General features: G+C 60.0%; 41 protein-coding genes (1 of these 41 only partly in view). 19 read left to right on the top strand and 22 right to left on the bottom strand.

Annotated elements, in window-relative coordinates; translation table 11 throughout:
* Both cydB and cydX read left to right on the top strand, forming a co-directional pair.
* A protein-coding gene (cydB, locus tag IEX40_RS11265) for a cytochrome d ubiquinol oxidase subunit II (RefSeq protein WP_188748239.1) crosses the window boundary here: on the top strand, positions 1 to 312 show its 3' end. 831 nt of this gene lie to the left of the window's left edge; the window shows 312 of its 1,143 coding nt (coding positions 832-1,143); its start codon lies off the left edge, out of view; the stop codon is at positions 310 to 312.
* Positions 313 to 322: 10 nt separating this feature from the next.
* Entirely contained in the window at positions 323 to 424 is a 102-nt protein-coding gene (cydX, locus tag IEX40_RS11270; protein ID WP_188748242.1) for a cytochrome bd-I oxidase subunit CydX, read from the top strand.
* A 75-nt stretch (positions 425 to 499) separates the two neighbouring features.
* Here the strand turns inward: cydX and IEX40_RS11275 are convergent, their stop codons facing one another.
* From IEX40_RS11275 to recQ, 6 genes are all read right to left on the bottom strand, one after another.
* Positions 500 to 970, bottom strand: coding sequence for a hypothetical protein (locus IEX40_RS11275; RefSeq protein WP_188748243.1), 471 nt, complete (start codon positions 968 to 970; stop codon positions 500 to 502).
* A 72-nt stretch (positions 971 to 1,042) separates the two neighbouring features.
* Positions 1,043 to 1,543, bottom strand: coding sequence for a 4-hydroxyphenylacetate 3-monooxygenase, reductase component (hpaC, locus tag IEX40_RS11280; RefSeq protein ID WP_188748245.1), 501 nt, complete (start codon positions 1,541 to 1,543; stop codon positions 1,043 to 1,045).
* A gap of 70 nt (positions 1,544 to 1,613) precedes the next feature.
* Entirely contained in the window at positions 1,614 to 2,576 is a 963-nt protein-coding gene (ttcA, locus tag IEX40_RS11285) for a tRNA 2-thiocytidine(32) synthetase TtcA (protein ID WP_188748247.1), read from the bottom strand.
* Positions 2,577 to 2,646: 70 nt separating this feature from the next.
* On the bottom strand, positions 2,647 to 3,441 hold the full coding sequence (locus IEX40_RS11290; RefSeq protein WP_188748249.1) for a hypothetical protein: 795 nt from the start codon (positions 3,439 to 3,441) through the stop codon (positions 2,647 to 2,649).
* 26 nt (positions 3,442 to 3,467) lie between these two features.
* A complete protein-coding gene (locus IEX40_RS11295) occupies positions 3,468 to 3,896 on the bottom strand; it encodes a YqaA family protein (RefSeq protein ID WP_188748252.1) in 429 nt (142 codons plus the stop codon).
* Positions 3,897 to 3,923: 27 nt separating this feature from the next.
* Entirely contained in the window at positions 3,924 to 6,059 is a 2,136-nt protein-coding gene (gene recQ, locus IEX40_RS11300) for a DNA helicase RecQ (RefSeq protein ID WP_188748254.1), read from the bottom strand.
* A gap of 120 nt (positions 6,060 to 6,179) precedes the next feature.
* Here recQ and IEX40_RS11305 point away from each other — a divergent pair, with 120 nt between their 5' ends.
* On the top strand, positions 6,180 to 6,761 hold the full coding sequence (locus IEX40_RS11305; protein WP_188748256.1) for a YecA/YgfB family protein: 582 nt from the start codon (positions 6,180 to 6,182) through the stop codon (positions 6,759 to 6,761).
* A gap of 36 nt (positions 6,762 to 6,797) precedes the next feature.
* Here IEX40_RS11305 and IEX40_RS11310 read toward each other — a convergent pair whose 3' ends face one another.
* Genes IEX40_RS11310 through IEX40_RS11320 form a run of 3 tightly spaced genes read right to left on the bottom strand, consistent with a single transcriptional unit; the run spans position 6,798 to position 9,274 of the window.
* On the bottom strand, positions 6,798 to 7,133 hold the full coding sequence (locus IEX40_RS11310) for a cupin domain-containing protein (protein WP_229680717.1): 336 nt from the start codon (positions 7,131 to 7,133) through the stop codon (positions 6,798 to 6,800).
* A gap of 42 nt (positions 7,134 to 7,175) precedes the next feature.
* Positions 7,176 to 8,057 carry a sigma-70 family RNA polymerase sigma factor gene (locus tag IEX40_RS11315; RefSeq protein WP_188748260.1) on the bottom strand — a complete coding sequence of 294 codons (882 nt, stop codon included), beginning with the start codon at positions 8,055 to 8,057 and terminating at the stop codon, positions 7,176 to 7,178.
* Positions 8,054 to 9,274, bottom strand: a complete 1,221-nt coding sequence (locus IEX40_RS11320) for an NAD(P)/FAD-dependent oxidoreductase (protein WP_188748262.1) — start codon at positions 9,272 to 9,274, stop codon at positions 8,054 to 8,056. The genes IEX40_RS11315 and IEX40_RS11320 overlap by 4 nt, the downstream gene beginning before the upstream one ends.
* 102 nt (positions 9,275 to 9,376) lie before the next feature.
* Between IEX40_RS11320 and IEX40_RS11325 the strand changes: the two genes are divergently transcribed.
* Positions 9,377 to 11,026, top strand: a complete 1,650-nt coding sequence (locus IEX40_RS11325; RefSeq protein ID WP_188748264.1) for a glycerol-3-phosphate dehydrogenase/oxidase — start codon at positions 9,377 to 9,379, stop codon at positions 11,024 to 11,026.
* A 28-nt stretch (positions 11,027 to 11,054) separates the two neighbouring features.
* On the opposite strand, the gene IEX40_RS11330 is transcribed toward IEX40_RS11325, so the two are convergent.
* On the bottom strand, positions 11,055 to 12,218 hold the full coding sequence (locus IEX40_RS11330; RefSeq protein WP_188748266.1) for a DesA family fatty acid desaturase: 1,164 nt from the start codon (positions 12,216 to 12,218) through the stop codon (positions 11,055 to 11,057).
* A 136-nt stretch (positions 12,219 to 12,354) separates the two neighbouring features.
* Complete coding sequence (locus tag IEX40_RS11335; protein ID WP_188748268.1) at positions 12,355 to 14,316, bottom strand: sigma-54-dependent Fis family transcriptional regulator; 1,962 nt, start codon at positions 14,314 to 14,316, stop codon at positions 12,355 to 12,357.
* Between the two features lie 351 nt (positions 14,317 to 14,667).
* On the opposite strand from IEX40_RS11335, the gene IEX40_RS11340 reads away from it, so the two are divergent.
* The 4 genes from IEX40_RS11340 to secB all read left to right on the top strand — a co-directional run bounded on the left by IEX40_RS11340 (position 14,668) and on the right by secB (position 20,308).
* The gene (locus tag IEX40_RS11340; protein ID WP_188748270.1) at positions 14,668 to 16,809 is read left to right on the top strand and encodes a hydantoinase/oxoprolinase family protein; all 2,142 of its coding nucleotides are present in this window, start codon (positions 14,668 to 14,670) and stop codon (positions 16,807 to 16,809) included.
* A gap of 44 nt (positions 16,810 to 16,853) precedes the next feature.
* Entirely contained in the window at positions 16,854 to 19,184 is a 2,331-nt protein-coding gene (locus tag IEX40_RS11345) for a hydantoinase B/oxoprolinase family protein (RefSeq protein ID WP_188748272.1), read from the top strand.
* Between the two features lie 78 nt (positions 19,185 to 19,262).
* The gene (locus IEX40_RS11350; RefSeq protein WP_188748274.1) at positions 19,263 to 19,760 is read left to right on the top strand and encodes an acetone carboxylase subunit gamma; all 498 of its coding nucleotides are present in this window, start codon (positions 19,263 to 19,265) and stop codon (positions 19,758 to 19,760) included.
* Between the two features lie 104 nt (positions 19,761 to 19,864).
* On the top strand, positions 19,865 to 20,308 hold the full coding sequence (secB, locus tag IEX40_RS11355; RefSeq protein WP_188748276.1) for a protein-export chaperone SecB: 444 nt from the start codon (positions 19,865 to 19,867) through the stop codon (positions 20,306 to 20,308).
* Here the strand turns inward: secB and IEX40_RS11360 are convergent.
* Complete coding sequence (locus IEX40_RS11360; RefSeq protein ID WP_188748279.1) at positions 20,305 to 21,207, bottom strand: EamA family transporter; 903 nt, start codon at positions 21,205 to 21,207, stop codon at positions 20,305 to 20,307. The genes secB and IEX40_RS11360 overlap by 4 nt on opposite strands.
* 46 nt (positions 21,208 to 21,253) lie before the next feature.
* The gene (locus IEX40_RS11365; protein WP_188748281.1) at positions 21,254 to 21,820 is read right to left on the bottom strand and encodes a helix-turn-helix domain-containing protein; all 567 of its coding nucleotides are present in this window, start codon (positions 21,818 to 21,820) and stop codon (positions 21,254 to 21,256) included.
* 114 nt (positions 21,821 to 21,934) lie between these two features.
* On the opposite strand from IEX40_RS11365, the gene IEX40_RS11370 reads away from it, so the two are divergent.
* Positions 21,935 to 23,131, top strand: a complete 1,197-nt coding sequence (locus IEX40_RS11370; protein ID WP_188748283.1) for a benzoate/H(+) symporter BenE family transporter — start codon at positions 21,935 to 21,937, stop codon at positions 23,129 to 23,131.
* Between the two features lie 56 nt (positions 23,132 to 23,187).
* On the opposite strand, the gene katG is transcribed toward IEX40_RS11370, so the two are convergent.
* Positions 23,188 to 25,419, bottom strand: a complete 2,232-nt coding sequence (gene katG / locus IEX40_RS11375; RefSeq protein WP_188748285.1) for a catalase/peroxidase HPI — start codon at positions 25,417 to 25,419, stop codon at positions 23,188 to 23,190.
* Positions 25,420 to 25,612: 193 nt separating this feature from the next.
* Here katG and IEX40_RS11380 point away from each other — a divergent pair, with 193 nt between their 5' ends.
* Complete coding sequence (locus IEX40_RS11380) at positions 25,613 to 26,173, top strand: DUF1285 domain-containing protein (protein WP_188748287.1); 561 nt, start codon at positions 25,613 to 25,615, stop codon at positions 26,171 to 26,173.
* A 9-nt stretch (positions 26,174 to 26,182) separates the two neighbouring features.
* Here IEX40_RS11380 and IEX40_RS11385 read toward each other — a convergent pair whose 3' ends face one another.
* The 3 genes from IEX40_RS11385 to IEX40_RS11395 are packed head-to-tail and all read right to left on the bottom strand — an operon-like array spanning position 26,183 to position 30,908.
* Positions 26,183 to 27,316 carry an osmoprotectant NAGGN system M42 family peptidase gene (locus IEX40_RS11385; RefSeq protein ID WP_188748288.1) on the bottom strand — a complete coding sequence of 378 codons (1,134 nt, stop codon included), beginning with the start codon at positions 27,314 to 27,316 and terminating at the stop codon, positions 26,183 to 26,185.
* 11 nt (positions 27,317 to 27,327) lie between these two features.
* The gene (gene ngg, locus IEX40_RS11390; RefSeq protein ID WP_229680718.1) at positions 27,328 to 29,133 is read right to left on the bottom strand and encodes an N-acetylglutaminylglutamine synthetase; all 1,806 of its coding nucleotides are present in this window, start codon (positions 29,131 to 29,133) and stop codon (positions 27,328 to 27,330) included.
* Positions 29,134 to 29,135: 2 nt separating this feature from the next.
* Positions 29,136 to 30,908 carry an N-acetylglutaminylglutamine amidotransferase gene (locus IEX40_RS11395; protein ID WP_188748290.1) on the bottom strand — a complete coding sequence of 591 codons (1,773 nt, stop codon included), beginning with the start codon at positions 30,906 to 30,908 and terminating at the stop codon, positions 29,136 to 29,138.
* A gap of 248 nt (positions 30,909 to 31,156) precedes the next feature.
* On the opposite strand from IEX40_RS11395, the gene IEX40_RS11400 reads away from it, so the two are divergent.
* The gene (locus tag IEX40_RS11400; RefSeq protein WP_188748292.1) at positions 31,157 to 31,738 is read left to right on the top strand and encodes a glutathione S-transferase family protein; all 582 of its coding nucleotides are present in this window, start codon (positions 31,157 to 31,159) and stop codon (positions 31,736 to 31,738) included.
* Between the two features lie 31 nt (positions 31,739 to 31,769).
* Here IEX40_RS11400 and IEX40_RS11405 read toward each other — a convergent pair whose 3' ends face one another.
* From IEX40_RS11405 to IEX40_RS11420, 4 genes are read right to left on the bottom strand one after another with little or no spacing between them, the layout of a single operon-like run.
* On the bottom strand, positions 31,770 to 32,237 hold the full coding sequence (locus tag IEX40_RS11405; protein WP_188748294.1) for an outer membrane lipoprotein: 468 nt from the start codon (positions 32,235 to 32,237) through the stop codon (positions 31,770 to 31,772).
* Between the two features lie 14 nt (positions 32,238 to 32,251).
* Positions 32,252 to 33,385 (bottom strand): phospholipase D-like domain-containing protein, encoded by a 1,134-nt coding sequence (locus IEX40_RS11410; protein WP_188748295.1) that lies wholly within the window; start codon positions 33,383 to 33,385, stop codon positions 32,252 to 32,254.
* A gap of 9 nt (positions 33,386 to 33,394) precedes the next feature.
* Positions 33,395 to 35,188 carry an ABC transporter ATP-binding protein gene (locus IEX40_RS11415; protein ID WP_229680719.1) on the bottom strand — a complete coding sequence of 598 codons (1,794 nt, stop codon included), beginning with the start codon at positions 35,186 to 35,188 and terminating at the stop codon, positions 33,395 to 33,397.
* Complete coding sequence (locus tag IEX40_RS11420; RefSeq protein ID WP_188748299.1) at positions 35,178 to 36,113, bottom strand: choline sulfate utilization transcriptional regulator; 936 nt, start codon at positions 36,111 to 36,113, stop codon at positions 35,178 to 35,180. The genes IEX40_RS11415 and IEX40_RS11420 overlap by 11 nt, the downstream gene beginning before the upstream one ends.
* Before the next feature lie 161 nt (positions 36,114 to 36,274).
* On the opposite strand from IEX40_RS11420, the gene betC reads away from it, so the two are divergent.
* The 5 genes from betC to aroA all read left to right on the top strand — a co-directional run bounded on the left by betC (position 36,275) and on the right by aroA (position 42,619).
* Positions 36,275 to 37,789: a choline-sulfatase gene (gene betC, locus IEX40_RS11425; protein WP_188748301.1), complete on the top strand. Its 1,515-nt coding sequence runs from the start codon at positions 36,275 to 36,277 to the stop codon at positions 37,787 to 37,789.
* A gap of 62 nt (positions 37,790 to 37,851) precedes the next feature.
* Positions 37,852 to 38,796, top strand: a complete 945-nt coding sequence (locus IEX40_RS11430; protein ID WP_188748303.1) for a choline ABC transporter substrate-binding protein — start codon at positions 37,852 to 37,854, stop codon at positions 38,794 to 38,796.
* A 115-nt stretch (positions 38,797 to 38,911) separates the two neighbouring features.
* A complete protein-coding gene (locus tag IEX40_RS11435; protein WP_188748305.1) occupies positions 38,912 to 40,672 on the top strand; it encodes a SulP family inorganic anion transporter in 1,761 nt (586 codons plus the stop codon).
* A 130-nt stretch (positions 40,673 to 40,802) separates the two neighbouring features.
* Complete coding sequence (locus tag IEX40_RS11440) at positions 40,803 to 41,282, top strand: methylated-DNA--[protein]-cysteine S-methyltransferase (RefSeq protein ID WP_188748307.1); 480 nt, start codon at positions 40,803 to 40,805, stop codon at positions 41,280 to 41,282.
* A 59-nt stretch (positions 41,283 to 41,341) separates the two neighbouring features.
* On the top strand, positions 41,342 to 42,619 hold the full coding sequence (aroA, locus tag IEX40_RS11445; protein WP_188748308.1) for a 3-phosphoshikimate 1-carboxyvinyltransferase: 1,278 nt from the start codon (positions 41,342 to 41,344) through the stop codon (positions 42,617 to 42,619).
* 10 nt (positions 42,620 to 42,629) lie between these two features.
* Here the strand turns inward: aroA and IEX40_RS11450 are convergent, their stop codons facing one another.
* Complete coding sequence (locus IEX40_RS11450) at positions 42,630 to 44,447, bottom strand: SLC13 family permease (protein ID WP_188748310.1); 1,818 nt, start codon at positions 44,445 to 44,447, stop codon at positions 42,630 to 42,632.
* A gap of 75 nt (positions 44,448 to 44,522) precedes the next feature.
* Between IEX40_RS11450 and IEX40_RS11455 the strand changes: the two genes are divergently transcribed.
* From IEX40_RS11455 to IEX40_RS11465, 3 genes are all read left to right on the top strand, one after another.
* A complete protein-coding gene (locus IEX40_RS11455) occupies positions 44,523 to 44,687 on the top strand; it encodes a hypothetical protein (RefSeq protein WP_229680720.1) in 165 nt (54 codons plus the stop codon).
* 101 nt (positions 44,688 to 44,788) lie between these two features.
* Positions 44,789 to 45,436, top strand: a complete 648-nt coding sequence (gene betI / locus IEX40_RS11460; protein WP_188748314.1) for a transcriptional regulator BetI — start codon at positions 44,789 to 44,791, stop codon at positions 45,434 to 45,436.
* Positions 45,436 to 45,984 (top strand): aldehyde dehydrogenase family protein (locus IEX40_RS11465; RefSeq protein WP_188748316.1); only part of this gene is annotated, 549 nt, incomplete at its 3' end. The genes betI and IEX40_RS11465, both read left to right, overlap by 1 nt.

A 45,984-nucleotide genomic window follows, 5' to 3' on the forward strand; every position in this document is an offset into this window, starting at 1 on the left:
ATCGGTACCTTCCTGTTCGCCGGCCGCAGGCTTGCTGGATGGGCCTTCCTGACCAGCTCGCTGGCGATGGCAGGCATTATCCTGACCGCTGGGCTTTCGATGTTCCCGTTTGTCATGCCGTCGAGCCTGAGCCCGAACTCCAGCCTCACGCTCTGGGATGCCTCATCCAGCCAGCTGACGCTGAACGTGATGACCTATGCCGCGATCCTGTTCGTACCGATCATCCTCGGCTACACCCTCTGGTGTTACCGTGCGCTTTGGGGTCGCACGTCGGTGGAGTTTATCCGCAACAACGACCACTCAACTTATTGAGGTGATACAGATGTGGTATTTCGCATGGATACTCGGCGTACTGCTCGCCTGCTCCTTCGGCATCATCAATGCGATGTGGCTTGAGGCGGAAAATCTGGACGAGGAGCGCTAATCCCGTGTCGACCGGGCGGCAATCACGCCGCCCGTTTTACGTTGTTCAGGAGTTGTCGCGCCGGGAGCAAGGGATTCAGGACTTCGGTTGCAACTGCTTGGCGCGGCTGTTCAGCCAGGAGCGGATGATGGCAGCCCGTTTCGGCTGCTTCAGGTAGTCACGAATAAACACATCGATCGACATCGCGGCCAGGGCCTGCTGACCGACCTCCAACCGCTGCATCAACCACCGACTGCTCAACACCTCTTCGCGCAGCGATGTGGCAACCTGCTGTTCCCAACCCTGCGGCATATACTGACGGCCATCGACGGAAAAGTGGACCTGGCTTTGACAATAGAAGGCGGGGATACCGATCTGCTCGACAAACGCATCGCAGACACGTACCGCCACATCCACCATGCCGACATCGTTGGCACGATCGGCATTCAAGCGGATGCTCTGATTGGTGGCGCCAAAATCAACGACGGTGTCGGCCTGGACCGACGCCGAACAGGCGAGTACGGACACCAGAGTCCACAGCCCGGCACGGGATGTAATAGCGCTCATCACTCATTCCCCCTTTGCCCGAGAGGCTGGGACTGACCGCCACGAGCGCCTCACAAGTAACGCTTCAGTCGGTCAGCCGTTTGTCGACAGGGTACGGAATCCACGATTGAAGTAAAGCAACGCATCCTGGTTTTCACACAGGACGACGTTGTCGATCTCGGTATAGAACACCGAGTGGCTGCCCACCTCGGCGACATCGACGATACGCCCCTCCAGTGCGGCCAGCGCGCCCCTCAGCATCGGCTGCTCCAGCACCGCGCCCGGCGCCCAGATATCGAGTGCAAAGCGCTCCTCCATCGCCACACCGGTCATACCGGCGAAGTGGCGGGAGACCTCCTCCTGCCCGGCATTGCAGACGTTGACGCAGAGACGGCCGTTGGCCTTGAACACCGCGTTGGTTTCACTGTTGCGATTGATGCAGACCAGCAGCGTCGCCGGGGAGTCCGATACCGAACAGACTGCTGTCGCGGTCAGTCCGCATGTACCGCTCTCGCCACGGGAGGTCACCACATTGACCGCCGCCGCAAGCTGGGACATGGCGTTGCGAAACAGCTGCTGTAACTCGTTCTGCATGATGAAGATCCTTCTGTTCAGGTCATGAACCTGCGCAAATAGTGTTGGGTTATGGTGTGTTATCAGGCGGCTAGAGCGACAGGATATCGATCCGTTCCATGGTCTGGACACCGCCGTTGCCGCTGGAGGACTCCTCATCCGACTCTGCACGGAAACCGGCCAGCGCCGCCGGGTCGGCGATACCATGGGGGAAGCCCAGCTGCAGCGACTTGAAATCGAACAGTGCAGTATCAGCCAGGTGCGAGGGCACCACGTTGCACAATGCTCTGAACATGGTTTCGATACGTCCGGGATTGGTTTTGTCCCAGCCCTGCAACATCTCCTTGATCACCTGACGCTGCAGGTTCTCCTGCGAGCCACACAGGTTACAGGGGATGATCGGGAACTGCTTGAGCTCGGCATACTCGGCGATATCCTTCTCCCGCGCATAGGCTAGCGGGCGGATCACCATGTTCTTGCCGTCGTCGGAGACCAGTTTAGGCGGCATCGATTTCAACTTGCCGCCATAGAACATGTTGAGGAAGAAGGTCTCGAGGATATCGTCACGGTGGTGCCCAAGGGCGATCTTGTTGGCACCGATCTCATCGGCGAAGCCATACAGGGTGCCGCGGCGCAGACGGGAGCAAAGCGCGCAGGTGGTCTTACCCTCAGGGACCACCTCTTTGACGATGGAGTAGGTATCGCGTTCGACGATATGGTAAGGCACGCCAATCGACGCCAGATACTCCGGCAGCACATGCTCGGGGAATCCCGGCTGTTTCTGATCCAGGTTCACTGCCACCAGCTCGAAATCAACCGGTGCGCTCTTCTGCAGGTTGAGCAATATATCGAGCATGGCATAGGAGTCTTTACCGCCGGACAGGCAGACCATCACCTTGTCGCCGGCCTCGATCATATTGAACGCCTCGATCGCCTGGCCCACCTCGCGGCGCAGTCGCTTCTGCAGCTTGTTCAGGCGGGTTTTGCGCTTTTTATCGAGTTCGTTGGTCGCGGCATCGACCTGATCGGCGTGAATGCGAGTATCGGCGGTCATGGCTGTGTACTGGGTCAGTTGCAAAGGGGCAAAATTATAGCCTAAAGCGCTCGCGGATTCAGCGCTTACGCTACTCTTCTTTCGCCGCGAGCCAGCCGATCTCGATCGCCGTCGCCGCGCCGACCACGGCATGGTCAAGACTCGGCGGCAACAGCGACCATCCCGGCGTCACCTGCACCCGTCCGCCCATGATCTCCGCGCGCTGCTGCGGGAACAGCGGTGCCTGTACCGGATCGGCAAAACCATCCGGCCAGAGCGGCTTGCCGCTCTGTACGTCATATTTGTCACTGGCCCCCAGGGTATGCAGCAACTCGTGTGCGGCGACAAAGTTGTTGATCCCCTGCTGTTGCTCACTGGCGTAGCCGTTGACCAGCCCGATCATCCCTTTCTGCAATCCGAGCGAGTGCTGCGTACCCAGCGGGTTATCGGGAGCGTAAAAACTCATGAAGATGCGGATATTGCTGTCCGCCGCATTCCAACTGTCGTAGCGCCAGACCCACAAGCGCATGCGTACCGCCCACCAGAGCGCCTGCACGATACTGGCCTGTTCAGGCACCCGCGGCGGCAGCGCCTCAATAGCCGGAGCCAGATGAACCCTCACCGGCCTGGTCAGTTCGATTTCGTAGCGAGCGCCCTCACGGGAGAAAAAAGACTCGATATCGCGGAAACTCTCCGGGGTGAGACTGGCGATATAGCGTGCCGTCGAATCCTGCCGGTCAGCGTTGATCGGGTAGATATGCACGACAACCGGATCGTGCCAATCGACGCTGCGCGTACTCGACAGCAGTAGGTATAGCGCCAGAATCACCAACAGTACCGACAGCAGCGACAGGCGCAGCCAGCCAAACAGCGTGGATCGACGCATCCACCCTCCCGGTTGTCAGACAGTTGTCAGATGTGCAGCAATCCGGCCACCGCCAGATACCGCACGCTCTTGCCCAGCGTTATCAGCAGCAGACTGGCGATCCAGTTGAACCTGAGCCAACCGGCGACCAGGCAGAGCGGGTCACCGATGATCGGCAGCCAGGCCAACAACAGCGCCATCGGTCCGAAACGCGCCAGCCGCTGCTGCGCCCGCTGGTGCTTTGCAGAAAGTATGCGAAGCGGGTAGCGCCGCTGCAACCACAGCCCCATGGCGAAGGTCAGCATACTGCCGAGTACATTGCCCAGCGTCGCCACCGAAACCGGCAACACCCACTCTCCGCGCTGCAGCACCATCCAGGCCAGAAGCGCCTCGGAACCACCGGGCAGCAGCGTCGACGAGATAAAAGCGCTGACAAAAAGCCAAGGTAGCGTCGGCTCAGCCCAGAAGCCTTCCATCACGAGACATCCATCAAACGGCGTCCATCAAACGGTATCCAGCCCCTGGGCGATGCAGCGCAGCACGCCGTACTCGTAGGCGCCGGCCAACGCCTCGTGTACCACCTTCAGCGAACCGCCCTTATGCCTGCGATGCTCCAGTATGGTCTGCTCGATCTGCCGGCGCTCCGCCTCGGGCAGTTCCACCACCTCATCCACGCCGATCGCGCCCTTGGCGATGGACGCCGCCAGGTGACCGTAGATCACGTTGACCGAGAGCTTCTGCTGCCTGGCCACCTGTTCAACGCTCATGCCGCTGCGGTAGAGCAGCAGCGTCTCCTCCGCTTGAGTATCGGTATCCGGCGCCGGCGCGACCTGATGCTCGTCGATCAGCTCAAGGAAGGGATCGCCGTACTGGGCCAGCTTGCGTTCGCCCACGCCGTTGAGGCGGCGCAACTGGATTGGCGTCAGCGGCCGGTACACCACCATCTCCATCAGCGTAGCGTCGTGAAAGATCACATAGGGCGGTACATCCTGCTCCTCTGCCAACTGTTTGCGCAGCGCCTTGAGCGCATTCCACAGCGCATGATCCTCGGCATCCAGTTGCTGCTGGGGTGCCCGACCACGTCCGCTGGCCACCTTGCTCGACGCGGCTTTACTGCGCAGATCGCGGCGTAGTTCCAGCGATTCCTCGCCGCGTAGCAGGGCCCGGCAGCGCTCGGCCAGCTGCAACGCACCATGACAGGGCTCCACGGTCAGATAGCCACGTGCCACCAGCTGGCGGAACACCGAACGCCACTGATTGCGATCAAGCTCCTTGCCGATACCCCAGGTGGTCAGCTGCTCATGGCCGCGCTGTCGCGATTTATCGGAGCTCTCGCCGAGCAGGATATCGATAATGTAGTTGACGCCGTAGATCTGCCCGCCGCGATAGACCGCCGACAGCGCCTTGCGCGCCGCCTCGGTCCCATCCCAGACCGGCACCGGCTCAAGACAGGTGTCGCAGTTGCCACAGGGCGGATGGTCAGGCTCACCGAAATAGGCCAGCAGCGCCTGGCGCCGGCAGTTGGTGATCTCACACAGGCCCAGCATCGCCTCCAGCTTCTGGCGCTCAACCTGCTTATGGATCTCGTCCGCCTGGGAGCCCTCCAGCATCTGGCGCAGGAAGATCACGTCCTGCAGGCCGTAGACCATCCAGGCATCGGCGGGTTGGCCATCACGACCCGCACGCCCGGTCTCCTGGTAGTAGGCCTCCACCGACTTGGGCAGATCCAGATGAGCGACGAAACGGACATTGGGCTTGTCGATACCCATGCCGAAGGCGATGGTGGCGACCATAATGATCGGTTCTTCGGTCAGAAAGCGGTGCAGATGGTGCTGCCTGAGTTCCGGCGACAGCCCGGCGTGATAGGGCAAGGCGTTGAAGCCACGCTCGCTGAGCCAGGCGGCGGTATCCTCCACCCGCTTGCGCGACAGGCAGTAGACGATCCCCACATCCTGGGCGTGCTCCTCCTTGATGAAACGCAGCAACTGCTCCCGCGCCCTGTCTTTCTGGCCGATGCGGTAGCGGATATTGGGCCGGTCAAAGCCCTGAATAAAGATGCGCGCATCGGTCAGCTCCAGCCGCTCGATGATCTCCTGCCGGGTACGGGCATCGGCGGTAGCGGTCAGCGCAATACGCGGCACACCGGGGAACAGCCCACGCAGGCGGTTGAGCTGCATGTATTCGGGACGGAAATCATGCCCCCACTGGGATACGCAGTGCGCCTCGTCGATGGCAAACAGCGCCAGCTTCGCGCGCTGGAACAGCGCCAGCGAGCGCGGTTGCAACAGCCGCTCGGGCGCAATGTAGATCATGTCCAGCTCACCGTTGACCAGCTGCGCCTCAGTGGCCTGCAGCTGCTCCAGCGGCAGCGAGGAGTTCAGGCAACCGGCGCGGATACCGAGCTGGGACAGGGCGCTGACCTGATCCTGCATCAGCGCGATCAGCGGCGAAATCACCACCCCGGTGCCTTCTCGCGCCAGCGACGGCAGCTGGTAACAGAGAGATTTGCCCCCGCCGGTGGGCATGATGACCAGTGCGTCCTGTCCGTTCAGCAACGTCTCGACAACGGCATCCTGCGGAGGACGAAAACTCTCGAAGCCGAATACCTCGGCTAATATCTGCTTTGCGCGTTCAATCATGCCGCGCATTATCCGCGATGCTCCCCGGCAAGTCATCTGCGGATAGCGCAATTTCGCGGTACCCGCGGACCGCTTTAGAGAGTAGAATCAGCGCACATCGAACTGCTGGAAGCCCGCACCATGACCGTTAACACTGCCGCCCTGATCACTGAAGACGAACTGGATATCCTTGAGGAGTTCCTGTTTTCGCCCGCCGTATCGGAAGAAGCACTGGATCTGATCGGTGCCCATGGTTTGCTCTGTGCTATCAATATTTCGCCGGCCGCAGTACCGGAGGCTGAATGGCTGGAGCTGATATTCGATGGCGAGCCGAAGTGGGAGTCCGCCGCGCAGAATGAGCAGATCATCGGTCTGTTGCGCAAGCTGAACAACACCATCAGCAACGACCTCTACTCCGATCAGGAGATCCTGCTGCCCTGCGAACTGACGCTGGAGCCGGAAGAGGACGAAGAGCTGACCGAGATCACCCTCTGGGCCCAGTCCTTCATGGAAGGGGTGTTCATCCGCGAAGATGACTGGTTCGGCCAGGACGAGGAGGAGGTTGCCGGCCTGCTGCTGCCGATCATGGTCGCCTCCGACCTGTTCGAGGACAGCGAAATCACCGATATCCGCAAGGACCGTGCGCTGTCCGAAGAGATGTGTGCGCAGATCCCGGAAGTGTTGATCGACCTCTACCTGCACTTCCACGCACCGGAGAAGTAAGGGGGCAGGGCCTTACGCCAGCGCCGACGGTCGAGTTCAGCCGTCGGCGGCCGGATAGTGCACCGCCAGCCAGACGGTGGGCCTGTCCGGTACCGTCCAGCTAACCCGATGACAGGTATGAGCGGGAATATCCAGAGCATCGCCCGGAGCCAGCTCGACCTCGGAGCCATCCTCGAACGCCAGACGCGCCGCCCCCTCTAGCAGCATCACCCATTCATGGTTCGGCTGGTCGTACCAGCCACTCTCCGGCGAACTCTGGCCCTGAGAGACGATCCGCTCGATCATCACACCGTTCACGCCCGCCAGTCGCTCGAACACCTCGCCGTTCGCGGCATCCGGCAGCCCTCGCAATAGGTTTATCACCTCGATCACATCGACTCCTTGAACTGCACTGAATGACATTTCACAACACCGCTAGACCATCTCACGCCTTGCCGTTCTCAATTTATCCGGATTTCTGACCATCAGGAGATGGCGAATCTGTTCTCCCTGCCGGATCAGTGTACAGGTTGTAACAGGCTCCCTGTTCACGTAAATCAAGATACCCGGCTCATTGTTGATATTTGCGGTGCGAAAATGGACCTCATCATCCCGGTAATAGTGCTGCAACCCCGCCAGAAACGTCAGAATACAGTCACGTCCATGCAGCGGCTTGGACAGAGCCACTGCCTTGCCTCCGCCATCCGATACGAGACTTGCATCTTCATGCAGTAACTTGAGCAAGGCTTGAGTATCGGCATTGACGAGCGCCGACAACAACTGCTCCATCCAGTACTGATTAACCGCTAGAGTCGATGACCGCTCGCCGGTGGACAGCTCCATTTTTTGGCAAGCACGACGATAGATCTGTCGGCAGTTATCGATCGATTTCTCCACGATATCCGCAATCCGTTCATACGGCAGATCCAGCACATCACGCAACACCAGTACCGCCCGTTGTGTAGGCGAAAGCGCTTCCATCATCCACAGGACGCCCTGACTGACCTGCTGATAGCGATGGGTCAGTTCACTGGGGCAGGCCTGAAGTACGGTTTCTTCGACCAGAGGTTCCGGCAGCCATGGGCCTTCATAGCCCTCTCGGTACCGGGCTCGCCGCAACGCATCGATGCACTGGCGGCTTACCAGGGTAATGAGATACGCCTGGGACGATTCAAGCGAGTCGATCGACACGGACTGAAATTTCAGGAATGCATCCTGCAGAATGTCTTCGGCATCCTGCTTACTGCCCAGCATTCGATAGGCCAGCGCAAACAGACTCGATCGATGTTTTTGAAACGCTTCCAGAGCCGATGTCATAGGGTGTATTCCGTTGATTGTGACTCAACGCTGCTCGGAGCTTGATCCTTGTTCCTGAAGCCGGGCCACCGATATAGGGGCCGGCCCGTCATTAGCTCCCACTTCACAGCGGCATAAGTCATGCGACAAATCCCCTCCTTGATCCACACGGCCAAGCGGCCTCGACTGATGCGTTCGATCGGCCGGTCGTCACGATCGACATATTGAATCAGCCCTTCATGCCGACCAAGTGAAACACAGCGGAAGGCATAGCCAAAATGGAAGGGTTTCAGGGCCTGGCCATCCAACAGCCGCCGCAGGTTCTCTCCTGCTCTCGCCCCTTGCGGCATAGCGGTCACACAGCCCATACGCAACCAATCGGCTCGCCCTCCCCTCACCCGACCGGCATCACCGGCGACGAACAATCGCTCCTGCCCGGCCACCCGGAGGTACTCATCCGTTAGTACCCGCCCCTCCTCGTCTGTCGGCAGTCCCGCCTCCGCCGCCAAGGACGATACCCGGAAACCACCGGCCCAGAGACAACGGTCCACCGCAATACGCTCGCCATCTGCGCACACCAAGGCATCTGCCGTTACTCGATCGATTGTTCGGTTCTCCAGTATGCAAATGTCCAATCGCTTCAGTACCTCGTACAGATGGCGATACGCCTTTGCGGACCAGCTCGACGTCAACGAGGATCCGCATACCAAACTGACATTCAGGTCCGGAAAGCCCTCCTTCAACTCCGTCGCACTCTCCAACGCGGTCAGCCCACCACCGACCACTGCAACATGCGCCTTGCGGCGAGCGAGCACCTCCGCTTCAGCGTAGACCTCTTGTACGGAACGCATGGAGGTGAAACGCCAGGCATGCTCTTCGACACCCGCGACCGAGCCGGCTATCCGACTGCCCAGGGCCAGTACGAGGTAGTCATAGTGTAGGGTTCGGCGTTGATTTGACTGGAGAATGGTGACACATCGCTTGTCCGGATGCAGATGCTCAACCCGGCCCTGCAGGAAGCCGATGCCTCGCCGCTTCAACAGCCCTGCATAGCTCAACCTCTTCGGTTCACGGCCCGTCAGCACTTCATGGTAGCGAATACGTTGTTCAAAATGATTTCGAGCATCGACCAACGTGATATCAAGGCGGTGCCGATTGGAACGGGCCAAGCGGGCAGCACACATCAGACCGGCATAACCGCCGCCCAGGATCAGGATTCTCGGAGCCGTTTTCGTCATGGCGCATCCTCATAAGCTAAGACATTACCCGGAAGACGTTTGAGATCTCGGTTTTGTGACGGTCGAGATGAAAAAGGCCGATTATCTCTATACTGAGAGACAATGCTGAAAGACCGGGCCCAGTATGAGAACAAGAGAGGCCGATACCCCTTGAGCCTGCGCGCGCGCAATCTGACCCGATTGGAGTCGGAAACCTTCGATGTACTGATCATCGGTGGCGGCATCAACGGCGCCGTCTCCGCCGCAGCGCTGTCCGCACGCGGCGCTCGCGTCGCGTTGATCGACCGCGGCGACTTCGCCGGAGAAACCAGCTCCAACAGCTCCAACCTGGCCTGGGGCGGCATCAAGTATCTCGAAAGCGGCGAGCTGCTGCTGGTCGAGCGCCTCTGTTGTAGCCGCAACCAGCTGATGCGGGCCTACCCCTCAACGGTCAGGGAGATGCGCTTTCTCACCACCCTGCAACGCGGATTTCGCAAACCGGCCTGGATGCTCTACGCCGGTACCCTGCTGTACTGGGCGCTGGGCCGCTTCCACACCCGTGCACCTACACTGCTCAGTCGCGCCGACTTGAAACGACGCGAACAGGTGATCGACGACAGCGCGGCGGTGGGTGGCGTCGAGTACTCCGACTGCTACCTGCATGACAATGACGCCCGCTTCACTTTCAACTTCATCCGCACGGCGATGGACTATGACTGCATCGCCGCCAACTACGTGGAAGCGGTGGGGTTCGCGCGGGATACCCGGGGCTGGTGCATCGACGCGCGTGATAGAGAGACTGGCGCCCCGCTGCAGATCCGGGCCCAGACCCTGATCAACGCCTGCGGCCCCTGGGCCGACAGCGTCAATGCCGAAGCCGGGATCGACACCGAGTATCACCACCTGTTCTCCAAGGGCGTGCACCTGATTGTCGACCGCATCACCGACAGCAACCGCATCCTCACCTTCTTCGCCAGCGATGGCCGCCTGTTCTTCGTCATCCCCATGGGCCCCAAAACCTGTATCGGCACCACCGATACCCAGGTGGATCGACCGGAAGCGACAATCTCTGAAGAGGACCGGCACTTCATTCTCGATAATGCCAACCACCTGCTGCAGCTGGATAAGCCGCTGAGCGATGAGGACGTGATCGCTGAACGCTGCGGCGTGCGTCCCTTGGCGGTCAGCAACCAGGGTGACCAGACGGCGGACTGGGTCAGGCTGTCGCGCCAACACCGGATCGATGTGGATCGACTGCACCGTCATCTGAGCATCTACGGTGGCAAGCTGACCGATTGCCTCAACGTGGGCGAGGAGGTGTGCCGGGCAGTAACCGAACTTGGCGTCGATCTGCCCTACCGCAAACGCAAATGGTATGGTGAGCCCCATATCAGTCTCTATCGGGAGTACCTGCACCAGGCGCAACTGATGCACCTGGATGCGATTACACCGGCCAGCTCGAGCGAGAAACTCACGACCCGGCTCTGGCGACGCTACGGTGCCAGCGCCCTGGAGCTGCTTGAGGGGATCAGGGAGAATCCCGCCTGGGGTGAACTTCTGATCGAAAACGCCGAATACCTGCGTGGCGAGATCGAACTGGCGGCGCGGCGCGAGATGATCACCCGGCTGGATGATTTCCTGCGTCGGCGTTCGAAGATCGCCTTGGTGGTGCCGAAAGAGCAACTGCTCAGGTCGCCCGGCCTGTACCAGGCCTGCGTCATCCTGTTCGGTGAGCGTGCGGAAGAGAAACTGGCACAGTATACCGACGGCTGAGATCCCTAAATCGCGGGGCCGGAAGGGATCACATCCGCTGTTGGGCTCGTTGAGGCGGCGATACCTGCATCAGCCGCTCGGCAAACTCCTCCAACGCGGCCACACCGGTCCTGCGTGCATCCTCGCACCACTCATGCAAAGCGCGGCCCAGGCGTTCGCCGGAACGCTCCGGCAGGCTCCATATCTCCCGCAATCGGCGCTGGAACTCATACACCGTCGCCAGTCGCTGGCTCATCGACAGCGACGAATCGACACTGGAGCGCTGGGCCGCGGTGAGCCGATGCTTCTCGCGTAACAGCAGCCAGCGGGCACGTTTGAGCAGGCGACGACTGGCAGGTCCATGCTGCCGGTATTCGAGCTTCAGCGTCGGCAGCAGCACCTGACGACCGTATAAACGCAATAGTTGCAGGCGATTGAGTGCCGCCGAGGGATCCAGCGGCTGCTTCTGAATCAACGAGCTCCTGCGTACGCGGGCCAGCCCCAGCAGCTCGAGGCAGCGGATATAGAACCAACCGATATCGAACTCGAACCAACGGCAGGAGAGACGCGCCGACATCGGCGCGGCATGGTGGTTGTTGTGCATCTCCTCGCCACCGATCAACAAACCGACCGGGATGAGGTTGCGCGAGGCATCGTCGGTTTCGAAATTACGATATCCCACCCAGTGTCCAAGGCCGTTGATCACGCCGGCGGCCCAGAACGGAATCCACAGCATCTGCACCGCCCAGATCGTCAGCCCGATGGCACCGAAGCAGAGAATATCGATCACCAGCAACAGGCTGATTCCGAGGCAGGGAAAACGGCTATAGAGGTTGCGCTCGACCCAGTCGTTCGGGGTGCCCTTGCCGTAGCGCTCAAGCAGTTCCGGATCGCTGAGCGCGCCCCTGTAGAGCTCCACCCCCTGCCAGAGCACTTGGTTGATCCCCCGCACCTGGGGGCTGTGTGGATCCTGCTGAATATCGCAGAAGGCATGATGCTTACGGTGGATCGCCACCCACTCTTTGGTCACCATGCCGGTGGTCAGCCAGAGCCAGAAGCGCATCGGATGGGCCGCGAACGGGTGCAGTGTCACCGAACGGTGGGCCTGGGCTCGGTGCAGAAAGACGGTCACCGATACGATGGTCAGATGGGTCAGAATCAGGGCAACCATCAGGTAGCCCCACCAGGGCAAGGGGAAGAAACCGTCCAGCATACCGTGCTCCAATCAGGTGTGACTTCTCTGGCGCACCCGGACCGACAACTGGCCAATGGATCTTACGCCGCTCTTTTCAGATTAGTCTGCCCTTGAACACTTTTTGTTCAATGTGGAAATTTTCATCCAAGTGCATTTAGCGTCCCAGGTCATATTTCTTCAGTTTGATGTACAGCGTGCTCTTGGCAATCTGCAGCTGTTTCGCTACCTGCGTCAGGTTACCGCCCTGCTCTCGAATCGCCTGGGCGATCATCTCTCGTTCGGCCAGCTCCAGCGGGCTGATCCCCTGCTCAGTAACCGCCGCTGTCGAAACCGCCTTGAACTCAGGTGCCAGATCCTCAGGAGTCAGTGCGTCGCTCTCCGACAGGAAAAACGCCGTGGTAATGGTATTGGCCAGCTCGCGAATATTGCCCGGCCAATCATGTGCATGCAAAAGTAGCAACAGCTCCGGGCTCAACCCCTTAGGTTCGCGGTTGTGCTCTCGGGCCAATCGTGCCAGAAGATGCTGTGCCAGCGGCCCAATATCATCTCGCCGCTCGCGCAGCGGCGGAATCCTCAGCCCCATGGAGGAGACCCGGTAGAAGAGATCCATGCGGAAACGCCCCTCTGCCACCTCCTGCGTCATATCGCGGTTGGTTGCCGCCACCAAACGGAAGTTCACCTTGCGCGGGGTGGTTTCGCCGACACGACAGATCTCCGACTCCTGCAGCACACGCAGGAACATTGGTTGCAGATCCAATGGCATCTCGCCGATCTCGTCGAGGAACAACGTACCGCCGTTGGCTGCCTCGATCTTCCCCTGCATACCACCACGTCGCGCACCGGTAAAGGCACCGTCGACATAGCCGAACAGCTCCGCCGCCAGCAGATCCCGCGAGAGTCCGCCGCAGTTAAGCGCAACGAAGGTACCGTTCCGGGTCGGCCCGGTTTCATGGATAGCACGGGCAAACAGCTCCTTGCCAACACCGGTTTCGCCCTGCAGCAAGATCGGAATCGGTGCCTGTGCCAGCCTTTTGGCCTGGGCGATGGTCGCCTGGATCAGCGCACTGTGTCCGGCAATGCGGGCAAAGCCTGAGCTCTCACCGGAGAACCCCAACGATTCAGGTGCGGTCTCGGTAGCTCGCGCACTGCGCTCGAACGGCAGTGGTATCACCGCCAGGTGACCGATGGTGTCACCCGCATGCAGTACCGGCTCAATCCAGTTCACATCCAGTAGCGCGAGTAATGGCACCGCACTTGAGTTGGTATCACCACTGCCCAGGCTCAGCAATGGATTGTAGGGCGTCAAATCGGCCTGGATACCGCGGATCGCCAGAACCCGTTCGGCCATACCGTTCGCACGCAGCATGCGGCCGTTGGCATCGAACAGCAGTACACCGTCCGAGATGTTACGAGCGAAACGGTCTACAGTAAGGCCGAGCAGCAGATCCCGCCGTGCCAGCTGGAACTGCGCCAACTGCCCCTCTATTCGGCGCGCGCCGGAGATCGCCAGCGCCAGACAATAGTCGTGTTGGGTATGCTTTAGGCCCGAGATATTCACCGCCCCGCGGATACTTTTTTCAAATGGATCGCGGATTACAGCGGCGGAACAGGTCCAGCAACTGATGTCATCACAGAAGTGCTCATAGGCGTGCACCTGGACCGAAGCGTTGACACTCAGTGCGGTGCCGATAGCGTTGGTACCTGCAGCCTGCTCCTGCCAGTTGACACCGGGAATAAGACTGAAGTCTTGGGCAAGATCCAGGGTAGCCGGGTCGCCATCGCAACGCAGGATGACGCCGGAGGGTGCGACCAGATGCATGATGGTACCGGAGTCGGCCAGCAACTGATGCGCCTCGTTCATAATGATATCCGAGGCCGAGATCAGCTCTTCGTCCTGTTGCCAGAGCTGCTCGAGATCACGGTCATTGAGACGCTCTCGCTGCTGGATGCGCGGATCCACGTCCTTCGCCAGGCAACGCTGCCAGGAAGCTTCGATCACTGACCGGACCGTATTGTCAGGCAGCATCGCCCCGGACAGCATCCGGTCGCGGGCAGCCGCAATGCGTGCCGGCTGCTCAACCGCAGAGGACCCTTTCAGAGAAAAGATTTGGCTCATGAGGCGTTCACCCCGTCGTTGTTATTATGCGTGAGCGCTTTTCATTCTCTGCCCCTTTGTAGGGGATTACAAGCGATCAATTATTCACCACTCCAGATCCATTTCCTGCTCCGAGAAAGCGTTCGAATACCGTCCGCCGACCGTCTGAATATCGAACGCTTTTGCGACGACCTAAATCACAACAGCCAACTTAAAAACGATATATTTCAACAAGTTAAATAAAATTAGAACCTTTGGCACAGCGGTTGCGATAGGGGTAACGAGGCCGGCGCGTCCCGCGTTCAGCCCTGTCGATACCACGTCGCGTGTGGCCATCGACGTATCGGATAACAATAACTAGAGGATACGATCTTGAACCAACTATCCAATCCCGTAGAAGTCATGGGCATCGATGCCGGCGGCACGATGACCGATACCTTCTTTGTCCGCGCCGATGGCGAATTCGTCGTCGGCAAGGCACAGAGTAATGTCAACGAGTCCCAGGCGGTGCTCGAATCCAGTGCCGACGCCCTGTCACACTGGGGCCGTAGCGTCGAGGATGTGTTCCCTGAGATGGTCACCTGTGTGTTTTCCGGCACCGCGATGCTAAACCGCGTGGTGGGCCGCAAGGGGCTGCGTACCGGTCTGATCGTGAGCAAGGGGTTCGAGGATTTCCACCGCATGGGACGGGCGATCCAGAGCTACCTCGGCTACGCGTTCGAGGATCGCATCCATCTCAACACCCACCGCTACGATCAGCCGCTGGTGGAGATCAAGGACACCCGCGGCGTGACCGAGCGCATCGACTCCCGAGGCAATGTGGTGATCCCGGTACGCCTGCACGAGGCTCGCGAAGCCGCTCGCGAGCTGATTGAGCAGGGCTGCAAGGCGATTGTCATCAGCCTGCTCAGCTCCTACCTCAACGGCAAGCATGAGCGCGAAGTACGCGATGTCTGCAAAGAGGTCGCTCGCGAGATGGGCGTCGAGATCCCGGTCTTCGCATCCGTCGACTACTATCCGGTTCGCAAAGAGAGCCACCGCACCAACACCACAGTATTGGAAGCCTATGCGGCCGAACCCTCACGCGCCACACTGGGCACCATCAGCGACAGCATGAAAGAGGTGGGCGGCAAGTTCGACCTGCGCGTGATGGCCAGCCACGGCGGCACAATTAGTTGGAAAGCGAAGGAGCTGGCGCGCTCGCTGGTCTCCGGTCCGATCGGTGGCGTTATCGGCGCCAAGTTCCTCGGTGAGCGCCTCGGTTACGAGAACATCGCCTGCTCCGATATCGGCGGCACCAGCTTCGACATGGCTCTGATCACCAAGAACAACTTCGCCATGCATCAGGATGGCGATATGGCACGACTGGTACTGTCGCTGCCGCTGGTTTCGATGGACACCATCGGCGCCGGTGCCGGCAGCTTCGTGCGTATCGACCCCTACACCAACTCGATCAAACTGGGCCCGGACAGCGCCGGTTACCGCGTCGGCACTTGCTGGCCCGACGGCGGCGTCGACACCGTATCGGTCACCGACTGCCACATCATCCTCGGCTACCTGAACCCGGACAACTTCCTCGGCGGCATCCTGAACCTGGATGTGGAGAGAGCCCGTCAGTCGATCAAGACTCAGGTAGCCGACCCGCTCGGCCTCTCGGTGGAAGACGCTGCGGCAGGCGTTATCGAACTGCTCGACCTGTCACTGCGCCAGCATCTGCGCGCCATGATCACCGGCAAGGGCTACAGCCCGCGTGATTTCGTCTGCTTTTCCTATGGTGGCGGCGGTCCGGTACACGCCTACGGCTATACCAAAGGCCTTGGCTTCAAGGAGACCATCGTCCCGGCCTGGGCGGCAGGTTTCTCCGCCTTCGGTTGCGCCACCGCCGACTTCGAATACCGCTACGACAAGAGTGTCGATATCGGCATCACCCACGAGTCCTCCGAAACCGAGGTACAAGCGGCAATCAACACGCTGCAGAGTGCCTGGAACGAACTGCGTGAGAAGGTGCTGGAGGAGTTCCGCATAAACGGTTTCAGCGATGACGAGGTCACGCTGACACCGGGGTATCGCATGCAGTACCTGGGTCAGCTCAACGACCTGGAGATCGACTCACCGCTGGCGTCGGTTTCCAGCGCCGACAACTGGGACGATCTGATCAAGGCGTTCGACGACACCTACGCCCGCGTTTACGCCAGTGCCGCACGCTCGCCGGAGCTTGGCTTCGGTATCACCGGCGCAATCCTGCGCGGTTCGGTGGAGACCAAGAAACCCAACATCCCGGAGGAGCCAGACGCCGGACCCAAGCCGGCACCGGAATCCTCTCTCGGTTCCCGCCCCTTCTACTACGAGAAGAAGTGGGTCGACGCCAAGCTCTACAAAATGGAGCTACTCAAGCCCGGTAACGAGATCAAGGGACCGGCGGTCATCGAATCCGATGCAACCACCTTTGTCGTACCGCCCGGCTTCGAGACCTTCCTTGACGTCAACCGGCTATTCCACCTGATCGAGTGCTGAACCCACTCAAGTCGACAACAACTATAAGAGACGAAGGTTTAACCATGACAATCATGAAAAATATCACCGACGGCAGCGCCGTCGGGAGCCTGCTAAAAAGCGGCTTGTCACTGAACGACCACCGTAACCTGATCCTGCAGCGTACCAAGGAAACCGGCTTCTACGACGGTCGTGAGAACCTTGAGCTGAAGGAGTCCGACCCGATCGCCTACGAGCGTATCTTCTCCAAGCTCCGCGCCGGGCTGGTCAGCTCCCGTGAGGTGGCGAAGAAGATCGCCGCTTCACCGATCGTCGAGCAGGAAGGCGAACTCTGCTTCACCCTCTACAACGTGGCGGGCGACTGTATCGCCACCTCCACCGGGATCATCATCCACGTTGGCACAATGGGCGCCGCGATCAAGTACATGATCCAGAACAACTGGGAGGCCAACCCCGGCATCAACCCGGGCGACATGTTCACCAACAACGACTGCCAGATCGGTAACGTGCACCCCTGCGATATCGCCACCATCGTGCCGATCTTCCATGAAGACAAGCTGGTGGGTTGGGTCGGCGGCGTCACCCACGTTATCGACGTCGGTGCCGTGGGCCCGGGCTCCATGTCCAACGGCCAGATCCAGCGCTTCGGCGACGGCGTGCAGATCACCTGCCGCAAGACCGGTGTCAACGACACGCCGCTGCGCGACTGGCTGCACGAGAGCCAGCGTAACGTGCGTACGCCGAAGTACTGGATCCTCGACGAAAAGACCCGTATCGCCGGCTGCCACATGATCCGCGACCTGGTCGAGGAGACCATCCGAGAAGAGGGAGTCGAGGCGTACGAACAGTTCGCCATGGAAGTGGTCGAGGATGGCCGTCGCGGCCTGACCAGCCGCATCAAGTCGATGACCATTCCCGGCACCTACAAGACCGTGGCCTTCGTCGATGTGCCCTACGCCCACGAGGATGTTGCGGTACCCTCGCCGTTCGCCAAGGTCGACACCATCATGCACGCGCCGTGCGAAATCACGGTGAAGCCGGATGCCACCTGGCGCCTGGACTTCGAGGGCTGCAGCCGCTGGGGATGGCACACCTACAACGCGAACCCGGTGGCGTTCACCAGCGGTATCTGGGTGATGATGACGCAGACCCTTGTGCCCACCGAGCGCATCAACGACGGTGCCCGCTACGCCACTGAGTTCCGCCTACCCAAGGGCACCTGGACCAACCCTGACGACCGCCGCACCGCCCACGCCGACGCCTGGCACTTCCTGGTCTCTTCATGGAGTTCGCTGTGGCGCGGTATCAGCCGCTCCTACTTCGGCCGCGGTTATCTGGAGGAGGTCAACGCCGGTAACTCCAATCCCTGTAACTGGCTGCAGGGTGGCGGTATCAACCAGGAGGGTGAGATCCACGCCGTCAACAGCTTCGAGACCGCGGCCTGCGGTACCGGTGCCTGTGCGGTCAAGGATGGTCTGAACCACGCTGCCGCAATCTGGAACCCGGAAGGCGATATGGGCGATATCGAGATCTGGGAACTGGCGGAACCGCTGCTCTACATGGGCCGCACCATCAAGACCAACTCCGGCGGGTACGGCAAATACCGCGGCGGCCTGGGCTTCGAAACCCTGCGTATGGTCTGGGGCTCAGCCGACTGGACCATGTTCTTCATGGGCAACGGCTACATGAACAGCGACTGGGGCCTGATGGGGGGCTACCCGTCCGCCACAGGCTACCGCTTCGAAGCACACGATACCGAGCTGCTGGACCGTATCAAGGAGGGGATGTCCCTGCCCCAGGGCAAGGATCTGAACCCGGACCTGCCGGAACTCGAAAAGCACATAAGCCCGAACGCCAAGGTCAAACGCGACAAGCAGTGCATCACCACCGAGGCGATCTTCGAGAACGGCGATCTCTACCTCAACTACCTGCGCGGAGGCCCCGGCTTCGGCGACCCGCTGGATCGCGATCCGGAAGCGGTCGAGGAGGATCTGAACCAGAACTTCCTGCTGCCCGGTTATGCCGAGAAGGTGTACGGCGTGGTGATCATGCGTGACGAGGAGGGTCATTGGGAGGTCGATCTCAAAGAGACCGAGATCCGCCGCCAGGTGATCCGCCAGGCACGTGTCGCCGCTGGCGTACCGGTACGCGAATGGATGGAACAGGAGCGGGAGAGGATCCTCGATCAACAGGCGTCCGTGCAGGTGAAGCAGATGTTCGCCTCCAGCTTCGCCCTGTCACCGAAATTCCTTGCCGAGTTCAAGAGCTTCTGGGATCTGCCGGAGCATTGGCAGTTGCTGGAGGAGAGTTTGGGTATCCCGATGTTCGGTGCCAAGCACCATATGGACCTCAGCGAACTACCCGACGTCCATCCGGTGATCATGACCGAACAGTAAGGCTCGGTCGCGTTGATGCACCGCCGGGGCCGAACCGCCGGCCCCACCATCCAACGAATAATAAGATGAGTAACGAAGATGACTACCTATACCAAGAAGCAGGTCAAAGACCTGGTAAGCGGCGAACTGGACTGGGACTCGCTGCACCAGATGCTATCGATGCCAAAGGACAAGGAGCGCTACGGCCAGTATATCGAGGTGCTGCAGGAGCAGGTGTCCTGGAACGACCGCATCCTGCTGCCGCTGGGGCCGCACCTCTACATCGTCGAGAGCAAGGACAAGTCGCTGATCACCAAGTGCAGCTGCGGCCACGATTTTGGCGATTACCGCCAGAACTGGAAATTGAATGCGCTGGTGTACGTCCGCGACAGCGAAGAGAAGATGAACCAGGTCTACCCGAAACTGATGGCCCCGCATACCGACTGGCAGGTGTACCGCGAGTACTACTGCCCCACCTGCGGCACCATGCACGATGTCGAAGCGCCGACTCCCTGGTATCCGGTGATCCACGACTTCCAGCCAGACCTGAAGGCGTTCTTCGACTGGCTGGATATGCCGGCACCGGTCAACGCTTAATGTCGTCGCAGCTGTAGTCGAAAGAACGGATCCCGACGTTCCCCCGGGACCCGTTCTTTACTCAGCGCACGCCCCGCCCGCACCTAATCCGAAAGGAGCCCCCTATGAGCGAACTCAACAACAAAGCCGAACCGCACTTTTCGATGCAGAAGATCTACCTGAAAGGCACCGCGTTCGAATCGCCCCATTCCGCAGCGGTGTTCAGCCAGGACTGGAAGCCCCGAACCACTCTGGAGTTGGATGTTCAGTATGAAGAGGTGGACAGTGGACGCTACGAGGTGGTGTTAACCGTCAGCCTCACCGCACGCAACGCCGAGCAACTGGCATTCACGCTGGAGGTGGAGCAGGCGGCCCTGTTTCTGATCCAAGGTTTTCCCGAAGACCAGCTACAGCAGGCGCTGGGCGCCGCCTGTCCCAGCGTCATGTTTCCCTATCTGCGTGAGAACGTGGATCACCTGCTGGTCAAGGGCGGCTATCCCGCACTGACGCTGGCACCGGTCAACTTCGACGCTATGTACCGAGAGCAGCGCTCGAGCTCAGCCGCTTAAATCGATTCCGCTTTCAGCCGCCTGCGTAGACGCAGGCGGTCGCCAAAGACATTGATCATCAGCCCGAACAGGATCAAAGCAATGCCGGCCAGTTGAATCAGGCTCAACCCCTCGTCCAATATCAGCCAGGCGGTGACCAGGCCGACCACCGGCACCACCAGTGTCAGCGGCGCCACGGTGGAGGCCGGGTAGTGGCGCATCAGAAAGGCCCAACTGCCGTAACCGAACAACGTGGCCACCATCGCCAGGTAGAGCAGCGAACCCACCGACTTAAGCCCCATCTGGTCCAGGCTGCTCAAGATCAGCTCCGGGCCCTCAAGCCAGAGCGAGAGCAATAGAAAGGGTATCGGCGGCACCAGCGCACCCCAGACCACCAAGCTCATCAGGTTCACCCCGCCCAGCTGTCCGATCCGGCGATTGACGATATTGCCGAGGCCCCAGCTGGCGGCAGCCGCGATGGTCAGCAGAAAACCGGCCAGCGTCATTTCGTCAGCCGGCGTTTTCGTGGCCAGCAGGGTCAAACCGGATGAGGCTACCATCAACGACAGCAACTGCGGCAGGTGCCAGCGCTCGCCGAGCAGTACCAGGGCGAAGATCATGGTGAACAGCATCTGCGACTGCAGCACCAGCGAGGCCAGCCCGGCAGGCATGCCCAGGTACATGGCACTGAACAGCAGCGCGAACTGACCCAGGCTGATCGTCGCGCCATAAGCCAGCAGCCACTTCAGCGGCAGCTTCGGTGGCTTGACGAACAGTGCAGCGGGGAATGCCACCAGAGCAAAACGTAGCGCACCAAGCAGCATCGGCGGCAGCTCATCGAGACCGAAGCGGATGACGACAAAATTAACGCCCCAGCCCAGCACAATCAGCAGTGCCAGCCCCCAGTGTTTCAGGCTCAATTGAATACTCCCTGTAAAAGAGGATCGCTGCCGCAGCGGGCGGCTGTCATTTCCGCTGCTGAGGATAATGAATCAGGTTATGAAATACAGCCGGCGATTGTGTCAGGTTGCGATAGCCATGGGCTCTGTCTGCGACAAAGCGCACCGCGTCGCCCTCGCGCATCCTCTGCCACTGACCATCGATCAACACCTCCATCTGCCCCCGGATGACGATCACATGCTCGGTCACCCCCTTGGCATGCGGCTCTGAGTTCCGCTCGTAACCGGGCGGCAGGGTCAGTTCGAACAGCTCGAAACCGAAGGCTGCATCGTAGGGAAAAAGCGAAGCCACCAGCATCAGGTCTTGCGTCGGCTGATGCCGCAAGCGTTCGGCCTGACGTAGCTCGCCGCCCGCGCCGGCGATAAGCGGATCGGTAAACTCCGACAACGCGACATCGAAGCCGGTGGCGATCTTCCACAGCGTGGCGAGTGTCGGACTCGACTCTCCCCGCTCGATCTGCCCCAGCATCGCCTTGCTGACCCCTGTTTCCTGGGCGGTCTGTTCCAGACTCCAGCCCCTTGCCCGGCGCTTCGCTTTCAGTGCCTGTACAAGGTACTCGTTGGGATCCTGCATGATCTCTCCACGGATGCAAAAAACTGTTTGTACGTTATAGCGCACAAGGGTATGGTAACTCAACATGTGCGTTATAACGTCCGCAGCGCAAAGACTGGCTGACAAGGAGGAAACATGAAGTGCCTGTTCAATCTATCGCATATCTCAGCAGGCTTTGTCGCCGTGCTGGTGGGCTACACCAGCTCTGCGGTGATCATCTTTCAGGCAGCCGCTTCTGCCGGTGCGGGTCCTGCCGAGATCAGCTCCTGGCTCTGGGCGCTGGGCATCGGCATGGCGCTGACCAGTATCGGATTATCGCTGCGCTACAAAACACCGGTGCTGACCGCCTGGTCCACACCCGGTGCCGCCCTGCTGGTCACCGGCCTGTCCGGGCTAAGCCTGAACGAGGCGGTGGGCGTGTTCCTGTTCAGCTCAGCATTGATCACCCTTTGCGGTATCACCGGCTGGTTCGAGCGACTGATGCGCCATATTCCCTCACCGCTGGCGGCGGCCATGCTGGCCGGGGTGCTGCTGCAGTTCGGTCTGCAGCTGTTCGGTGCCCTGCAACATCAGCTGCTGCTGGTGGCCGCCATGCTGGTTTGCTATCTGGTAGTCCGCCAGTTGCTGCCCCGTTATGTGATACCGGTCACACTGCTGATCGGATTGCTCATTGCCACCGGACAGGGGCTACTGCAGGTTGAGGTACTGAGCTGGCAGTTGGCCAGACCGGTCTGGGTCATGCCCGAGTTTTCCATCACGGCGTTGATCGGCGTCGGCATTCCACTGTTTATCGTCACCATGGCCTCTCAAAATATACCGGGGTTGGCGGTGTTGCGTGCCAATGGCTACGACACCCCCGCCTCACCGCTAATCACCGGTACCGGACTGACCGGACTGCTCTTGGCCCCCTTTGGCGGTTTTGCCTTCAACCTGGCGGCGATAACGGCAGCTATCTGCATGGGGCGTGAGGCCGATCCGGACCCGGCGCGGCGCTATATGGCCACGGTTTGGGCGGGCTTTTTCTACCTGTTGACCGGGCTCTTCGGTGCCACGGTCGCGGCACTGTTTGCCGCCTTTCCCGCCGAACTGGTGATGGCGATCGCGGGGCTTGCCCTGCTCGGCACTATCGGTAACAGTCTGGGCGCGGCGCTACATGATAGCGACAGTCGCGAAGCCGCGCTGATTACCTTCTTGGTCACCGCTTCAGGTATTACGTTGGCCGGAGTGGGAAGTGCGTTCTGGGGTTTGGCTGCGGGCCTGCTCGGGTACCACTTACCGAAACTGATAACCACTGTGCGCAGCGCTGGGTTGTCGGCAAGATCAGAACCCTGAGTGCAGAAAAATGGCGCCTGTAGCAGGCGCCATATCCTAGCGAGCCAGAGTTGCGCTCAGGCAAGGTCGAAACGATCCGCGTTCATCACCTTATTCCAGGCGGCGACGAAGTCGTTCACGAACTTATCCTGTGCATCACCCTGACCGTAGACCTCCGCCAGAGCGCGTAGCTGCGAGTTGGAACCGAACACCAGGTCTACCCGTGTGGCGGTCCATTTCGGCTCTCCGGTTTTGAGGTCTCGACCCTCGAAGGTCTGTTTGCTGTCATCGGTGGCGCTCCACACCGTGCTCATATCGAGCAGATTGACGAAGAAGTCGTTGCTCAACACTCCCGGCCGCTTGGTCAGCACACCGTGTTGCGTCTGCTCGAAGTTGGCATCGAGCACGCGCATCCCACCGATCAGTACGGTCATCTCCGGCGCGGTCAGGGTCAGCAACTGGGCGCGATCGACCAGCATCTCCTCCGCCGACACCGCGTAACGTTGCTTCTGGTAGTTGCGGAAACCATCGGCCAAGGGTTCCAGCATGGTGAAGTTGTCCACGTCGGTCTGTTCCTGGGTCGCATCGATACGCCCCGGCTCAAAAGGCACCTTGATCTCGACGCCGGCATCTTTCGCCGCTTGCTCGATCGCGGCACAGCCGCCGATCACGATCAGATCGGCCATCGACACCTCCTTGTTCAGCACCTGTGCGGCATCGAACTCCTGCTTGATCTTGTCGAACACCTGCAACACCTTCGCCAGTCGGGTCGGCTGGTTGACCGCCCAATCCTTCTGCGGCGCCAGGCGGATCCGGGCGCCGTTGGCACCACCGCGCTTGTCGGAGCCGCGGAAGGTGGAAGCCGATGCCCAGGCGGTGGAAACCAGGTCGGAGATCGATAGTCCGGACGCCAAAAGCTTGCTTTTCAGCGTTTCGACATCGTCCGGATCGACCTCGTCGTGTTTGATCGGCGGCAGCGGGTCCTGCCAGATCAGATCCTCAGCCGGTACCTCCGGCCCCAGATAACGCGACTTCGGCCCCATATCACGGTGGGTCAGCTTGAACCAGGCGCGGGCAAAGGCGTCGGCGAACTCCTCCGGGTTGGCATGGAAGTGCTCGGCTATCCTGCGATATTCCGGATCTTCACGTATTCCAATATCCGCCGTGGTCATCATGATACCAACGCGTTTGCCGGGATCCTCCGCATCCGGCGCATGATCCTTCTCGGCCAGATCTTTCGGCTGCCACTGATAGGCACCGGCCGGGCTCTTGGTCAGCTCCCATTCGTAACCGAGCAGTACGTCGAAATAGCCCATGTCCCAGCGTGTCGGATTGGCGGTCCAGGCGCCCTCGATGCCACTGGTAATGGCATCGCGCCCCTTACCGCTGCCGTGGGAACTCTTCCAGCCCAGCCCCATCTGCTCCAGTTCCGCCGCCTCCGGCTCGGGACCGACAAGGGCGGGGTCCCCTGCGCCGTGCGCCTTGCCGAAGGTATGACCGCCCGCGGTCAGGGCTACGGTTTCGTAGTCGTCCATCGCCATACGGGCGAAGGTTTCCCGTACATCTTTGGCCGAGGCGAGCGGATCCGGGTTGCCGTCAGGGCCCTCCGGGTTTACGTAGATCAACCCCATCTGTACCGCGGCCAGCGGATTATCCAACTCCCGCTCGCCGGAATAACGACTGTTGGCCTGATCGCTGGTGGCCAGCCACTCGCGCTCGTTACCCCAGTAGATATCCTCCTCCGGCTCCCAGATATCCTCGCGGCCGCCGCCGAAGCCGAAGGTCTTGAACCCCATCGATTCCAGCGCACAGTTACCGGCCAGGATCATCAGGTCAGCCCAGGACAGTTTATTGCCATACTTCTGCTTGATCGGCCATAACAGGCGACGCGCCTTGTCCAGGTTACCGTTGTCCGGCCAGCTGTTGAGCGGCGCGAAGCGCTGCGAGCCCGAGCCGGCACCGCCACGGCCATCGCCGATGCGATAGGTACCGGCGCTGTGCCAGGCCATGCGGATAAACAGGGGCCCGTAATGGCCATAGTCGGCCGGCCACCACTCCTGTGAGTCGGTCATCAGCGCGTAGAGGTCCTGCTTCACAGCCGCCAGATCAAGGGTCTTGAACGCCTCGGCGTAATCGAATCCCTCATCCATCGGATCGGATAGGGAGGAGTTCTGGTGGAGTATCTTCAAGTTCAATTGGTTGGGCCACCAATCCTGGTTGGCCGTACCTGCGCCCCCCATTTTGGTCCGTGCACCATGCATGAAGGGGCATTTGCCTGCTGCATTGGACGTGTTGTTTCCTGCGCTCATCGATTCAACTCCCATGTTTGAGTAAGTGAGCCAACCTAAAAAAAACGGGTTCTTCTTAGATTTATCGTGTCTACAGGTATAGAAGCCGCTCTGCGTAGTTACCAATAGATCCTCTAACTACGGTTGATAGCATGAGTCTATTTGAAGCAGACTGGAGCCCTGAACATCGCCATCAGCAGTGAGTATTCCGAACATGAGTGGAGTTAACCTGACAGATCTGAGCCACGGACTCGAGCAACAGGAGCAGGGCATTCCACCGCTTGAGCGATGGAATCCAGACTTTTGCGGCGATATCGATATGCGTATCGCACGCGATGGAACCTGGTACCACGAGGGCACACCGATCGGCCGCAAAGCGATGGTGAAGATGTTTTCACGTATTCTCTGGCAAGAAAACGGCAGCTATTTCCTGAAGACACCGGTCGAGAAAGTGGGTATCCAGGTCGATGACCTGCCGTTCCTGCTTATCGATCTGGAGGTTATCAAAGGCGAGCAGGGAGTTGAGCTCCACTTTACCAGCAGCACGGATGACCATATCGTGGCGGGACCCGAGCACCCCTTGCGCATGACGGAGAATAGCGAGACCGGCGAACCCGAACCAGCCTTGGCGGTGCGTTTCGGCATGAGCGGACGGATCAATCGCAATGTGTTCTACCAGTTGGTGGAGCTGGCCCACACCGAACCCTGCGCCGATGGTGGCGAAGAGTTGGTGGTGTATAGCCAGGGCGAGCGCTACTCGCTGGGCCGGATATAACCGCCGTCGCTAGCTGGAGCGCAGGCGCTCGGTATCATGGATCAGCGGGTACTCCTCATCGGAACCGATCACGTTTTCATGCGGGGAGAACAGCGGTTTCGAACTCATATACCCTACCAGCAGTTGTGCCACCGACAGTAGTGAGCGCATATGGCTGCGCTCCCAGCCATGGGAGGCATCCAGCGCAAAACAGATCAGCGCGGTGCGGATATCGTTGCCCGCCTCTAGCGCCGACGCCGCGTCACTGCGGTAGAACCTGAAGATATCCCGACTGAACTCGATCTCTTCACGCTTGCAGATATTGATCAGGTGCTGGGTCAGGTGACGGTCGAACGGGCCACTGGAATCCTGCATGGCGATGGTGACACCGTACTCGCAGGTGTTCTGCTCCGGCGCGATGGTACCGTTATCGATCGACACCATCTCGGCGATCTCGCCGTGCAGGATATGGGAGGCGCCCACTCCCACCTCTTCGGAGATGGTAAACAACAGGTGGCAATCCAGTTCCGGCTTGACCTCGGCATCGCACAGCGCCTTGGCTGCAGCCAGCATACAGGCCACTCCCGCCTTGTCGTCCAGATGACGGCTGTTAATGAAGCCCTTGTCGGTAAACTCCGGATTGGGGTCGACCGATACGAAGTCACCGACCCTGATCCCCATGGACCATAGCTGGTCGATCTGGGTAGCGGACTCATCGAGGCGGATCTCCAGGTTGTCCCAGCTTGATGGCTGCGTATCCACTTCAGTGTTGTAGGTATGGCCCGACGCCTTTAACGGCAGGATGGTGCCGCGATAGATCTGGCCATTGTCACAGTGGATCTTCACCCGCGCGCCTTCGGCAAAGCGTGCGTTCCAGTGACCGATCGGCACCACGCGCAGGCGACCATCGCGCTTGATCCCCTTGACCATGGCGCCCAGAGTATCCAGGTGCGCGGCGATCGCCCGCCGGGGACTGGGACTCTTGCCGGCAATGATGGCGCGTATGGCCCCTCGTCGGGTCAGCTCATAACGGATGTCCTGCTTTTCCAGCTCGGCACAGATATAGCGCACCACGTCGTCGGTCATCCCGGACGGGCTGGGTATCAACAGCAGATTACGAAGCTGCTCTTGCAGATAATCGGTATCGATCGGCAGTTGAGTCACGTCTCGCTCCTCTATCTTGGTTCGTCCGCACCCGGCTCTTGCGCCGGCAAGCCGCGTGTGTAGGGGAAGAGCAGATCGACAAATCGCTCCACAGTCGGCTGCGGCTCATGGTTGGCCAGCCCCGGGCGCTCGTTGGCTTCGATGATCGCGTAATCCGGCCCACTGACATCCGGCACCATGAAATCGAGGCCGACCACCGGAATCTCTATCGCCTTCGCCGCACGCACGGCGGCCGAGCAGAGTACCGGATGCAGGTCGGCGGTCACATCGTGAATCGTGCCCCCTGTATGCAGGTTAGCCGTGGTCCGCACCTGTAGCCATTCGCCGCTGGGCAGCAGATCATCGAGTTCGTACCCCAGTTTGCGCACGCAGCGCTCGGTTTCGCTGTCCAGCGGGATGCTGCTCTCGCCGTCGGTTGCCGCCTGCCGGCGTCGGCTCAGGCGTTCGATCAGCTCGCCGACGCTATGCTTGCCGTCGCCGAGAATGCGCGGCGGCCTGCGCACGGCAGCGGCCACCACCTTGTAATTGATGACGATGATGCGCAGATCCTCTCCCCTGACACACTGCTCCAACAGTACCTTGTCGCAGTAATGGCTGGCGTTTTCGACCGCGGCTCGAACCTCATCCAATTCGGATAAGCCGACCTGTATGCCGCGCCCCTGCTCACCCCGCGCCGGCTTCACGACGACAGAGTGATGACGGGAGAGGAAGTTCTCGATCACACTGTCATCACTGGCGACCGCCTGCTCCGGCACCCTCAGTCCCTCCTTTTGCAGCAGCCGGCGGGTCACCGCTTTGTCATCGCAGCGGCTCATCGCCACGGCACTGGTCATCTCGCTCAGCGACTCACGACAGCTGACCGAGCGCCCTCCCAAGGAGAGACGGAAGAAGCCGCCTTCGGCATCGAGCACCTCGACACCGATGCCGCGCCGCCGCGCTTCGCGGGTGATCAGGCGAGCGTAGATATTCAACTCCTCCTCAGGATCCTCACCGATGAATAGCTTCTCGTTGATCGAGTTCTTGTGTTTGAGGCAGTAGACCGGTACCTGTTTAAAGCCGAGTTTCTCATACAGGTGGATCGCCGCCTCGTTGTCATGCATCACCGACAGATCCATGAACGCACGGCCACGCCCCGCCATATCCTTGATCAGTTCGCGGGACAGCCACTCACCCACCGCCGGCACGTGGGTCTGCGGGTCGGTAACCAGCGCCCAGAGACTGCAACCGTTATCCGGATCGTTGAACGCGAGCCGGTGATCGACGCCGGTGACCACACCGATGATCTCACCGCTGTTTTCGTCCTCCGCCACCAATACGGTCAGCTCCGGCTTGTCCGGCAACTTGCTGTAGAAGCCGTCATAGGCGGGCACCATGTTGCGTGCCATGTACAGGCGACTGATGCGCAACTGGTCATCTTCCGGCGTCATGTGCCGGATCTTGAGCCCCTTGGGGCGGGAATCACGAATTCGGTAGTGAGCAAAATCGAGGCGGTAGGTCAGCGAGGGATCCATGAACAGATCCTGTGGCGCATGGGAGAGAACCAGATGAGGCTCACGCACATAGAGCGCGATATCACGCCGTCCCTGACGCTCCCGTCTCAGCAGGTAGGCGACAGTCTTTGGATCACGGAAGGTTTGGCCGAAGATCAGCCGCCCCCAACCACAGTCGATCGCCACCTCTTCGCGCATCGCCTCCTTCTCCGGCAGATCCAGTGGGTCACCCCAGTGCTTGAGCGAGGCCATCGCCGACGGATCCATCGGATCCTGGCGCGGGGCACTACTCGGTTTGCTCGCTTGTTCCTCGGTATTCTTGTTCACGTTCAGACTCCGTGGGTCTGTAGCCACATCTCCAGCAGCGCCATCTGCCAGAGCTTGGATCCCCGTAATGGGGTGATATGGTCGCGAGGGGCATGCATCAGCTGCTCCAGATATTCGCGCCGGAACAAACCGCGCTGACGGCAGGTATCGCTGTCCAGATACTGCCTTACGAACTCGAGGTAGGGGCCTTCGATATACTTCAGCGCCGGCACCGGAAAATAGCCCTTGGGCCGGTCGATCACCGCATTGGGGATGATCCGCCGTGCCACCTCCTTGAGCACGTACTTGCCGCTCTCCTTCACTTTCAGCTCGGCCGGGATACGCCCGGCCAGCTCCACCACCTCATGGTCCAGAAACGGCACCCGCGCCTCCAGACCCCAGGCCATGGTCATGTTATCCACCCGTTTGACCGGGTCGTCCACCAGCATCACGTTGGTATCGATATGCAGCGCCTTGTCTACCGGGCGCGGTGCATCGACGCTGGAAAAGTAGCGCTCGACGAACCGGCGCGAATAGTTATCGCCGACATAATCCGAGCAGATCGCCCGCGCGAACTCCTCCTCGCTGCGATCGAAGAACGCCTTGCTGTAATCCTCCACCGCATCCACGCTGTTCAACATCGGCGGATACCAGTGGTAGCCGCCGAACACCTCATCGGCGCCCTGCCCGCTCTGCACCACCTTCAGATGTTTGGACACCTCTTGCGAGAGCAGGAAGAAACCCACATTGTCGTAGCTGACCATCGGCTCCGACATCGCCGAGAAGGTTTGGGGCAACGTCTCCAGCAGGCGGCTGGAGGGGACACGGATCTGGTGGTGCTCGGTGCCATAATGGTTGGCGATGATGTCGGAGTATTTAAACTCGTCGCCCTGCTCACCACCGGCCGCCTCAAAACCGACCGAGAAGGTGTTGAGCCCGCTCTGACCATGCTCCGCCAGCAGGCCGACGATCAGGCTCGAGTCCAGCCCCCCGGACAACAAAACACCAACCGGGACATCCGCTACCGAACGCCGCTCCACCGATCGGCGCAGCGCCGCCAGTAACTCATCCTCCCAATCATCCTTGGTCTTCAGTTCATCGCCTGCCACAGGACCCATTTTTTGCGTCCAGTAGCGGGTATCGCGATAGCCGCCATCGGGCTCGATCATCCGATAGGTGGCCGGCGGCAGCTTTCGCACCCCCTTAAGCAGGGTCAGCGGCGGCGGCACCACCGCATGCCACTGCATATAGTGGTGCAGCGCTTCCGGATCGATCTCGGTGTTCAGATCGCCGGCGGCGAGGATTGATGGCAGAGAGGAGGCAAAGCGCAGGCGCCCGGCTGTCTCGCTGTAGTAGAAAGGCTTGATACCGAAGCGGTCCCGCGCCATGAGGATACGGCCGCTGTCGCGATCATGAAGAGCGAACGCGAACATGCCGTTGAACCGCTGTACACACTCGGCGCCCCAGGCGTGAAACGCCTTCAGGATCACCTCGGAGTCGCCGGAGGAAAAGAAGCGATAACCCAGTCCCTGCAGCTCGTCGCGCAGCGCCTGGTAGTTGTAGATACAGCCGTTGAATACCAGGGTCAGGCCGAGCTCCGGATCATGCATTGGCTGTTGGGCATGATCGGACAGATCGATGATCTTCAGCCTGCGGTGGCCAAAAACGATATTTTTCTGGGCATAGACGCCGCCGGCATCAGGCCCCCTTGGCCTTAGCCTGTCGGCCATGCGCTCGACTGCGCTGACGGAGGGTTGGGAACCGTCGAAAGTGATCTCGCCACAGATGCCACACATAAGCTCTGGTATTCCTCGCCTTACGTTGAGGCCGGCAGGCACAGATAGCCGCATCTGGCGGCCCGTGTTAGAGATGTGCTTTTACCCTAGCAAACATACCGCAGCAGCACAAACTGCCGCTCTGATCATAACTATTTGTTTTATAAGACATGCCAGTTAACAGTTCTGAATCGAATAATGGATGCGCTACACTGCGTCCTGATCCAGTTGTTCAACCTGCCATGGGCCTAAGGTCCAAAGGGATACGTATGAAACTGATCGGTTCCTCAACCTCCCCCTACGTCCGCCGTATTCGCCTGCTACTGGCCGACGCCGGTCAGGGCTACGAGTTCTCAGACCTCAATATCTACGGAGAGGATCGCGATGAACTGCGTCGCCAAAACCCGGCACTGAAGATACCGGTGCTCTACGACGGCGGCGAGGTGATCTACGACTCACGCGTCATCTTTCGCTATCTGCAGGAAAAACTCGGCTTGGCGCAAATAGGTTGGCAGCAGGAGAACCTGCTGACTATCATCGATGCCGCTAACGATTCCATGGTCGCGATCCTGCTGTCGCAGCGCTCAGGCCTGGATACCAGTGAAGACCGGCTGTTTTTCAACTTGCAGCGTGAGCGGGTGGAGAAGACGCTGGAGGCCCTGGAGCGGCAAGTCGATGAGGGTGCCTTCAATGTCTGGCACTATCCTTCGATCTGCCTCTACTCCATGTTTGACTGGGGGTTGTTCCGCGGTTTGATCGACGCCGCGCGGTACCCGCACCTGAGTGCCTGGCTGGCAGAGCAGAAGGTTCGTGCCGACGTTGCCGGCAGCGACCCAAGGGATGCGGTCTGAGTGTATTTGCCACTCAGACCGTTCAGCCTATTCAGTAGGTCACGCGCATGGTCGCGCCGCTACGTAAAATGCGGACGCGATCGCCGGCGCGAAAGAACTGGTTGTTCTCCACCTCCTGCACCACGGAGATCAGTTCGCCGTTGTCCAGCCTCAACGTGAGCTCCTGGCCCTGGCGGCGACTGGTCGCCTCCTCGATCCGCTGCCCGGCGATACCGCCTGCCACCGCACCCAATACCGTGGTGATGCTAGAGCCCCTGCCACCGCCAATGGAGCTGCCGGCGATACCACCGACGATGGCACCGGCACCGGCGCCTACAACCCCATCGGTGCGGCCCTCGATCACGACCGGGCGAACCGAATCCACCACCGCGTACTGTACATGCTGTACCTGACGCGCCTCCCTGCGGCTATAGGCATCGCCGGTGAGGCTCTGCTGGGCACAGCCTGCGAGGGTCAGGACCGCCAGCAGTATCGCGGCACCGGATATTAACCTGCTCATTGTTCTCTCCTTTGTTAACGGATACGCAGTATCCACTGGCTGATCAGCGCCCAGACCAGCTCTTTGATTTTACGATGCCAGGGCCGCTGCGCCCACTCTGCGGCGGTAATCTCCTGACTCTGGACAAAATCGTTCAGCAACATCTGTTCGACCTCGGCTGAGAAAAGCGGTTCACGTACCTCGATATTCGCCTCAAGATTCCAGCGTAGATTCCAGTGGTCCAGATTGCAGGAACCGATGGAGACCTGATCGTCGATCAGGGCAAGCTTGGCATGCAGCATTCGGGGTTGATACTCATAGATGTGCACACCAGCATTGAGCAGACGGCGGTAGTAGCGCTTGGAGGCGTGGTGAATCCACAGATGGTCGGTTAACGGCCCCGACACCACCAGGCGCACATCGACCCCACGTCGCGCTGCTCGGCGTAGCGCCAGACGCAGGGCAAACGAGGGCAGGAAGTAGGCGGTACAGATCCACACCCTCTGTCTGGCGTTGTGGGTCATGCTTAAAATACTGCGTTCGATCCGCTGATTGCGCGGCCCCTCAGAGGTCAACAGACGCACCAGAGCATCGCCGGCCACCCTGCCCGGTTGCGACCGGCCATTCAGCAACGGCAGGCTATCCAGACAGCTGCGGTTCCACAGTTGCGTAAACAGCCGGGCAATATCTCCGACCACCGGCCCCTCGACTCGACACATCACTTCGTGCCAGGGTGTATCCGGCCGGCCTGGCAGATCGCTGCGGTAGCTGTCGGTCAACCCGGTGCCACCGATAAAGGCCAGGCGCTGATCGATCACCAGCATTTTACGGTGGTCACGGGAAAAATTGGCGAACCATTTGTTGAACGCGATCGGGTTGTACAGCACCAAGCTGACTCCGGCGCGACTCAACCGCTGCCGATCGGACTGGCGCAGGTCGCGGGCGCCGAAGTGATCGAACAGCAGACAGACCCTGACGCCGCGCTCGGCGCTGGCGCACAGCGCGGCGATAAAGCGGTCCATCACCGCACCGCTGGCCGCCAGATAGATCTCCAGCAGCAGAGTTTCACGGGCGCTTTCTATCGCGCTGAGCATGGCGGGGAAAAAGCTGTCGCCATCGATCAGCAGTTCGACACGGTTTCCGCTGTGCCACTTAAGATTCCGACGCATCTGCCCCAATCAGCCCTGGCGGGCTCCATACAGGCGGGCATATAGCCCCTTCTGGTCGATCAGCTCTTCATGGCTACCCTGCTCGCTGATCTCCCCTCCGTCAAAGACATAAACCCGGTCCGCCTGGCGCACGGCACTGAGCCGGTGTGCGACGATAATGGTGGTACGCCCACGCAGGAAGGCCTCCAGCGCCCTGTGCAGCGCGAATTCGGTTTCGGTATCCAGCGCCGACGTTGCCTCGTCGAGAATCACCACGCTGGGGTCGGTGAGCACCATTCTGGCCACCGCCAGCCGCTGCCGCTGACCACCGGAGAGGCGCACCCCCTGACGGCCAACCAGGGTATCCAACCCCTGCCCCAGGCCGGCGACGAACTCCCGCAACTGGGCCACCTCCAGCGCCTGCCAGAGCTGAGCCTCGCCATACTCCCGCCCCATCGCCAGGTTCTCGCGTACGCTACCGTTGAACAGGGCCGGCTGTTGCAGCACGGTCGCCACATGCTCACGCACCACATCCAGGCCGATCTGGGTAACCGGCACGCCATTGAAGCGCACCTCTCCGTTCTGTGGTGGATAGAGCCCGAGCAGCACCTGAACCAGCGTCGACTTACCCCCTCCGCTGGCTCCGACCAGGGCGATCTTCTCACCCGCCTCGATGCGCAGACTGATCCCACGGAGTACCTCATGCCCCTCGATATAACTGAAATGGATGTTGTCCAGCTCGATCGAAACCTGCTGCCGTTCGGCGAAAGGGTTGCGCAGGTGGGGAAAGCTGGGCTCCATATGCAGCTCCAGCAGACGGTTCACGCGGCCGAGCGCTGCCTTGGCACCAAACCAGGCATACTGGATCCCCAGCACCTCCTGTACCGGTCCCATCATGAACCAGAGGTAGCCGAACACCGCCATCATCTCGCCGATGCTGAGGTCGGAGAACACCACCATCAGCATCGAGACCGAGCGGAACAGATCCACACCGGCCATGAACAGCATGAAACTGGCGCGACTGGTGGCATCCGACTGCCATTCGAATGCAGTGGAGTGGTCTCGCACCTCTCGCGCCCGGTCGACCAGGCGCACCAGGTAATGCCGCTCACGGTTACCGGCACGGATCTGCTGGATCGCATCCAGGGTTTCGGTCAGAGCGGCCTGGAACACCTCGAACGCCTTGTTTTCCCGCTTCTTGAGTTGTTTTACCCGCTTGCCGATCGCCGTGGTCAGGTAGATCACCATCGGATTCAGGAACAGGATGAACAGCGCCAGCTGCCAGTGCATCCACAGCAGTATCACCGCCGTGCCGATGATCGACAACGTCGCTACCAGCAACCGGCTTACCGAACTGCCGACAAACCTGTCCACCGTGTCCAGATCGGTGACCAGATGGGAGGCTACGGTCCCGCTGCCCAGCGTCTCGTATTCATTCATCGAGATCCGCTGCAGACGTTGTAGCAGTTCCGATCGGATGCGGAAGATTACATCCTTGGAGATGATGGTGAACTGCCGCGTCTGCCAGACATTCAACGCCAATGCGACCACCCTGAGCACGACGGTCAGCAGCAGCACGGCACCAATATAGAGGATCGGGCCATGCCAGCTTTCCGGCACCAGCCGGTTGACGCTGGCCACGACCACACCCGGCTGATCGAGCAACACCTCATCCACCAGCAGTGGCATCAACAGTGGCAGGGGCACCGAAACGCAGGTTGCCAGGATCGCGATCAGGTTCGCCAGCGCCAGCTCTCGCCTGTGCTGCAGCCCTATCTCGAGGATGTAACGCCAGTCATAGTAGCGTTGCCGATCATCGTGCAAGCGGGACTCCTTTGCTGTCATCGGTCTGTTGGGTATCCAGCAACCACTGGATGAAATGCCGTTTCGCGTTTACCGGCTCATGGGGCTTGGGCTCTATCAGAAAGTACCCCCCTTCGGTGCTCACGGTAAACTGGTGCATCGCGACAAGCAGACCTCTTTCAATCAAGTCATCAACCAGCGTACCCCACCCCAGGCCCACCCCCTGCCCGGACAACGCTGCCTGAATAAGCAAAGTGTAGTTGTCGAATGTCAGAACAGGCTCCCCTGGAACCCGGGCGGCGCCCAGCGACGCCATGACCCTGGACCAGTCGAGCCAGCCAGCGCCTTGCGCCGAGCGCAACCCCAACAGCGGCACATCGGCCAACTCATCCGGTGCTTGCAGCTCGCCAAGGTCTGCCAGAAATGCCGGGCTGCAGATCGGGAAAACCGTTTCCGCAAACAGAAGCTGAGTACCCGCGACCCACGGAGGTTGACCGAAAAAGGCGATCGCCACATCGACCTCCTGGGCATCGGCGGGCGTCCAGTTCTGAGAGGTGACAAGGCGCACATCCACTTCGGGGTGGAGCGCTCTGAAACTGGGCAATCGTGGCATCAACCAATAGGCTGCCAGCGCAAAATCGGTCGCCACATCGAGCCGTTGGTGCTGACGCCTGAACTGCAGCTGTTCAAGCGCAGCAGCGATGCGGTGAAATCCCTCCTCCACCGCCAGCTTCAAGATGCGTCCCTCCTCGGTGAGTTCGACACCACGATAAACACGCGTAAACAGTGACAGCTCCAGTTGGGTTTCCAGCGCCCGTACCTGCTGGCTTACCGCAGATTGAGTGGTTCCCAACTCTCTGGCAGCCCCGGTAAAGCTTAAGTGGCGGGCCGCCGCTTCGAACACAACCAAGCTTTGAACCGGCGGCAGGCGCTCTGAAAATAACATTAGCTGTACTTATCCAACCTATCATTTTTTAGTCAGTTTACACCTTTATACCCCTGTGAAAACATCAACTAACGGCTTTATAACCGGCCAAAAGATAAATCGATCTAATACAAAAGCCCCCTATCTTTAACCAGTGGGCCCGATCAACCTAGAGGTGCACCATGCAGTCGCAACCCAACATCTTGTTCATTATGGCTGACCAGCTCGCCGCCCCTGTCCTCTCGTTTCTGGGCGGAAAAGTAGCCAAGACGCCGCATCTCGACCGGCTTGCTGCCGAAGGCGTTGTGTTTGAATCGGCCTACTGCAACAGCCCGCTATGCGCGCCCAGCCGCTATGTACTGATGACCGGCCAACTGCCCACCCATATCGGTGCCTGGGACAACGCAGCAGACTTCCCGGCCGACTACCCCACATTTGCTCATTACCTGCGCCTGGCCGGCTACAAGACTGCGTTATCCGGCAAGATGCACTTCTGCGGACCGGATCAGTTACACGGATTCGAACAGCGCCTGACCACCGACATCTACCCGGCGGATTACGGCTGGTTCCCCGACTGGGATGACTTCGAGAACCGTCCCAGCTGGTACCACAACATGTCCTCGGTTACTCAGGCCGGTCCCACGGTACGTACCAACCAGCTGGACTTCGACGACGAGGTGGTGTTCAACGCCCGTCGCTACCTGTACGAACATGTGCGTTCGAACGACCAGCGCCCCTTCTGCCTGACCGTCTCCATGACCCACCCGCACGACCCTTACGCCACGCCGCATGAATACTGGGAGCGCTACACGGACACGGAAATCGATATGCCGTCGATCACCCTTCCAGACAGCGAGCAGGACCCCCACTCCAAGCGTCTGTACCACGTCTACGAGAAGAATGCGCAGCCGATCACCGAGCAGCAGATCCGTAACGCCCGTCGCGCCTATTACGGTAACGTCAGCTATGTGGACGATCAGATCGGCAGCCTGCTCAAGGTGCTCAAGGAGACAGGGCTGGAGGAGAACACCATCGTCGTCTTTTCCGGTGATCACGGCGATATGCTTGGCGAGCGCGGCCTCTGGTACAAGATGAGCTACTTCGAGTGGTCCACCCGCGTGCCGATGCTGGTTTGGGCACCGAAGCGTTTCTCTCCGCGCCGTGTGCGCGAATCGATCTCCACCATGGACCTGCTACCGACCTTTGCCGAGCTGGCAAACGACGGACAGGAACCTACCTACGTCATGCCCATCGACGGCCGCAGCCTGATCCCGCATCTTAAGGGTGAAGGCGGCCACGACGAAGTGATCGGCGAATACACCGGAGAAGGCGTTGTCGCACCGATGTTCATGATCCGCCGCGGCGATTTTAAATACATCTGCTGCAAGGGTGACCCGGACCAACTGTTCAATCTAGCGGAGGATCCGAAGGAGCTGGTCAACCTTGTGCTGGATCCGGCTCATGCGGCCAGGGTGCAAGCCTTCCGCGAGGAAGCAGATGCTCGCTGGGACGTGGACGAAATCACACAGCGCGTGCTGATCAGCCAGCGCCGGCGGCGAATGATCGCTAAAGCGCACAAGTTGGGCATTGAGCCGAAGTGGGATCATCAGCCCATGATCGATGCCAGTGTCAGCTACATGCGCAACAACATAGATCTGGACGATCTGGAGAAGCGGGCGCGTTTCCCTCAGGTTTAATGAAACAGAGATGGAACAGTCTGGTAAAGAGAACTAAAGCTTAATCGAGGAGTAGCCAAACGATGAAGACGTTCAAGAAAACGCTCACCGCCGCAGTCCTGAGCAGCATAATGCTGGGCGGGATCGCGCACGCCAGCGACCCCGCCGAGTGTAAAGAGGTCCGCTTTACCGATCCCGGCTGGACCGATATCAACTCCACCAACGGTGTCGCGTCGGTGCTGCTCAACAGCCTGGGTTATGCGCCGCGCGTGCAGACACTAGCCGTACCGATCGGCTTTGAGGGGATGAAAAACGGCGAGATCGATATATTCCTCGGCAACTGGATGCCCGCTCAACAGAAGTTCATCGACAGGTACAAGGACGATCTCGATGTAATCGGCGTCAACCTGGAAGGTGCCAAGTTCACCCTGGCCGTGCCGTCATACGCTTATGCAGCCGGCGTTCACGACTTTGCCGACCTGGCCAAGTTCCCGGACCAGTTCGATATGCGCATCTACGGCATCGAAGCCGGCGCGCCCGCCAACCAGCTGCTGCAGAATATGGTGGACAGCAACGATTTCAGTCTGGGTGAATGGCGTGTTGTGGAATCCGGTGAACAGGGTGTAATGGCCCAGGTCCGCCGTGCGGTAAAGCGTAAAGAGTTCATCGTCTTCCTGGGCTGGGAACCCCACCCAATGAATTCAAACCTGGAGATGAACTACCTCACCGGCGGTGACAAGTATTTCGGTCCCAATTTCGGTGGTGCCGAAGTGCAAACCGTCACCCGTAGCGGCTATGCCGATCAATGCGGAAACGTCGGCAAGCTGCTGAGCAACCTCAAGTTCACACTGGCGATGGAAAACCAGATCATGGGACTCATCCTCGACGAGAAGATGGATCCGGTGATCGCCGCCCGAAACTGGGTCAAGAAAAACCCTGACGCTCTGGACGCCTGGTTGGACGGAGTGACGACCTTTGACGGCAAGCCAGGCCTGGCAGCTGTAAAAGGCTCTCTGGGCATCAACTGATTCATCCTCCTCATAGGCCCGGCATCAGCCGGGCCTATTTATATGCCCCATAATGAGTAGTATTAGCGTCATTCGTGCGCTCCACCCTTTCGACACAAAAGTTCGGACGAACAGTATGCGACTTAGCTGGACCCGCGAGCTGACAGGGCAAAAGATCCGTGCCGACCTCATCGCAGGTCTGAGCGGAGCCGTGCTGGGCCTGCCTCAGGTTATGGCGTATGCGATGATCGCCGGCATGCCGCCCGAGACCGGGCTGTACAGCGCGATAATCGTGACCGCTATTGCAGCACTGCTGGGTTCATCCTGGCACATGATTACCGGACCTGCCGCCGCCATATCGATTGTCATTCTCAGCATTGTCAGCCCAATGGAGGCGCCGGGCAGCGCGGCCTATATCGCGCTGGTACTGACCTTAACACTGCTTACCGGACTGATTCAGATCGGTTTCGGCCTCTTTCGTCTGGGCTCGCTGGTCAACTTTATATCGCACACCGTAGTAATCGGCTTCACCGCAGGCGCCGCCTTTTTGATTGCGGCCAGTCAGCTTAAGCACCTGTTGGCGCTAAGCGTTTCATCGAATGCAGATCTGTTTGAAACCCTGGCCCAGATTTTCGAGCAACTGAATCAAACCAATCCGGTCGCCCTCACAATCGGCCTGGTCACGCTGGTAAGCGCGGCCCTGTTGCGGATCATCGGCCGTCACCTGGGTATCAAACTGCCACACCTTTTGCTGGGCCTGATTGCGGGTTCCCTGGTCGGCTATCTGCTGGACGCCCAGGAGAACGGCGTGGCAATGCTCGGAGCCCTGCCCAGCGGATTGCCAGTCCCCGATTTCCCGGCATTCAGCGCCGGTACGCTCGAGTCACTTGCCACCGGCGCCTTTGCATTGGCCTTGCTGGGGCTTATTGAAGCGGTGAGCATCGCCCGTGCCATAGCCCTGCGCTCTCACCAGCAGATAGATGGCAATCGCGAGTTCCTCGGCCAGGGCATCGCCAATACTACAGGCAGCCTGTTCTCCTGCTTTGCCGGGTCCGGCTCTTTTACACGCTCCGGCGCCAACTACGATTCCGGCGCCCAAACCCCGCTCGCAGCACTATTCGGCGCCGCCTGTGTCGCGGTGATCATGTTTACCATCCCGGATATCACCCGCTGGCTACCGCTGCCCGCCATGGCGGGCTCGATAATGTTGATCGCCTGGAATCTGATCGATATGACCCATATCCGCCAGATCGCCAGCGCCAGTCGTACCGAAAGCATCGTACTGACAGCCACGTTCTCCGCCACACTGCTGGTCAACCCGGTGTTCTCCATCTATGTCGGCGTATTCCTGTCGATCGCATTCTACCTGCGGCGCACCTCCCGCCCCTCCGTGATATCGGTTGCGCCGTTGCAGCACACCGAGCGACGAAGTATCCGGAACGTCCAGCGCTATCAGCTGGAGCAATGCCCGCAGCTACAGATGATCCGTATCGACGGCTCGATGTTCTTCGGCTGTGCCGATCACATACAGGCCCACCTGCGCCGGCTGGTACAGAAGTGTGAGGGTCCACCCCTGATCCTGATTATCGGCAAGGGGATCAACTTCATCGATGTCTCGGCGGCGGAGATGCTGATCCAGGAGGCGGAGAGAATAGAGGCTCGGGGTGGCAAGCTGATGTTCAGCGCGCTCAAAGGGATTCTGCTGGATGATATGGAGCGCACCGGACTGCTGGCCAGGATGGGCGCTGCCAGATTCTTTGGCAGCACCGAGGAGGCGATCTCGGCCTGCGTACCCGAGAAGATGAACCTGTCGATCTGTGACAGCTGTACGGCACGCATCTTTAACGAGTGCCCGCCGCTACCGTTGACGGAACAAACTCAGGAACCCGGAGCATGATATTCAACGCTCGCGGGTTACTCATGTCTCTTGGCAGAATTTTGTCTTGCGGGTTCTGTTTCACTATCCTCGTTAAAGTCTGTCGCGTGCTTTGATGCCTATCCACGTCGCTACTGCAGAGGGACAGAGCATGAGTTCGATCGCCACCACCCTGCTTCACTTGACCGATCTACCGATCGGTACCCTGACGCTTGTGGCCAGCGACACGGCGCTGACAGGGGTGGAGTTCGGCCGCTCGGAATACGCCGAGCTCGAACAGGTCCCCAACGATCTGCTGCTCGAAGCCGCCCACCAGATCAGCGAGTATTTCGCCGGTAAACGGCAGATTTTTGATCTCCCCATCGCCCCTCAGGGCACCGAGTTTCAGCGTCGGGTTTGGCAGGGGCTGTGCGATATCCCCTTCGGTGAAACCCGCAGCTACGGAGACCTGGCCGCTGCCATCGGCAACCCCAAGGCAGCCCGAGCCGTGGGGATGGCCAACAACCGCAACCCCATCGCTATCGTCATCCCCTGCCACCGCGTGATCGGTGCCGACGGCGCCATGGTTGGCTACGGCGGTGGCCTCAACATCAAGCAGGCCCTGCTCCGCCTGGAGGGCGTGCTGGACTGATTCCACGGTTAGGGGTAGTTTATGCGTCCCCCAGAACAGATACGGCTCGAGCATATATCATGGATACTCTGACACTCTCCCCACTGACGCGCGCCTCAGGCGAAGTACAGCTGCCCGGCTCGAAGAGCCTCTCCAATCGCATCCTGTTACTGGCGGCTCTGGCCGAGGGCGAGACCCTGGTCACTAACCTGCTCGACAGCGACGATGTCCGGCATATGCTCAACGCGCTCACGTTACTCGGCGTCCGCTATGAACTGGCGGAAGATCGCCGCAGTTGCAAGGTGCAGGGGATCGGCGGGCCGTTCAAGGCCAACAGGGCAGAGCTGTTCCTGGGCAACGCCGGTACCGCCATGCGCCCGTTGACGGCAGCACTCTGTCTTGGTCAGGGCGAGTTCACCCTGACCGGAGAGCCGCGCATGTATGAGCGCCCGATCCGTGACCTGGTCGACGCGCTACGCCCGCTCGGTGCCGATATCAAATACCTGGGGGATGAGGGCTTTCCACCGCTGCTGATCGATGCGCAGGGGCTCAAGGGCGGCGAAGTCAGCATCAAGGGCAACATCTCCAGCCAGTTCCTGACCGCGCTGCTGATGGCCGCGCCGCTGGCCAGCGACGACCTGACAATCGTCGTCGATGGCGAGCTGGTGTCCAAACCCTATATCGATATCACCCTGCACAGTATGAAGCTGTTCGGCGTCGAGGTGATCAACGACAACTACCAGCGTTTTATCGTCAAGGCAGGCCAGCACTACCGTTCGCCGGGTGAGGTGATGGTCGAGGGCGATGCCTCGTCTGCCTCCTACTTCCTGGCGGCGGCTGCCATCGCTGGCGGCACTGTGCGCGTTTACGGCGTCGGCTCCGACAGCGTACAGGGCGACAAGGCGTTCGCCGAGGTACTGGGCAAGATGGGCGCACAGGTCAGCTACGGTCCGACCTGGGTCGAGGTGACCAAAGGCGAGCTGAACGGCGTCGACCTGGACCTGAACGCCATCCCCGACGCGGCGATGACCATCGCCACCACAGCCCTGTTCGCCAAGGGGCCGACCGCAATTCGCAACGTCTACAACTGGCGCGTCAAGGAGACCGACCGTCTCAGCGCCATGGCCACCGAGCTGCGCAAGGTGGGTGCCGACGTGGTCGAGGGCGAGGACTTTATCGAGATCACACCGCCGGCCGAGATCCTGAGCGCAGCCATCGACACCTATGACGATCACCGCATGGCGATGTGCTTCTCGCTGGCCGCTTTCGGTAGCGCCCCGATCACCATCAACGATCCGGGCTGCACCCGCAAGACCTTCCCCGAGTACTTCGAGCTGTTTAAGCAGATCACCTCGTAACCCTGAGCGGCTAAAACGGGAACAGCATGGGCGTCAGCAGCAAAGTGACGCCCAGCGCCAGCAACTGCAGCGGTATTCCCACCTTAGCGAAATCGGCAAAGCGGTAGTTGCCGGGAGCCAGCACCAGCGTATTTACCGGCGAAGCAATTGGCGTTGCAAACGCGGTCGATGCGGCAATCGCCACCGTCATCATCAGCGGTTCCGGATTTACCCCCAGGAGTTGTGCCGTACTCAAGGCAATCGGCGCCACCAGCACCGTGGTGGCTGTGTTAGAGATGAACTGGCTCAGCAACGAAGTAAACAGGAACAGTCCTGCACTGAGTAGCACAGGCGAGGCGCCACCCAGCAGAGTGACGAGATGCGAGACGACGTAGCCCAGCGCGCCGCTCGCCTCCATCGCCTTGGCCAGCGGCAGCATACCGGCGATCAGGATCAGGCTGGTCACGTTCATCGAACGCAATGCCTCGGTCAGGCTGACGCAGCCGGTCAGGATCATCGCCATAGCGGCCAGCAGGATAGTTGGCAGCGCCGCCAACCATCCGACCGTCATACAGATCAGCATCAGCGCCAGAATCAGCAACGCTAACGGCGCACGCTGAGCATGAGAGGGGATCTCCTTCAGCTCCAACGGGGTCTGCAGCAGCACCAACCCCCTCCGCCCCTCCAGTGCACGGATATACTCCCAACTGCCGGCCAACAGCAGGGTATCCCCGGCCGCCAACCGGGTGTCACGATAGCTGACCTGTTGAACCTCATTCCGCCGTCGCAAGCCGATTACACTGAGGCCGTAGCGCTCGCGAAACTGCCCCTCGCGTACCGACTTACCCTCTAACGGGGTATCCGGCGGCAACAGCACCTCCGCCACGCCAAAGCGCTGACGCATCCGCTTGATATCCCGCTCCGGGTGACCGGCACTGATCAGACTGTGGCTCGAGCAAAATCGCTTGATATCCTCCTGCGTGCCATAAACCCAAAGCTCATCGGCCACCTCGATCCGGGTATTGCTCAATACCGGAATCATCGCCGACAGCAGGTGTCCGCCTCTGGCTATGGCGATCACCGTAACGTTATGCTCTGTGCGTAACGCCGACTCCACCGGCGTTTTATGCGCCAACGGACTCTGGGCCTGCACCTTGAGCTTGTGCAGTTGACCGGCAATAGCATAGCGCCGGATCAGGTTGTTCAGATCCGGCTCATCCTCGTTGCCACCAACCAACGCACTGGGCAGCAAACGGCGGCCAAATCCGATCAGGTACACCATACCCACCAGCAATATGGCAAGTCCGATCGGCGTGAACTCGAAGAACCCGAAAGGCTCAAGCCCCTCAGATTTGAGCGCATTGCTGACCACGATATTCGGCGGTGTGCCGATCAGTGTCAGCATACCGCCAATCAGTGCCGCGAACGCCAGCGGCATCATCAAGCGTGACGGCTGCATACCGGACTTGCGTGCCATGCTGAGTACCACCGGAATCAACAGCGCCACCGCGCCGGTAGAGCTCATAAAAGCGGACAGAAGCGCCACCACCGGCAGCAGATACAACAACAGGCGAGTTTCGCTGGCTCCCCCCACACGCAACAACCAGTTCCCTGCGGCAGCTGCAACACCGGTGCGATACAGCCCTTCACCTACGATGAATAGCGCTGCGATCATGATGACAGTGGAGTTTCCGAACCCGGACACGGCCTCGGCGGGAGTGACGATGCCGGAAGCGGCAAGCAGGGTCACGACAATCAACGCCACCAGATCCATGCGTACCCGATCGCTGACAAACAACAGGATAGTGCCCACCAACAGCGCGAAGACAATACCCATCTCCATGGTCATGACAGAGTTCCTTATCCGTGCCTGAAAGATGCGATGCTAGCCCGCTCTCTCTGCGGCGACAATCATTCAGAGGACGTGAAAGGTTCAGATGGTCTGAGCCACAGTTCAGATGCCACTCCTGGCTTCACCCAGCGCTGGCAACTCTCGAAAATGGATCGCACCCCAAAACAATTATCAATATTTAAAAAAGCAGGCGTTAACTACGGAATGGCGCAAATGGTGAATATTATCGACAGATAACGACATCTTGACCAGAGCAGAGCGATCGAGCCCTTTGACATCTCGTTAGAATTGCGTATGTTTATTTAAACGATTAATCAATAAAGAAAATCTGAAAACTTATGCCAAAAGTCGGAATGGACAAGGTACGCAAGCCGCAGTTGATCAAAGCGGTTATGCGGGTGGTCGACGAGGTTGGTTTCCATGGCGCAAGTGTAGCTTTGATTGGCCGCACCGCAAATGTATCTCCGGGGATCATAAACCACTACTTCGGCGGCAAGGATGGCTTGATCGAAGCGACCATGCGATCCGTACTTCAGGATCTTTCCACCGGAGTACGTGAGCAGCTGGCCGAGACCGCGCCGGACGACATTGTCGGTCGGATCAAGGCGATTGTGCGCGGCAACTTCGACCCTCGCCAGATCGATTCCAGCGTTGTGAAGACCTGGTTGGCATTCTGGGCTTACGCAATGCATCACCCGGTGCTGTTCAGGCTGCAACGCGTTAACGAACGACGCCTGCTCTCACACCTGCGTCGCGAACTGAAGCGGGCGCTTCCCGCGCAGCGGGCGGACTTTGTCGCCAAAGGGATAGCCGCATTGATCGACGGTATCTGGCTGCGTGGCGCCCTCACCCCCGAGGGTATCGATACCGAGCTGGCACTGGCGATCATTACCGATTATCTGGAGCGCCAACTCCCAGCTGAACTGTTTGAACTCCACCAGCGCTTGTCACTAGAGGGCAACGCCAAAGCCAAGACCGGAAACTGATGCAACAAAAGACTCTCTACATCCACGGCCAGTACCGCAACGCCAGCTCTGGCGAGACCTTCGTCAGCCGTAACCCGGCCAGCGGAGAGGTGATCGCCGAGATCCAGCAGGCCGCTCAGGCCGATGTGGATGCCGCCGTCGCCTCCTGCCGCGAAGGCCAGGCGATCTGGGGCGCCCTGAGCGGCGCCGAGCGCGGCCGTATCCTGATGCGCGCGGTGCAGATCCTGCGTGAGCGCAACGATGAGCTGGCCAGAATCGAGGTGCTGGATACCGGCAAGCCGCTGCAGGAAGCGATCTGCGTGGACATTGTCACCGGTGCCGACGTGATCGAGTACTACGCCGGCCTCGCCGCCAGCCTCGGCGGCGAGCACCAGCAGCTCGGCGCCAGCAACTTCTTCTATACCCGGCGCGAGCCGCTCGGCGTCTGCGCCGGTATCGGCGCCTGGAACTACCCGATCCAGATCGCCATGTGGAAGGCCGGGCCCTGCCTGGCCGCCGGCAACGCGATGCTGTTCAAGCCCTCGGAGGAGACCCCGCTGGGCGCACTT

Source organism: Marinobacterium zhoushanense (genome assembly GCF_014641945.1).
GTDB classification, from domain to species: Bacteria; Pseudomonadota; Gammaproteobacteria; order Pseudomonadales; family Balneatricaceae; genus Marinobacterium_D; species Marinobacterium_D zhoushanense.

What these genes read in the sequence shown, in the direction of transcription:
- cydX (WP_188748242.1), top strand. Translation starts at nt 323, where the DNA reads ATGTGGTATTTCGCATGGATACTCGGCGTACTGCTCGCCTGCTCCTTC.
- hpaC (WP_188748245.1), bottom strand. Translation starts at nt 1,543, where the DNA reads ATGCAGAACGAGTTACAGCAGCTGTTTCGCAACGCCATGTCCCAGCTT.
- IEX40_RS11435 (WP_188748305.1), top strand. Translation starts at nt 38,912, where the DNA reads ATGCGACTTAGCTGGACCCGCGAGCTGACAGGGCAAAAGATCCGTGCC.
- IEX40_RS11400 (WP_188748292.1), top strand. Translation starts at nt 31,157, where the DNA reads ATGAAACTGATCGGTTCCTCAACCTCCCCCTACGTCCGCCGTATTCGC.
- IEX40_RS11305 (WP_188748256.1), top strand. Translation starts at nt 6,180, where the DNA reads ATGACCGTTAACACTGCCGCCCTGATCACTGAAGACGAACTGGATATC.
- IEX40_RS11370 (WP_188748283.1), top strand. Translation starts at nt 21,935, where the DNA reads ATGAAGTGCCTGTTCAATCTATCGCATATCTCAGCAGGCTTTGTCGCC.
- IEX40_RS11420 (WP_188748299.1), bottom strand. Translation starts at nt 36,113, where the DNA reads ATGTTATTTTCAGAGCGCCTGCCGCCGGTTCAAAGCTTGGTTGTGTTC.
- IEX40_RS11410 (WP_188748295.1), bottom strand. Translation starts at nt 33,385, where the DNA reads ATGCGTCGGAATCTTAAGTGGCACAGCGGAAACCGTGTCGAACTGCTG.
- IEX40_RS11350 (WP_188748274.1), top strand. Translation starts at nt 19,263, where the DNA reads ATGACTACCTATACCAAGAAGCAGGTCAAAGACCTGGTAAGCGGCGAA.
- IEX40_RS11330 (WP_188748266.1), bottom strand. Translation starts at nt 12,218, where the DNA reads ATGCTGGACGGTTTCTTCCCCTTGCCCTGGTGGGGCTACCTGATGGTT.
- IEX40_RS11450 (WP_188748310.1), bottom strand. Translation starts at nt 44,447, where the DNA reads ATGACCATGGAGATGGGTATTGTCTTCGCGCTGTTGGTGGGCACTATC.
- betI (WP_188748314.1), top strand. Translation starts at nt 44,789, where the DNA reads ATGCCAAAAGTCGGAATGGACAAGGTACGCAAGCCGCAGTTGATCAAA.
- IEX40_RS11380 (WP_188748287.1), top strand. Translation starts at nt 25,613, where the DNA reads ATGAGTGGAGTTAACCTGACAGATCTGAGCCACGGACTCGAGCAACAG.
- katG (WP_188748285.1), bottom strand. Translation starts at nt 25,419, where the DNA reads ATGAGCGCAGGAAACAACACGTCCAATGCAGCAGGCAAATGCCCCTTC.
- IEX40_RS11430 (WP_188748303.1), top strand. Translation starts at nt 37,852, where the DNA reads ATGAAGACGTTCAAGAAAACGCTCACCGCCGCAGTCCTGAGCAGCATA.
- IEX40_RS11325 (WP_188748264.1), top strand. Translation starts at nt 9,377, where the DNA reads ATGCTGAAAGACCGGGCCCAGTATGAGAACAAGAGAGGCCGATACCCC.
- betC (WP_188748301.1), top strand. Translation starts at nt 36,275, where the DNA reads ATGCAGTCGCAACCCAACATCTTGTTCATTATGGCTGACCAGCTCGCC.
- IEX40_RS11405 (WP_188748294.1), bottom strand. Translation starts at nt 32,237, where the DNA reads ATGAGCAGGTTAATATCCGGTGCCGCGATACTGCTGGCGGTCCTGACC.
- secB (WP_188748276.1), top strand. Translation starts at nt 19,865, where the DNA reads ATGAGCGAACTCAACAACAAAGCCGAACCGCACTTTTCGATGCAGAAG.
- IEX40_RS11320 (WP_188748262.1), bottom strand. Translation starts at nt 9,274, where the DNA reads ATGACGAAAACGGCTCCGAGAATCCTGATCCTGGGCGGCGGTTATGCC.
- IEX40_RS11290 (WP_188748249.1), bottom strand. Translation starts at nt 3,441, where the DNA reads ATGCGTCGATCCACGCTGTTTGGCTGGCTGCGCCTGTCGCTGCTGTCG.
- IEX40_RS11345 (WP_188748272.1), top strand. Translation starts at nt 16,854, where the DNA reads ATGACAATCATGAAAAATATCACCGACGGCAGCGCCGTCGGGAGCCTG.
- aroA (WP_188748308.1), top strand. Translation starts at nt 41,342, where the DNA reads ATGGATACTCTGACACTCTCCCCACTGACGCGCGCCTCAGGCGAAGTA.
- IEX40_RS11295 (WP_188748252.1), bottom strand. Translation starts at nt 3,896, where the DNA reads ATGGAAGGCTTCTGGGCTGAGCCGACGCTACCTTGGCTTTTTGTCAGC.
- IEX40_RS11440 (WP_188748307.1), top strand. Translation starts at nt 40,803, where the DNA reads ATGAGTTCGATCGCCACCACCCTGCTTCACTTGACCGATCTACCGATC.
- IEX40_RS11395 (WP_188748290.1), bottom strand. Translation starts at nt 30,908, where the DNA reads ATGTGTGGCATCTGTGGCGAGATCACTTTCGACGGTTCCCAACCCTCC.
- IEX40_RS11315 (WP_188748260.1), bottom strand. Translation starts at nt 8,057, where the DNA reads ATGACATCGGCTCTGGAAGCGTTTCAAAAACATCGATCGAGTCTGTTT.
- ttcA (WP_188748247.1), bottom strand. Translation starts at nt 2,576, where the DNA reads ATGACCGCCGATACTCGCATTCACGCCGATCAGGTCGATGCCGCGACC.
- recQ (WP_188748254.1), bottom strand. Translation starts at nt 6,059, where the DNA reads ATGATTGAACGCGCAAAGCAGATATTAGCCGAGGTATTCGGCTTCGAG.
- IEX40_RS11275 (WP_188748243.1), bottom strand. Translation starts at nt 970, where the DNA reads ATGAGCGCTATTACATCCCGTGCCGGGCTGTGGACTCTGGTGTCCGTA.
- IEX40_RS11335 (WP_188748268.1), bottom strand. Translation starts at nt 14,316, where the DNA reads ATGAGCCAAATCTTTTCTCTGAAAGGGTCCTCTGCGGTTGAGCAGCCG.
- IEX40_RS11365 (WP_188748281.1), bottom strand. Translation starts at nt 21,820, where the DNA reads ATGCAGGATCCCAACGAGTACCTTGTACAGGCACTGAAAGCGAAGCGC.